The following is a 56,758-nucleotide window of genomic DNA, read 5'->3' as shown; positions in this document are numbered from 1 at the left end:
AAATAGATGCGAATGAAATCCGTTCTTTTGAATGAACCTAACGGGACTATTTAAAAAGAGAGATTTTTAATTTACTGATTTAACAACAGAATGGAAATCACCAAAAGAAAACAGCTGCAGACTTTATCTGGCAGCTGTTTTTATATGCATGGAAGATTACTGCAGATTTTTTAAAAGTAATCGGGAAAATCTGTTGTTATGCCGTTAATGCCAAGACGGCTGAATTTCTTGATATATCTTTTTCTATTGACTGTCCAGGTAAATACAAACATATTATGACTTCTTATGCGCTTAATAAGCTTTTTATTGATCATTAGCCATTTAGGATTCACAAAGCTCGCAAATTCGGATATTTCAGCTAAGGTTTTTTCTGGAATTCCTCGCAGCGTATATTTAAAAAGAACGCCCGCCTGTATGTCCGGCAATAGCTGATGAACTTTTTTCATGGAATCAATACTAAAAGAATGAATCATGATTTTTTGGCTGCTTTGTACATTGCGCATAATAAGTTCTTCTGCAAGCTTGTTTTCGATGCCTTCATGCATGCCGGGGTGCTTTATTTCAATGAGCAATCCGGCATGGTGCAGGTATTTGTCTAAAACCTCGGCAAGAGTTGGTATTCTTTCATGTTTAAAAGCAGGGTCAAACCAGCTTCCTGCATCAAAGCCTTTTAATTCTTGTGCTGAATAATCGCTGACTTTTCCTTCCTGTTCAGTTGTCCGTTTGAGTGTGTAGTCGTGGCAGACGATTAATGTTCCATCTTTACTGAGCTGAATATCAATCTCAATGAAATCAGCACCCATTTGTATGGCTCTGTCAAAAGCGGATATTGTATTTTCAGGGCAATAACCGGATGCACCCCTGTGCCCTATTTTTAGAGGGCGGTTTTTGTTCTGAATGCGGCAGCCATTCTTGATCTTGCACAGCAGCCAAAAAAAGAGTGAAATACCTGCAGCTCCAGTAATAATCCAGACCATCATAATCCCTCGTTTGTATATGGATGAAAAGCACTTAACTGTATTCGTTTGCTGGAATAAACCAGACATAAAACATAAGCAAAGGCTCTTTTCTTAAAGATTGTTGTTACTTAAATAGTTCTCGAGGCAATTCCATTGTAATAGCAGGTTGATTGGAGCGGAAACCGAAGCATCCTGGAGCGGAAATCAACCCCTTGTTTCATAGCAACAAAGTTTACGAAAACAGCCTAAGCAAAAGAAGGGACAGCCGCCCTCCCGAAATTAGCGGAATATCAATAAAGAGTAAAGTAACTCGCTGGTGGAAGTGTCACTTTATCATAGTAGATATAATTTGAACAATCAAAAATTTATTTCATCATTATTTATACTACATGCTGCTTTTCCTCCATTCAAGTATATATAGAGTTTGAAAGGAGGTGAGGATGATGGCTAATGGAGTCCTTTACTCGAGCACACTTAAATTAAGCTTTGACACAGGCATGAATGAAAAGGGGGAAGCTGTGCTGAAAAGAAAGTCCTATGCAAATATCAAAACCCAGTCTACAGCTGCTGAGCTGTTTTCAGCTGCAAAATTGATAGCCAGCCTGCAAGTTAATCCGCTTCAGGAGGTTGTCCGTGAAGATGCAGCAAGTCTGCATGAATAAAATAATAGGAGGGATAATAAATGGCTAAAACTCTCGAATTGCTGTTTGCCACTCTGCAAGGCAAAACGGCCGTGCTTTCCATCGATGACCCGAAAGAGCCTGTTGATATGGCTAAGGTCAAACAGGCAATGGATCAAATTATTACATTAAATGTTTTTACTTCACGAACAGGAGATTACATCAGCAAAAAAGGAGCCCGTGTAGTAGAGCGAAACGTTGATGATTATGAAATGAATTAAGAATCTAGCTGCTTCCATAAATTGCAGCCGCAGCAGGTGTTTTTGAAATTTTTTGCAGGGAAGTGTGGTGCTGAAAAAATGGATCAGCTTCTTCCATTTGTAAGCGATGTAGGATTTCCTATTATCGTAACCCTTTATCTGCTTCATAGAATTGAAGCAAAACTGGATATGGTGAACGAAACCCTTATTGCTCTGCCAGATCGATTGAAAGATGGAATCCATAAGAAAGCAGGCTGACAGAAGAAAGGCATGATGAGCACAGCTCATCATGCCTTTCTTCTATTATTGATATAAAAATTACACAAGAATTAATGTTACATCGATATTGTTTCGTGTCGCTTTTGAATACGGACACACCTCATGCGCTTTTTCCATGAAGGATTTAGCTTCTTCGCGCTCAAGATCGGGAAGTGAGACATCCAGTCTTACCGCAAGCTTAAAGCCGCCGTCTGCTTCATCTTTGCCGATAGTTACATTTGCTGTAACAGATGAATCAGTTTTTTTTCGTGCTTTGCTGAGTACAAGGTTAAGGGCGCTCCCGAAACAAGCAGAATACCCCGCAGCAAAAAGCTGTTCAGGATTAGTTGCATTTTCTCGGGATCCGCCCATTTCTTTAGGGGTTCTTACATCAAAGTCAAGAATGCCATCCTCTGATTTAACATGGCCATCTCTTCCTCCTTCAGTTGTTACAGCTGCTGTGTATAGTGGTTTCATACTGAACATCTCCTTTTTGTAGGTTTACGTATAATTCAATAATTCCCCGCACAGGATTTCTTAAACGGAATTATGTGCAGATGCTATATTTTTTTGTGAAATGATGTGCGGGATAAAGGAGCTTTTTCATTAGGCTTTGTTAAATAACTCTGTTGATATTCGAAAAAATCAAACAAGCGTTCTATAATTAAATCAAGAACACTTGCTCGGAGGAATTGTAATGACTTTAAGAGAATTGATAGCGGAGATTAAAAAGTTGAATTCAGCAGAACAACATCGTTTAAAAGAATTCTTTATCATTTCATTTGGGTCTTTTCTGCTTCGATACATTCTTTTAAAGGGCGGTATCATATTCAAAATGTCAACAACTATCATAGTAGATTAAAAGGTTGGATGAAACGGATTCAATGGTGTGGCAGCAAAATACCTCGACCATTATTTGAGTTGGTTTCATTTGGATATTGTGAAGCATCGAAGTGATAATGCATCTATACCAAAATGCTTGTGGAAAGCTGTTTATTCTCCACAAGCATAACAAATGAAAGGATTAACAAGTTTCTGGAAGGGGGCGTAGGGTAAATGAATATAATAGATAGTATTTATGGCGATTATTTAATAGATGGAATTCTTGAAGAACTTATTTTCAGTAATCCAGTACAAAGACTAAAAGGCGTTTACCAAGGAGGAGCAAGTTATTTTGTTAATGAAAAGTGGAATGTAACGAGGTATGAACATTCCATAGGCGTAATGCTCCTAATCAAAAAACTTGGTGGCTCTTTAGAAGAACAAATCGCAGGATTACTTCACGATGTATCGCATACTGCATTTTCGCACGTTATTGATTTTGTGTTTGAAAATAAAAATGAAGATTACCACGAAAAAATTTATCATCAAATCATAACAGATTCAGAAATCCCTCGTATTCTTAGTAAATACGGATATGATTATAAAAACATTCTTTTAGACAGCTCTAATTGGAACTTGCTCGAACAACCAGCTCCTGAGTTATGTGTTGACAGGATAGATTACACCTTGAGAGATATGTATCGATACGAAAACATCACAATAGAGGAAATTGATGTTTTCTTAGGTAATTTAATTATTATAGAAGGAAAAATATACTTAAAGGATATAAAGACTGCTGAATGGGTTGTAAGAACGTATTACCAAGAGGTTATTGATTTCTTTATGAATCCTCTTAATATTTATGGTTATGATTTCTTGGCTAAGACTTTAAAAATCGCTTTGGATAAAAAAATAATTAATACAAATACACTACTCGGAACCGATGAAGAAGTAATGGACTTCTTGCATTTATCCAACGATATGGAGGTTGAAAATCTTATAAATCACATACATCGAGGTGTAATTGTTAAAGAAGATAAGGCCGAATATCATTTGCATCGTAAAAATAAAGTGAGGTTAATTGACCCATCTGTATTCTATGATGACCAACTTATACCTTCTTCTGAATTATCATTTGAAATTAAAAAGATGAACGAAAACGCTAAGAGAAAAGCTGAGGAAGGTATGTATGTGAAAATAATTTCAAACTAATTTTCTTTTTAAAAAATATTTTGGGACTTTCAATAAGAAGTCCCAAAATATTTAAGAAAAAACAACCATAAATTTTACCATAGCCTTTCATTAAATTAAAAAAGCCAGAATAATAGGAGAGCAGCTTCATGACGAAAAAAATGAAGAGGATGCTGCTTGCAGGAGCTGCATCCTCTTCATTATGGTGTAATTCCCTAAATTATAATTTCACGACGTTTTTAGCTTGAGGTCCGCGGTTGCCTTCTTCAATTTCGAATTCAACTTCTTGGCCTTCATCAAGGCTTTTGAAGCCTTCACCTTGGATAGCAGAAAAATGTACAAATACATCGTCTCCGCCTGGAACTTCAATAAATCCAAAACCTTTTTCACTGTTAAACCATTTTACTTTACCTGTTACCATTGAAAAATCCTCCTAAAAATAAACAAAAATTAATATGCTATTCCAGCTTCCCATTTGTGAATGTGAAGTGGAAATTCACACATTATCAAACCCCCGCTGTGTATGGGTGCAGATGTTTGATAATGTATGAATTTAAGGAATTTCTGGTAGAACATCAGTTAATAAAATTATAATTCAATATTTGAAAAATAACAACAAATGTGACGGTGAAAACTTATTCCATATCATCTCCTGCTTTTAATGGAATATACATCTGTTAATAAACCTGTGATTTTTTTGCTGTTTTCCCTGCACATTGCGCAGGAATAGTGAAAGCTGCTTCCATGTAAAATCTGCAGGGTATAATAAGCAAGCCAAAAAGATATAAGTTGGCTTTGTCGTTTTTTTACCCGCATCGATTAAAATTAAACCCTATAATTTGTATTTTTTTTCTGAAGTTTATTTTTTATTTAATAGGAGAAACTCTTTGGAAAAGGAGGCTCTATTAAAATGTTGAAACTTAATAAATGTATACCTGTTCCTGTACTATGCATGGTTTTGATGGCTGGCTGCGGGGCGGGAGGGGAAAATGATGCTTTGCAACCTGTCCGGGAGCCGAGTGTGAAGGCAGCACAAAAAGACAGCTTGAATGATTCAGACGTACATACAGCAAAAGAACTAAAATCCGGATCTATGAAGGTTTTGTCTCTGATTGAGAGCATGGTAAAAAAAATGAAGCTGTCAAGCGATGCGGAAATCAATAATATGGGCGCTGAAGTAGAAAGAAAATGGGACAAGATAGAGAAGCTGGTAGAGAAAAAGTATCCGCAGGATTACAAAAATATTGAACAAAGTCTGTATCCTTTGATTGCAGAGGCGAAAAAGAAAAAACCCGACAGACAGAAGCTTGGTAAGTTTTCCGAGGAAACTAGACAAAAACTGATTTTGTTTCAGTCACATTTGAATCTTCCTTAACCATACTTAATTCTTCTCTTCATATTATCATCATGTTTCTTTTTTAGTCTTACGGGTAAATGGAGAGTAAGAAAGGGTGATAAAGCATGGCAAAAGGAATTTTTAAAAAAGTGATCATTGCAGCTGCACCGCTTATAATCAGCCAGGCAGGCAAGTATTTAAGGAACAGGAAAAGAGTAAAAAACATGCAGCAGGCAAATATGGTAAAATAAAAGGCGCTTACTGAGCGTCTTTTTATTTTGCCCAAAAACTGGATCCAGCGGCATAAAGTTTAAGAGGTAAACGAACTGAGATGCTTGTTTCTGCATATAATGGCAGGCAATGAATGATACTTGGCAAGGTTTATTGATGGGCATGTAGCCAAGGAATAAGCAATTATGATATATTTTTTTATGTGTATAAAAAATTTGCATCAGCAGGCTACATATAAGGATGCTGACAGGTTATGGGATGTTTACGCATTTTTTGAAAAAGAGAAGGAAAGGTTGCATTTTAATGTAAAGGAATATTAGGCCCCCGTAGAGGGCATTTACAAATAAAACAGGCAAATTGAACGATGAAAGGAATATGATACATGACTACTTTAAAAGATGAGGTTCAATCAAGGCGGACCTTTGCCATCATTTCTCACCCTGATGCCGGTAAAACGACACTGACTGAGAAATTGCTGTTATTTGGCGGTGCGATCCGTGATGCTGGAACAGTAAAGGCAAGAAAAACAGGAAAATATGCGACAAGTGATTGGATGGAAATTGAGAAACAGCGCGGAATTTCGGTTACATCCTCCGTTATGCAATTTGACTATGATGATTTCCGGGTCAATATTCTTGATACCCCTGGTCACCAGGACTTCAGTGAAGATACGTACCGTACGCTTATGGCAGTGGATAGTGCGGTTATGATTATCGATTCGGCAAAGGGTATTGAAGATCAGACAATTAAGTTATTCAAGGTTTGCCGGATGAGGGGCATCCCCATTTTCACGTTTATCAATAAAATGGACCGCCAGGGTAAAACGCCGCTTGAATTGCTTTCTGAGCTTGAGGAAGTACTGGGAATAGAATCATATCCAATGAACTGGCCGATAGGGATGGGTAAGGATTTTGTAGGAATTTATGACCGGTTTAATAATAGAATAGAACAATTTAAGACCGAAGGGGAAGACCGCTTTCTCCCGCTGAATGAGGATGGAGAGCTGGCAAGCGGCCATGCTTTGAAAGATTCTCCTTTATATGAACAGACACTGGAGGAAATTATGCTTCTTTCTGAAGCAGGAAACCAGTTTTCAGAAGAAAGCATCGCAAGCGGCAAGCTGAGCCCTGTGTTTTTCGGAAGTGCGCTTACAGCTTTTGGGGTACAGACATTTTTAGATGCTTACCTTCAATTTGCCCCGGCACCTCAACCCCGCTCATCATCAGCTGGAGAAGTAAACCCGGTTGGCAATGAGTTTTCCGGTTTTATTTTTAAGATTCAGGCGAATATGAATCCTAAACATCGTGACAGGATTGCCTTTTTGAGAATTTGTTCAGGTAAATTCGAAAGAGGGATGAGTGTATTTTTAAGCCGGACGGGCAAGCCGATCAATCTGTCATCATCCACCCAATTCCTGGCAGATGACAGAAATATGGTAAATGAGGCAGTTGGCGGCGATATTATCGGTTTATATGATACAGGGAATTACCAAATTGGCGATACAATCACGACAAGCAAGGATATGTATCAATTTGAGAGGCTCCCGCAGTTTACACCCGAGTTGTTTGTTCGGGTTACGGCCAAAAATGTCATGAAGCAAAAACATTTCCACAAGGGAATTAACCAGCTTGTACAGGAAGGGGCCATTCAGCTGTTCAAGACAGTAAGGATGGAAGAATATCTTTTAGGTGCAGTCGGGCAGCTACAATTCGAGGTTTTTGAGCACAGGATGAAAAATGAATATAATGTTGAAGTGATTATGGAAAGAATGGGCAGTAAAATCACACGCTGGGTTGAGGATGAAAAGCTGGATGAAAATCTTCACAGCTCAAGAAGCGTACTTGTGAAAGATCGTTATGGCAAATATGCATTTTTATTTGAAAATGAGTTTGCTCTTCGATGGTTCAATGATAAAAATCCCGATGTAAAGTTATTTAATCCGATGGATCTTAAATAAGACCAAAACAAAACCGCACAGCTTTGTGCGGTTTTGTTTTGGCTTGCGGCAAAAAGCTCTTTTCATCACCCCTGTTATTAGGCAGTATTCAGCCTGCAGAAGGCTTTGTGAATCTGCAAAACTAATCACCTGTGAGAAAATGGAAGAATGAATCTTTTTAAAGTTCAGTCTTTGCGTTACAATGATAAATGAAGGAATACACATAATCTTATTCTAAATAAAGGGGCAATCGGAAGAATATGTTAATCATTATTGTGCTGATTATATTATCCTATCTTTTCGGCAGTATAAACGGCGCCTATTATGTGACGAAGCTTGCCTCCGGAAGCGATATCCGCCAGCTTGGAAGCGGAAATGCCGGTGCAAGAAATGCTGGCAGGCAGCTTGGGAAGTTTGGCTTTTTAGCTGCATTGCTGATTGATGCAGGAAAAACCCTTGTCATGCTTACCATTGCCAGTTCAGCATCACATGACAGGCCATTTGTAAATATCCTGTGTGCTGCTTTTCTATTATTAGGCCATATCTGGCCGGCTCAGCTTCGTTTTCATGGAGGAAAGGGTGTTGCTGTTTTGCTGGCATCCGTCCTTTTTCTGGTGCCTGCAGCCATTCCTGTTATAGGTATTTTGATGGCAGTCTGCTATTTATTGATGAAAAAATTCACCGTTCCCGGTTTAATTTCCCTGCTGAGCATTCCAGTTACATCTTTTATAACAGGAAAACCCATAACATATACAATTGGGCTGCTTATCCTCGCTGTTTTCGTAATAGCAGCGCATATACTGAAGCTTCATCAAATAACCCCAGCTACTACATAAGAGGAGTGACCAATATGAAATCTTCTTCGTTCATCTACAAAATTGCATCCGAACAGGATGAATTTGAGCAAATTAACGAAATGAACTATCAGACTTTCGTTGAAGAAATTCCCCAGCATCAAAAGAACGGGCAATCCAGTCTCGTTGACCGTTTCCATAAAGAAAATACCTATGTGATAGCCAAACACGGAAATATAGTTGTCGGAATGATCGCCATCAGGGCAAATCGGCCATTCTCCCTTGATGAAAAACTCGGGAATCTTGATGAATATTTACCTCAAGGATCAAAGCCGTGTGAAGTTAGGCTGCTTTCAGTCAAGAAAGAATACCGTAAAAGCTATGTGTTTTATAAAATGACAGATTTACTTGTATCTCATTGTCTGGAGAACCAATATAATATGGCGCTTATCTCCGGTGTGGAAAAGCAGATTCCGCTTTATAAACGAATGGGCTTTGTGGCTTTTGGAAGCATGACGGGAACGGGGGACGCCAAATTCCAGCCCATGTATCTCACGAAGGAAAAATTTGAAAAATCCACTAAAGCCTTTAAACGGATGATGGAACGGAAACAGCAGGAAACAAGAAAGTACAGCTTCCTCCCAGGTCCTGTACCAGTTGGAGAGGAAATAAAGAAAGCTTTTTCCATGCCTGCAATTTCCCACCGGGCAAACAGCTTTCACAGTGACCTCCAGGAAGTGAAGGATCTGCTTGGCCATTTTTTTCAAGCAAATTTTGCAGAAATTACAGTGGGAACAGGCACACTCGCCAATGATCTTGTGGCTGCCCAGATTTCTTCTCTGAATAAGAAAGGGCTCATCTTGTCTAATGGAGAATTTGGCTGCAGGCTCATAGACCATGCTGCGAGGTTTCACCTGAATTTCGAATATCTGGAAAAAGAGTGGAACATGCCGATTTCCCATGAAGAAATAAGTGATGTTCTGCAAACTAATCCCGATATCGGGTGGCTATGGACCGTGCATTGTGAAACATCTACAGGTTATTTGTATGATTTAGAAGCCATCCAGAAAATCTGCGATGCATACGGTGTAGAGTTATGTGTGGATGCCTGCAGCTCTCTTGGGACGGTACCTGCCAATCTGTCTAAGTGTTATCTGGCTTCAGCTGTCAGCGGAAAAGGACTGGGCTCCTACCCAGGACTCGCAATTGTTCTTCACAGAGAATCAATCCAGCCAAATCCCAATCTCCCCCGATATCTGGATTTGGGATTGTACCAGGAAAAGGACAGTGTGCCTTTCACTCATTCTTCTAATTTGGTAAAAGCTCTGAAGGCTTCCTTACATACAATTAATATTACGGAAAAGAAACGATTATCTGACTTTGCCAGAAATCATTTACAGTCAGCCGGACTTGAAGTTTTAGGGAACGCCGATTACTCTCCGGGCATCATTACAATTGCTATCCCATCATATCTTTCCTCCCGGGAAGTGGGGGATAGGCTTTCTGAAAAAGGTATTCTATTAAGCTACGAAAGTGAATATTTACTTAAAAAAAATTGGGTCCAGGCAGCATTTATGGGGGAACAGACTCGTGAAGCAGCATTAAGGATGGTTACAGAGCTGAAGCAGCTATGCTGTAATCCAAGGGAAGAATCAGTGATATGGTGAAGGGAAGAATAAATCTGCCTCCTGAAAAACTCGTGCTTATCGCTTTCCTTCTTCTTTGGCTGAAAACGGCCATCGTATCATTTATCGGATTTGATTTCAGCATTGTATCCTGGCTTGATGTGCTTCTTTTAATGATTAATTCAGCTGGCTCGCTTTTGCTCATGCTGGGACTGAGCTTTTATTTTGGAAGAAGGCTGAACAGAATCCTCCTGATTGTCATAATGGTTTTGATAACAGGGCTTTTGTATGCTGATTTGCTTTATTACCGGTTTTACATTGATTTTGTTACGGTATCGGTTTTCTTTCAATTCAAAAATGTGGGAGGCATTGGCCCAAGCACATTTGAACTGGTAAAGGCCTGGGACCTGCTTTTATTTGCAGATATCTTTTTAATCGCCTGGCTGTCAAGGCGCTGTGACAGGCAGAGGCTTGTGATACCTTCTATCATCAGGAAACGCTATATTGCTGCAGGTATTGCTCTTGTCCTGCTTGTAGCAGGTCTGGGGCTTTTTCAGTCCTCACGCCTGTTCTCTGCTGCCTATAACCGCAGCCAGATGGTAAAAACAATAGGGCCCTACAATTATCATTTGTATGATATTGCTATGGCGCTTCGGCCCCCGCTTGACCAGGCGCTTGCAGATAAGTCTGATACGGCTGCCATAAGCCAATATGTGTCATCACATAAACAAAAGCATTCAGGCTTATTCGGGATCGCCAAAGGGAAAAATATCGTGTTGATCAGCATGGAATCGACCCAAAATTTCGTGATAAACCGGAAAGTAGACGGAAAGGAGATCACTCCCTTTCTCAATAAGCTAGTGAAAAAAAGCTATTATTTTAATTCGATTTACGATCAGACTGCACAGGGAAAAACATCGGATGCAGAATTTATGGTTGATAACAGCCTTTATCCGCTATCAGGGGGATCAGTTTTTGTCAGAAGGCCGGAAAATACCTTTAATAGTCTGCCAAAAATATTAAAACAGCATGGAAACTATTATTCTGCCGTTTTTCACGGAAATGATGCAAGCTTCTGGAATAGGGAGAACATGTATAATCATCTGGGATACAATCGTTTTTTCTCAAAAAAAGATTTTACAGTGACCGAGGAAAATTCAATAAACTATGGCATCAAGGATATTCCTTTTTTTGAGCAAAGCATTCCATACCTGAAAAGCCTGCCTCAGCCCTACTATGCGAAGATGATAACATTGACTAATCATTTTCCTTTTTTGCTGAATGAAGAGGACCAGATGATATCAGCAGCAAATACCGATGAAGGTGTTGTGAATAGATATATTACTACTGTCCGGTATGAAGATGAGGCACTGCGGCACTTTTTTCAGCAGCTGAAAAAGAATGGCATGTACAAAAATACGATTTTCGTATTATACGGAGATCATTACGGGATTTCTGAAAAATACGAAGAAGCCCTAAGCACATTATTAGATAAAAAGGATATGCCGGCCAATCACACGAAATATCGCCAGGTGCCTCTTATCATCCATATTCCCGGCCAGGAAGAAAAGACTATTTCCACGCTGGGAGGAGAGGTAGATATCAGGCCGACTCTGCTGGATCTGCTGGGGATTGATGACAGCAGGCATATCTCGTTCGGGCAAAATCTCTTTTCAAGAGATCCCAAACATCCTGTCATCTTCCGTAATGGAGGGTTTGCTGCCAACAATCTGATTTATCAGGATAATATATGCTATAATGCCAGGTCGGGTGAGGAACTGGAAAGCAAATCCTGCGAGCCTTATCAGGATACTGTGCATAAGGAGCTTGATTTATCCGATGAAATCATTTATGGAGACCTGCTGCGTTTTAAATGAACCACTCTTGAGTCTGCGTAAAAATACGCAGGCTCTGCTTGGCTATCCTGCTTAGCCTGGCAGTAATTTCTTAATAGAATAGAACATCTGTAGTAAACTGTGCAGGCAAAGGCACAATGTATGTGGTATTGAACGTCTTCAATAACTTTGGAGTTCCATATACCTGCATACACGACTTCGATATGACTGAACGTAATAAAAAAGGATTAATAAAGACAGTGGCGGCGCTTAAAAAGGTACTAACTTTAAATCACAAAATCGAACGGTTATGTGATTTAAAAGGTAACAAAAAATTTGATCACAGTAATTCGATTGTATTAGATTACTATAATTGGGATAACCTGTATCAAACAGATCCGAATGGGTACCGCCAGATGATTCAGAATTTATTATTGCTGTTTGGAAAGAGCTAGAAGGGTAAGGGCAACCTGAACCAGTTAAATAAAAATTTACGCCGTCAACTTACTACGGTCTAAAACAGATTGAAGTTAACAGAAACCAAGTATGGTTTCTGTTATTTTTTTGAACTTAGGATTCTATTTGCATGCTATGCTGTTCTTTGAAAAAACTTTAACTTTTTGAAACTTTTTTAGAGTATAGATTCCACTAATTAGTAAAGGGGGTCATAGAAGATGGAAACGGAAAGCCATCGGCTAGTAAAAAAAGCAATCAAGGGGAATAAGGGCGCCTTTGAAAAGTTATTTCAAGAGCATTATGAAAGAATCTATCGGACTGCATATCTTTATGTACATAACGAAGCAGATGCGTTGGATGTTGTCCAGGAGGCAACCTATCAGGCCTTTACATCTATTCATTCGTTAAAAAATCCGGAGTATTTTTCGACATGGTTTACCAGAATTGTCATTCGTTGTTCAGGCAGGGTTCTAAAGAGAAAGAACAATATTGTTCCGCTGAGTGATGAAATCTTGTCGAATCTGCCGGGCCATGCAAATGTATACATTGAAGAATCCTTACTGCTAAATGCAATTAAGAAGTTGAAAGAGAATTACCGTACAGCGATTATACTTTTTTACTATTACGATTACTCGATTAAAACGATTAGCAGTGTCATGGAGATTCCTGAAAGTACAGTAAAAACATATTTAAGCAGAGGGAAAGCCGAATTAAAAAAGTCTTATAACGAGGAGGAGGGCAAGTGCCATGGATAATAAGGAAATGAAGGCAGCAATTGAACAAATACCTGTGCCAAAAGAAAAAGTGTTTGAAGCAATTGATAAGGGCCTCACAAAAGCAAGCCAGGGTGGACGCTCGAAGAAAAAGAAAGTTCTGGCAGGTTCCGCCACTGCGGCTGCGCTTCTTGGGATTACGCTTGCTTCAGGCTTTATCAACCCAACTATGAACAAAGTATTAGCAAATGCACCTTTAATAGGCGTCCTCTTTCAAGAATTTGATGATTCAACGGGTGTAAATCTAGCAAACCAGGATGCTGTGACTGTATTAAACCAATCCCAAACGAAAAACGGAGTAACCGTGAAGCTGACCAGCTCTTATTTTGACGGCAACGTTATTTCCATTACCGGATTTGTCGATGAGGATGTTGAAAAGGGGCATAACGAAAAAGGGGAAGTGAGCTTTGATGTAAACTTTGAGGGGAATAAAGGTGATCATGATCCTTGGCTTGGAATATCGCATGATATCAGAAAAGTGAAAAACGGATACAACTTTCAGTGGAAAACAGAATACCCATATGAAAAAATTCCAGATCACTTCACTCTCCCCGTTACCATACATAGTATTAACGGCATTAAGGGTGAATGGAACTTTGATATTCCTTTTCAGCAGGACAAAAACACTACCCTGGCAATCAAACATGAACAGGCCTACCCTGATGATGGGGTGAAAATCAAGTTGGAAAAAATTCTTACGGCAAAAGCGTCCTCGACTCTTACTTATGAAATAGTAGAGAAATATAAGGGCGATGACATTTATATTGATAAAGCCGTGGATGATAAAGGAAAGGTATATCGGTTTGACAATGGAACAGACCTTTCCGAATCTACACATAAGGATGGGTTCCATAGCACTGTCCGGAGGGCAATGACAATCGTAGATAAGGATATTTCTTCGCTTACGTTTTATCCTACACTCTCGTTCGCTGACCCTAAAGTCCACCAGCTTTTGGACAAAAAAACCTTTACATTAAACAGCACGCGGTTTGATTTAGGCGTGCAGGTAAATGATGTTGCCCAAAAAGCCGGGGAATTGGTAATAGATTATCAACTTACAGGGCTTCCGAAGAATCTGAGTCAACGTAAACTCGAAACGATTAATCAGAATTTGGAGTATCTTATCTGGTTGGTTGATAAGGATTATCTAGCCAAAATCGACCCGGAAAATCCTTGGCTACCTAAAAACCACGGTGTTCCGTTTAATAAAGTAAAATTGATTGATAAGGCCACAGCACACTTCCAATCTACTTTCGACTTAAACGGACAAGAAAGAATCGAGAATTTTAAGCTGGGAAATACAATGTTTTTATTTGATTTTTCAAGCTTTGTCTCATCTAAGGAATTAAAACCATTTACTGTTGAACTCCCTAAGAAAGAATAAACTCATAAGACATCTCATGTATTGCCACATACCCTCAACACAGGTTGATTGGAGTGTAATAAGAATAAGGTGCGACCTAAGCAGGCGCAGCTGAAGAAGGCTCACCGCTTGCGTGGAAAGCGAGCATCCTGAAGAGGAAATCAACACCTTGTTTCATAGCAGTAAAGTTTACGAAAACAGCCGTATTAAAAAAGTCCCGGGTTTTTAGCGAGTAAAAACAAAAATTCAACTGGATATAGGAATAAAGTAACTGCTTTTCTGGCAATATACCAGAATCATCTGTAAAATATAATAGATAAATAAGTAAGAAGGAGAATATTATGGAATACGGATGTGCAAGCTGCGGAGTTACATTTAATTTACTTAACAAAGGATATTTATATGTAAAGGGAAGCAGAGAGATACCCAGTATAATTTCTCAGGCAATGCCTTATCGGAAGGGATATGCCATTTCATTCAGCAGTGAAGCAGAACTGAGTGAATTGGTGGGGACATTGTTGTCTTCCATAGGGGACGGGAGCCTTGAAGGCAATATCATGCCAGCATTAAATCAATATTACCCCGTATATCCTCTTGGTGAAATAGCTGTGAGAATCCAGAATTATGAAATTGTGGATATGATTCAGTCTACAGATTTTACAAGCTTTTTTCAGCCTATTATCTCATTGAAGGATGATAGTGTATTTGCCTATGAATCTCTTTTGCGCGATCCAAGAGGAAGAATATCTCCTGGTGATTTATTTGAAGTTGCCCATAATGCCGGAATGCATAGCCTTTTAGATCAAAAAGCGAGGGAAACAGCAATACGGACACGTTCTGCAAAAATACAGGATGGCATTAAAAGCTTTATTAATTTTTTGCCTTCCACTATTTATAATCCTGAATTCTGTTTGAAACATACTTTTCACAACGTTAAAAAGTATAAGGTCAATCCCGATGATTTGGTTTTTGAGGTCGTTGAAACCGAAAAAATTATTGATATCGATCATCTTAAGGAAATTTTCAGGGTGTATAAAAGAGAGGGAATCCAAGTGGCGCTTGATGACTTTGGAAGCGGACATTCAACGTTGGATGTACTGATTAGGCTTGTTCCGGATTATGTGAAAGTGGACCGGTCGAAAATCATGTATTGTGACCAAAACGCTGAAAATCAAGAATATTTAAGAGAATTAGTGAGGATTTCAAGAGAACTCGATATCACCGTGCTTGCAGAAGGGATAGAAAGACAGGAAGAGCTGGCATTTTGCAGGGATATTGGCATGAATCTTGCGCAAGGATATTTTTTAGGCAGGCCGCAAAGCGAACCGGAGATATTCAGCGGCATAGTGTAAATCCTTTGCTTTATACATAAAAACAGAAGGCAGGCGGATAATCCGCCTGCCTTCTGGTCGGTACTGCTATAAAAGTACAGTAACTCATAGGTTTCCATTTATTGATCGAATGGAATGATTTGCTGCACTTCTGTTTTTTGCTGCAGCAAGTTCATGCGCATGACAACATTTTGCAGAATGCCGATCGACAGCATAAGCAGTAAAAGTGAAGAGCCTCCATAACTGATAAATGGAAGTGTAATCCCGGTAATTGGAATCAATCCAGTCACACCGCCTATATTAATGCACACTTGAATTCCGATCATTGATGAAATGCCGATCAGCAGCAGGCTGCCGAAGGGGTCTTTACATCTTGCTGATAAAGTGAAGCCTCTCATCACGATGAATCCCAGGGTAAGCAAAACAAATAAAACACCGAATATCCCTAATTCTTCTGCAATGACCGCCATGATAAAGTCTGTATGTGACTCAGGAAGATAGCCGTATTTTTGAGTACTGTTGCCAAGACCGACTCCTTTAAGACCTCCAGATCCTATCGCTAAAAGAGAATTGGCAAGCTGATATCCATCGTCCCCAGCTTTTCCTGCTCCAAAAGGATCGGTTAGCCCGTTAAACCTTGAAAGCCTCTCTTTCGAAAGAACGGACGAAAGGTTCCCGGTTACAAGCATACCGAGAGCAAATATCGCGGTGATGCCAGTACCCAGCACACCCAGCTTTCCAAGGCTCTTCCATGACATTCCTGAAGAAAGTATAATGGTACCGGAAATCGCAAGGATGATCATCGCGCTTCCGTAGTCAGGCTGAAGAATGATTAAAAAACAAATTAACACCAGAAAGACAATAGGGGGGATGACGGCTTTGTCGATGTTATTGATCCGGTCCTGCCTTTTTCCGTAAATGGCCGATAAATAAATAATCATAGCCAGTTTGGAAAATTCGGCAGGCTGAATGGAAGTAGATCCGAATTTAATCCAGCTGGTTGCATTTCCGGCTGTGTGTCCAACAAGTGTAACCAGAAACAGGAATAGTGACATGCCAAGCATCATAATCATAAGGAATTTTTTATTTTGATACGCCTTATAAGGAAAAATCATGGCTGCAATCATTACAATGAATGAGAAGATCATGGCTAGTTTTTGTTTTTGATAAAAGTAATCCATAGTTTGTCCATAACGGGCCACTGCTGTTATCATACTTGAACTGTATACCATCACTAATCCAAATAAGCAGAGTAACACAACAGCTATGAAAATGGGGTAATCGTAAGCTCTTACTATTCTTTTCAATTGTGCTTCACCTCTGATTTTGCGTACGCTTTACATGGAACGCTTTCTTCTATAGTAACTGAAAAAGCGTACAATGATAATAGAATTCTAATCTTTTTTCAAGAAGTAAATCAATAATAAATGACTATTAATTGAATGTTAAACCAGAATACCTGCTTTATTTCCGGAATTTGGGTGTGTCCTTATGTTCGGATACACGAATTTTCCCGGGAGACAATTTATCAGGGGAAATGAAAGCGGAAATTGAGTAAAAAAACGATTGCCATAATCCCTGATTTTATATATAATATAAATAAGTTAATACTGATTTCCTTTCAAAGGGGAGTAGCGTTAGGGTTCGCCCTAAAACAAAGTCGTCAATTCGTGGATTTAATTTCCATCGGCTTTGTTGACATGATTCCATGTTCAGCAAGACCTTTGCCTATCATGGCAGAGGTCTTTTTGTTTTATCCAGACCGAAATGCCAATATTGATAGTGAGAAAGGAAAAATTCTTTTATCGGAGGCTGGGTTATGGATGCATCAATTTTAATGGAATACGGATGGGTACTTTTGATACTTGTCGGCCTTGAAGGGATTTTGGCAGCTGATAATGCTGTGGTTATGGCTGTGATGGTCAAACACCTTCCTTCTGATCAGCAGAAAAAGGCACTTTTTTATGGTTTGCTTGGAGCATTTATATTCCGGTTCCTAAGCTTGTTTCTAATTTCTTACCTGGCAAATGTTTGGCAGGTTCAGGCGCTTGGGGCTGCTTACCTGTTTTTTATCGCCGGCAAGCATATATTCAGCAGGAATCCCGCTGAAAATCAGAAGAAAATATCCAAAGAAAAGAAAAAATCGGGATTTTGGCTTACTGTATTGAAGGTTGAAATTGCTGATATAGCTTTTGCTGTGGATTCCATGCTCGCAGCAGTGGCACTTGCTATAACTCTTCCGGAACTCGGCTGGATGAAAGTGGGCGGAATTGACGGTGGGCAATTTACCATTATGTTCCTCGGAGGGATGGCTGGTCTGATCATTATCCGATTTGCTGCCAATTCTTTTGTGAAATTACTTAAAAAAAGGCCATCTCTTGAAACAGCAGCCTTCTATATTGTAGGCTGGGTCGGTGTGAAACTGGCGGTTTTTACACTTGCACATCCGTCAATAGGAATACTTGATAAACATTTCCCGGAATCATTAGGCTGGAAGCTGGTTTTCTGGATTGTTTTAATCGGGATTGCTGCAGGGGGATATATATTTTCCAAGGAAAAAGACAGCGGTACTCAAGAAGCATAAAGGGAAACCCGGATAAGAGCCATTCTTAACCCGGGTTTTTTTGTTGCTCTGAAAAAAGTGCAATCATGGGTAAAGAACCCTTTTGCTTTTACAAGGCTTAGCCCCCCTGCTTTCAAAAAAAATCAGCCGGTTTTTGAAGTGTATTTTAAGGAAATGGTAAAAAAGGTCTATGAATCAGCAAACAAAATAGCGGAAATGGTTCTTTTGGTACTTTTATTCACGCTTCATGACCCTAAGAATGGATATGTTGGCGTCTTGCAGGCGAAAACAGGAACGGGGTGAGAAGATGCTTGGCATGTTATTTGCGGCATTTAAAAAAGAACGCTCATTAGAGTATACCGTAAAAAAAATACAAGAAGGAGATATCCTCCTTCGAAATGAAGTTATCCAATCCTTTAAGCCATTCATTGCCAAAGCAGTTTCAGCCGTTTGTAAACGATACATAAGCGAGTCGGATGATGAATTCAGCATAGGCATGATTGCTTTTAATGAAGCCATAGATAAATTCACTCCTGAAAAAGGCAGTTCCCTGCTGTCATTTGCAGATACACTTGTGAAAAGAAGAGTCATTGATTATCTCAGGAGCCAATCAAAAAATACTGAGCTGCTTATAGATGTAACGGCAGAGGATGATGAATATAGCCAGTCTTTCATAGAATCAGAAAAGTCCATGCAGGAGTTTGATAAACAAAATGATTCAAAAAAACGAAAAGAGGAAATCTCTCTGTTTCAGGAGCGGTTAAGGGCCTTTAATATTTCTTTTTCCGATCTTGTCAAACATTCACCTAAACATTCTGATGCCAGGAAGGGAGCGATTGGCATAGCGCACATACTAATGGAGGATCCGGGGTTAGTGGATGTGGTCTATAAGAGTAAACGCCTTCCAATCAAGCAGCTGGAAAAAGTGGTTAAGGTCAGCAGAAAAACAATTGAGAGGAATCGGATTTTCATTATTGCTATGCTGATTATATTGAATGAAGATTTTTTATATCTTGGAGATTACTTGAAAGGGGCAATTGATAAATGAAAAAGGGAATAATTTTATCAATAGATCAGCGTTTCATCACACTATTGACCCCTGATGGAGAATTTTTGCGTACTTTGCGCGAAAAGCGTGCATATGAAGTGGGAGAGGAAATGATTTTTACGCCAGTTAAACGCGATAACAAGCATTTCCCCTTTTCCTTTTCATTTTTCAAAACCTCATCTTTTGCCATTATAGCCATTCTTTTAATTACATGTATTTTTTTTCCAGGAAATGCTGGGAGCAGGGTTTCAGCCTACATGACTTTCGATGTGAATCCAAGCATTGAGCTTGCACTGGATGATCATTTGCATGTCATAAATTTAAATGGGCTAAATTCTGATGGGAAAAAGGTTATCAGTAAACTTCCTGACTGGAAAGACGCTGATGTAAAAGTAATAACCAGCCAGATTATCAGGACCACCAACCGACTTGGATATTTTTCGGATAATAAACAGATTGTTGTTTCTACTACCATTCTTAATAGAAATAAAGAGCTTGATAAACGTTTAGATAAAGACTTGGATGAGGTATCTAAGGATACTGAAGTACCTGATACTAAAATGAAGGTAATCGCGGCTACAGAGAAAGACAGACAGCAAGCAAAAAAACAGGGCATTTCAACAGGCAGGTTAATAGAGGGTGAAAAGAAAAAAGCAAAAAGCAAAAGGATAATGAAACAGGGTAAACCGATAAAAAGCCGCAACACAAGCGGAACAAAAAGTAAACATCACATAGTTCCAAAACAAGTTCAAAAACCAATAAAGAAATTAAAGAATAAGGCCTCTGTACAGGCTGTGTATCCACATATATCAAAAAAGAGAACACACATCGCTTTTTCACAAAAAGAGGGTATTAAACACAGGAAGAAATATCACACTGCCCCCCGTATAAAAAAACATGCTGCCGTTTTGAAAAGAACGACAATACCTGCAGCAGCTTATAAAAAAAAGAATCACAGCCATCCTTTCAAGCCAAGAAAGCGTGATCAGCATAAGCACGAACGAACACATTCCTATCACAACCCGCACAGCAATAAAGAATGGGAAAGAACCAGGGGCCATCAATGGAAACACTCCAACAAGAGGGGGGAAATGCCAATTAATAAAAGAAATAAAGAAATAAAGCAAAGGACCCGGCATAGCCGGACCCTATAATAGCTAAAGCAAATGCTTGCTAATATATTTTAAAATTCCATTATATATTTAATTTTTTGCTTAATCTTTTTTCAGCTGAGCTTGTGCTTGCTGCACCAGACGTTTGGTGATTTCTCCGCCCACAGATCCATTGGAGCGTGATACGGTGTCTGATCCTAATGTTACGCCGAATTCCTGGGCAATTTCATATTTGATTTGATCTAATGCCTGCTCGATCCCTGGAACCAGCAGCTTATTTCTGCTATTCGCCACTAGAATGATCCCCCTTCTATATTTCAGCCATTTTCCGGCTGTAAATTTAGTATGGGCGGGATTTTTTTTTTTATCGATCATTACGGTCATTTTGTAATGGAAGCATAGGCTATAATTGCAAATATACCGATGAGTTTGTTTCAATGAACAGCAGAGAACTGATGCAGCATGTAATGGATCATATCTCTATGATCATGGCTCTGAATGTACAGAATGTTTTTTGAATTTTCGGTTAAATAGTTGAAATATATAAAGAAAGACGTATACTTAAACTTAATACTGACCGGTTGGTTAGTTGAAATTTGACTATTATACCGTACCATATGGAGATGAAAGGAGGAGTTATTGTAAGCGCATTCAAAAAATATGAACGTATAATAACGCTGGCATTTTTTCCTGAAACACTTTTTTACCTTGAATTTCATTGAATGAAGATATTGGAGGGAACTTGATGAAAGAAAAAGTGTGGCTGTCCGTATATCCTGAATCAATCAGCAAAGAAATTGAAATACCTGACAAAACTCTGCCCCAAATCCTTCAAGAAACAGCACAGCAATTTCCCCATAACAATGCAATTACTTTTTACAGCAGCAAAATGAACTACCAGGAATTAAATCATGCAGCACTCTCCTTTGCAGAGGCTCTGCAGACACAGGGGATCAAAAAAGGCGACAGGATTGCAATCATGCTGCCGAACTGCCCCCAGTATGTCATAGCGTATTATGGAATTCTTTCGTCAGGCGCCATCGTTACACAGGTGAATCCAATGTCTGTATCCCGTGAACTGGAGTATATTCTTAATGACTCTGGAGCCGAGATGATTGTCGTGCTGGACGATCTTTATCAAAGGGTAAAAGAAGTGCAGCCGCGTACAGCTATTAAGAAGGCCGTCACTGTATCACTTGGTGCTCCTGCCAAATTGGCTGAGGAAGACATCACCTTTGAGGCTTTTTTAAAAAAGGGAAGCGGACAGCCTGATGTGCCCGAAATTGATACAGAACATGACATTGCCGTTCTGCAATACACGGGCGGAACTACAGGGCTCTCTAAGGGAGCAATGCTCACCCATAGAAATATCCTGGCCAATGTCATCCAGTCCTATGAATTTTTCAAGCAGGAAATAGAATTGGGCAAAGAAAGATTTCTGACAGTCATCCCATTATTTCATGTGTTTGGCATGAGCTCTGCCATGAACTTTGCTGTATACACAGCAGGTGATTCAATCATGCTTCCGCGCTTTCAGCTCGAAGAAGTATTACATACAATCAAGCAGGAACAGCCGACCATTTTTCCTGGAGTGCCGACGATGTATGTGGCAATTAACAGCCACCCGAATGCAGAGGAATTCGGGATAAATTCAATCAGGGTCTGCAATAGCGGAAGCGCACCGATGCCTTTGGAGCTTCTGAGAGAATACGAAAAGAAAACCGGCTCTAAGATTTTGGAGGGATATGGATTGTCTGAAGCATCTCCTGTAACACATTGCAATCCGATGTTTGCAAGGCGAAAACCTGGAAGCGTAGGCATAGGAGTTCCGTCCACACAATATAAAATTGTCGATTTGGCAGCCGGCACAGATGAAGTGGAAGCTGGAGAGCTGGGAGAATTGATTGTAAAAGGCCCTCAAATTATGAAGGGATACTGGAATATGCCACAGGAAACAGCCGCTGCCCTTAAGGATGGATGGCTGTATACAGGAGACATAGCGAAGATGGATGAAGAGGGTTACTTATATATTGTCGATCGTAAAAAAGATCTGATCATAGCGAGCGGCTATAACATTTATCCAAGAGACGTAGAGGAAGTCATTTATGAACATCCCTCTGTCAAGGAAGCTGTGGTTATAGGAATTCCAGATAAATATAGAGGGGAAAGCGTAAAAGCAATCATCGTACTTAAGGATGGAAAAACGGTTTCAGAAGATGAAATCAGCCATTTTTGCCGCGAAAATCTGGCCGCTTATAAAGTTCCGCATTTTATTGAATTCAGAAAAGAGCTGCCAAAGACGAATGTAGGGAAAATTCTGCGAAGAGCATTAAGGGAAGAAGCACAGTCACAAATAAGCAGGTGATTTTTGACATCTTTCATTCTGATGATAAGGGTGCCGCCATCCGGATGTACAATGTCATGATGCAAAAAACATTTGATGGATGCAGAAGGAGGAGAAACGATGAAAAAAATAGAAAGAATTTCTGTGATCGGGGCAGGGCAGATGGGCCATCAGATTGCCATGCTGTCAGCTCTTGCTGGATACGAGACTATTCTTCAGGATGTAGAAGAAAAAGCATTGAAAAGTGCTGAAGAAAAGCTGCACAGCATTTTAGATAAATGGGCGGCAAAAGGGAAGATAAAGGATGATGAAAAAATGGCAGCGTTTCATCGCCTGCAATTTTCTGCAAGCATGGAAAAGGCTGCAGAAAAAGCGGACATGGTGATTGAAGCGGTAGTTGAAAAGCTCGATGTTAAAAAGGCTGTTTTTGCCGAGCTGGACAAACTGGCCCCTAGAGACGCCATACTCGCTACAAACAGCTCTACCATTGTTAATAGTCTGCTTGCAGAGGCAACTGGCAGACCGGATAAAGCAGTGAATATGCATTTCTTTTTTCCCCCGCTTATCATGGATTGCGTGGAAGTGGTCATGAGTGAAAAAACATCTAAAGAAACAGCAGATGCCGCCATGGAAGTGACTAAAAAGATGAATAAGACTGGTGTTCTTCTTCAAAAAGAAATATCCGGGTTCGTTGCAAACCGCATACTTGGCGCACTTCAAAGAGAAGCCGTTTATTTATATGAAGAAGGAATTGCCGATTTCAAGGACATTGACCTTATTTGCAGGAAGGCTCTGAACCACCCGATCGGGCCTTTTGAATTAATGGACCTTTCAGGAATAGATGTGGGCTATTTTGTTATGCAGCAAAGGTATGCAGAAACAGGCCGGCCAGAAGACAAACCATTTGCATGCTTGGAGGAAAAGATGGCACTGGGGCATTTGGGAAGAAAAACCGGTAAGGGCTGGTACGAGTACGGTGCAAAAGAATCGGCAGCAAAATAAGATCGGCTGAAATACACGGTTTTCAAATTAAGCTGATGAAAAACCAAAAGGCGTTAAGCGAAGATATTGCGCTATATAGGTTCGGCGATGAGCGGCCCGCACTTAATGTTATAAGCAGAAAAAGTGCCAAGGAGGGGAAGTATGCGGGATATAGAGGTGAATGTAAGATTTTGTGAAACAGATGCACTCGGTCATATAAATAACACAAGCTATTTTATTTATCTTGAAGAAGCAAGAATCAAGTTTTTTGAAAGCTTAGGCTACAAAATGGATGCGAATCATTGGAATTTCATATTAGCATCTGCCCATTGTGATTTTATTAACCAAGGCTACTTTAATCAGCTGCTGACCATTACCACGTATGTAACGGTAATAGGGAATAAAAGCTTTGAGATTTCACATGACATTCTTTGTTCGCAAACAAAGCAGCTGATCGCGAAGGGAAAAGCGGTTATGGTTTATTTTAATTTTGACGAGCAAAAAAGCGAAAAGCTTCCGGAAGTGCTGAGGGAAAACCTGTCCCTATATAAAAAGGCTCCTTCTTTATAAACAAAAAAATACTAAGCCGCTAAGGATGATTAAGATGAGATTTCAGCAATCAATTGCATTGGTTACAGGAGCAGGCACGGGTATTGGCAAAGCTGCTGCATTAAGGCTTGCGAGTGAAGGAGCCAGGGTGATTCTGACAGGCAGGACGAGGCAGACGCTCGAGGAAACGGCACGTGAAATAAATGATGGAACAGAAAGGAAAGCTGAGGTTTTCTGTGCTGATGTGACGAATGAGGAAGATATTCTTTCCTTAACGAATTATATTAAAGAAGCATTTGGGGACTTGCAGATTTTAATCAATAACGCAGGAGGATCCAAGCAGACAAGCATTCTTGAAACCACAGAGAGAGAGTGGGACATGGTTCAGAATGTGAATTTGAAAAGTGTTTTTCTGGTATCTAAGCATCTTGGCAGGCTGATGTATGAGTCGGCAGAAAAAAGCGGCACACCCTGGAAAAACAGGGCTATAGTGAATGTAGCTTCGTTATCCGGCCACCAGGCTGGCGCTAATATCCCGCACTACAGTGCAGCTAAAGCAGGTGTTATGAATTTAACGAAATCTCTCGCATTTGAGCTTGCTCCCGCTGGCATCCGCGTCAATTCAGTATCACCGGGGTTCGTTGAAACCCCTCTTACAGAAGAGGGCCTCTTGAATGAGCAATTTCAGAAATCAATTAAGAGAAATACAGCTCTAAAGCGGGTCGCAAAACCTGATGAAATTGCCAATGTCATAGCTTTTGCCGCTTCTAGTGAAGCGTCCTATATGACTGGCAGCGACATCTTAGTTGACGGCGGCTGGCTGATCATGTAATAGGAGGTCATATAATGGAAAATGAAGATATCTTAGTGAATATTAAGGATGGCGTGATGCATGTCACACTGAATCGTCCGGAAAGCCTGAATTCATTCAGCCCTGATATGATATCTGGTTTGTCAAAGGCGATAAGTGATGCACAGGAAAGTACGGAAGTGAAAGTTATGATTATATCAGGTGCAGGCAGGTCTTTTTCTGCAGGCGGAGATGTGAAGACAATGGGGCAGGCTACAGCACTGGAGACATATGAGCATATTGGCAAGCTCAATCAGTGCATTGCTTCCCTGCAGAATTCAAAGGTCCCTATTATTGCGGCAGTTCACGGGTATGCTGCTGGAGCGGGATTCAACCTGGCACTTGCCTGCGATTTAATTATAGCTGAAGAAGGCAGTAAATTTGCCATGAGCTTTTCACAGGTAGGCCTTGTTTCTGATGGAGGCGGATCCTATTTTCTGCCCCGTCTTACAGGGCCTTACCTTGCAAAGAAACTCTTCTTTAGCGGTGAGCCAATAGAAGCTCAGAAACTTTATGAACTTGGCATTCTGCATTCTGTTGTTCCAGCACGGCAATTAAAGGAGGATGCAGAAAATCTTGCAATAAAATTGGCGCAAGGTCCTGGAATAGCCTACGCAAAGATGAAACAGCTGATACATCAGTCATATACATCAAGTCTAGAAGAAATGTTAGAGCAGGAAAGGATGACCCAAACTTTAATGATTGCTACAGAAGACCATTTAGAGGGCATTTGTGCTTTTAAAGAAAAAAGAAAACCTGTGTTTAAAGGTAAATAAGAACAAGAGGTGTTTTATGAAAGCTATTCAAATTAGTAAGTATGGCGGACCGGATGTGCTAGAGCTGATTGATATGGAAAAGCCCGTGCCTGCTCCAGATGAGGTTCTCATTGAAATACATGCGTCTGGAGTGAATTATGCGGATACCGCAAGGAGAGAAGGACAGTATGTCGTGCCAACCCCGCTTCCTTTTATACCAGGGGCTGAAGCGGCAGGCATCATATCGGAATCTGGAGCCAGTGTAAGCAGAGATCTGAAGCCTGGAACCAGGGTAGTGTGCCTTGTAGATTCTGGCGGCTATTCGGAATATGTCCGGGTTCATGCAGCCTCCGTCATTCCAATCCCGGATGATATGGATTATCAGGCTGCAGCATCAATACCGCTTCAAGGATTAAGTGCTTACCATATCCTTAAAACAATGGGACGTGTGCAGAAGGGAGAAACAGTCCTTATACATGCTGCTGCAGGAGGTGTCGGTCTCCTGGCCGTCCAGCTGGCAAAAATATTCGGGGCGGGCAAGGTTATCGCAACTGCAAGTTCGCCGGAAAAATTAAAGCTTGCAGAGGATATGGGAGCGGATGTGCTTATTGACTATACGGAGGAAGGATGGGAAGAGAGGGTTTTAGAGGCAGCAGAGAAAGGCGTCGACGTGGCCCTGGAAATGGCTGGAGGGAGCGTATTCAAAAAGACACTAAGGTGTCTGGCTCCATTCGGCAGGATTATTGTTTACGGGAATGCCAGCGGAGAGCCATATAGAATGAATCCTCAAATACTGATGCGAAGAAATCAATCCGTAATGGGGTTTTTTCTGCCGCAAATTATGAAAAAGCCTGAGCTTCTTCAATCAAGTATTAAAGATTTGTTTACCTATGTGAGTGATGGCAGGCTGAAATTATCTATTGGCGGAGTGTATCCTCTCGATCAAGCTGCAAAGGTACATAAAGACCTGCAATCACGCCTGACAAAAGGCAAGCTGATATTAAGCATTAAATAAACGAAAGCCTGCAGGTTTTACATTGAATCTGCAGGCTTTAGCTTTATTTAAATTTGTCCCTCAATGCGGCACAATTCCCAAAGTTGCACCTCCTCACTTTAAAATTCCCTTTCTGAAGCCCTCAGCGACGGCTTGAGACCTGTGTTTCACTCCTAATTTTCTGTTCACTGATGAAAAGTAATCCCTAACCGTGAACTCGCTGATTTTCATGAAGGAAGCCATCTCTTTAAGTGAATAACCATCTGCAAGATGCTGAAGGACTTCTGTTTCCCTTCTGCTGAGCAGCAAAGTGGTATGATCAGAGGCTTTGATGTTTTCGGCTGCATGCTGAAAATACATGTACAGCTGCTTAATATACATGTTTAAAATAGGGGCATCTCCTGTATATCTGTCCATGAATACACATCCTACCACAATGTTAATTCTGCTGATCGGGACAATAGCCAGGGAGGTTAAATCAAATTGCCGGATATATTTTTCAGGAAAAGAACTATTGTTTTTCCGGGTGTCAATAAAGAGAGGCTGATTGTTCATAACAGCAAGATAAACGGATGGAATGGAGCGTATGTCCTCTTTAATCCAATCCATATTGTTTACCCTGTTATTTTCTACCTGGAAAATTCCTTCGCCGATATAATTTAGCAGAGAGAAAGTAAAGATTGAAGCCCGTTCGAATGGAAAAAAAAGCAAGGCACCCCGTACAATCATTTCTGTTCGTTTTTTTAAATCATGAATGGACGAAACTTCTTTCAAATAATTACTTACCTTATTATCCAGCATTCGACTTTTTTCACCCCTATATTTTCAGATATTTAAGGTTTGTCACATTCATCGTACAATAATATGTAAGCCCTTACAATAATTTGCATTTTTTATGGTTTGAATGGAAGGAGGAATCAGAATGAATGAAAAAAGAAGGATGATCACCACTAGCAACAGAGGATTGCAGGAGGATTCATTTCCATACCGCCTTTATCAAAAAGCAAAGAGGTTTGGCATCTGGAATCCTTCTGACATAGATTTTTCACAGGATAAAGAGGATTGGCGAACCTTAAACAAGGAACAGAAAAATGAAATATTGAGGCTGATCTCGCAATTTCAAGCGGGAGAAGAAGCAGTTACACTTGATCTGCTTCCGCTTATGTTTGTCATTGCTAAAGAAGGGCGACTGGAAGAGGAAATGTACTTAACGACTTTTTTATATGAAGAAGCGAAGCATACTGAGTTTTTCAGGCTGGTTCTTAATACTTTGGGAGAATACGGTGATTTATCGCTGTTCCATTCAGAAACCTACCACAAAATCTTTGGAGAAATACTGCCGCAGGCTATGGAACGGCTTATTACGGATTCATCTCCAGAAGCCATTGCTGAAGCTTCAACTGTTTATAACATGTTTGTAGAAGGTGTTCTGGCAGAAACAGGATATTTTTCTTTTTATCAATCCTTGGAAAAAGCCGGAATCATGCCGGGACTGCTAAAAGGGATTTCTTATTTGCAAAAAGACGAATCAAGGCATATCGGATATGGAACCTATCTGCTTCAGCGCCTGATCAGTGAGCATCCGCATCTGTATGAGTGTATTGCCGGCAAGATGGAGGAATTAACTCCATTAGCAATAAAGCTTAATCAGGAAGGATTCAGCCAAAACGTGAGTACATTCGGCAGCTCGGCGGAAGACACAATGAATTTCACCATGAAGCAGCTCTCTGTCCGAATGGAGATTCTCTCTAGGGCAAGAGGGAAAAAAACCGAAGAAATCTTCAGGGTGCAGGAAAATGAGTTAGGCGTATTTTAAGGAAGATGAGGAGGAATGAATAGTGGCAGTTAACGCAGATGTAATGACTTTTCCCTTATTCATCAATGGAAAATGGGAGCAATCAGGAAATCAAGAATTCTTTGATGTCTTTAATCCTGCGAATGGAGAAGTTGCAGCAAGGGTCGCAAAGGGAACAAAAGAGGATGTTGACAAAGCGGTTACTGCAGCAAGAGATGCTTTTGACCATTCCGATTGGAAGATGATGAAGCCCAAAGAGCGCTCCAATGTCCTTCATAGCCTTGCCAGGCAAATCATAGCCAATGCAGAGGAACTGGCCTATCTGGAATCTATAAGTTCGGGAGGCACAATCCGCCGAATCGGATCTAATGATATTTTGCAAATGGCGGATTTATTTCAGACTCTGGCTAATTTTGTTCTGCAATATCCTTTTTCTGAAACATTGCCAAGCCCGCCTTTTCCAGGACCGGCCCATAATTTTATATGGAGGGAGCCGATTGGTGTTTGTGCGGCCATTACTCCATGGAACATGCCCATGCTCATTGCATGCTGGAAAATAGCACCTGCTCTAGCAATGGGAAATACAGTGGTGATAAAACCTGCCAGTTATACCCCCCTTTCAACGCTTAAACTGGCAGAGATTTTATCAGCAGAATTGCCTGATGGAGTACTTAATGTTGTAACAGGCCCGGGTTCAGAAGTAGGCGAAGCCCTTGTGAGCCATCCTGGGGTGGACAAAATTGCATTTACCGGCTCTACAGAAGTCGGCAGGAAAATCATGGAGCTCGCTGCGGGGACGATAAAACATACGACTCTCGAGCTTGGAGGAAAATCGCCAAATATCATTCTTGAAGATGCAGATCTGGACATTGCAATTCCTGGAAGCTTATTTGGGGTATTTTTGCACTCTGGCCAATTATGCGAATCAGGAACCCGCCTATTTGTTCCTGACCATCTTCATGACATTATTGTTGAGAGGCTTATCCAGCTTGCTTCGAAGCTTAAACCAGGTAATCCTCTAGACAGCCGCACGGATATGGGGCCGGTCATTTCAAAAAAACAAAAAGAATCCATATTGGCGTATATCGAAGAGGGAAAAAGGGAGGGAGCGAGGCTTGTCTGCGGCGGAAAGGAATGGTCTGTGCCGGGCTGCGAAGGCGGACACTTCATTGAACCGACCATCTTTACGGATGTTACCAACGATATGAAAATTGCGCAGGAAGAAATATTCGGGCCAGTTCTTACAGTCATCCGCTACTCTTCAGTGGACGAGGCAATTAAGATGGCCAATGATACTATTTATGGATTGGCTGCAGGTGTATGGACAAAGGATGTTAATAAGGCTTACAAAGCTGCAAGAGAACTGCAGGCAGGTGTTGTCTGGATCAACGATTGGCATATGCTCCGCAATGATGCTCCTTTTTGCGGATACAAGCAAAGCGGCATTGGCAGGGAAATGGGAAAGCATTCCTTAGATGCATATACACAGTTAAAGCATGTCCATACTTCGATGGTGCCTGAGATTGAGCATAAAAGCTGGTATGGTTTATTATTTTCAGAAACTGACGAGGGGTGAGATAATGTTAAACAATACGTATTCTTCTTTCATGCTGCGGACAGCCATTTACAGCGGCTCCAATACCCGTGCACTTGTACCTGCCCTGTTTCAGGGACTTGGAGCAAAAAAAGTAGTTATATTCAGTGACAGAGGATTAGAAAAAGCAGGCATTGTGGATAAAGTTTCGGAAATATTCGATTTGTCACAGTATGGGACAGGTCCTGAACTTGCAGGCATTTATTTAGATATATCACAGGACGCAGAAAGCCAATGTGTGAATGCCGCAGCGCGCTTTGCCAGAGAGAAAGGGGCAGATGCTCTATTAGCAGTAGGCGGAGGAAGTGTTCTTGATACCGTCAAGGGAGTGAAATATTCGCTGCATAAAGGCCTTTCCGATATTAAAGAAGCCATCCCGGGCGGCCTTTTATTCGAATCATTCCCTCAGGCGAATTTCATGTCCATCCCGCATATTGCAATTCCAACTACTGCAGGCACAGGCTCTGAAGTCTCTCCCATAGCTGTAATTTATAATGAAGAAATTAAAATGAAAACCAATATTATCAACCCTTTCATCAATGCTGACATGGCTATTTTAGATCCGGATTTAACAGTGAAGCTTCCGCCATTCATAACAGCTTTTACAGGATTTGATGCACTTACACACGCCATTGAGGCTCTAGCATCGCCATATGCAACCCATTTTACTGATGCACAGGCACTCCATACCATCCGCCTTATTGAGAAGAACCTGCTGCTTGCCGTTAATGATGGAGAAAACCTTGATGCGAGAATGGCCATGCTGCAGGCAAGCAATATGGGAATAACGGCTTTCAGCTTTGCGCTGCAAGCCATCCCGGTCCACAACTTTGCGCATGCATATGGTGCCATGTTCCGTATTCCTCATGGACTTGCTAATGCTGTTTTCCTGCCTGTTGTGATGGAAAGGATTCCACATTTATATCTGCCGAAAGTAATGGAACTTGGGGAAGCATTAGGAATCAACATCCGCCACCTTGATCATGAGGCGGTTTTGGAAAAGGTTATTGAAAAAATTCGCCTGTTGCAGTTTAAATCAGGGCTGCCAAGAGATTTCTCTGATTACCATATCAGCTATGAAAATGTAAGAGATACAATCAAAGCTGTAAGCATGGATCCGGCATCGGTTTTCTTTCCAATGCCTGATGAACTTATTCAGGCAGTAGGGGAGGCTGTGGTTCCTGTGAGCGTAAAATAATAAGCTTTTTTCATAATCTTTGCTGCTATGTAACATGGCAGTTGATTTCCGCTCCAGGATGCTCGCTTTCCGTGGGGCATGCGGTGAGCCTCACAGCAAAGCTTGTGGGGTCTCACCTTCCCGCTAATCCCACAGGAGTCTCGCACCTTACACTCCAATCAACCGGTTTAACAACGGGATCCCTTCACAGAACATTTTAAAAAACAGCAATCTTTAAGAAAAGAGCATTAAGAAAAGAGCCAAAGGACTGCTTAGGCAGTTTGCTGCAATCACAAGAATACATCATGTAAGGAAGCTCCGCCTTTATACATGATGTATTTTTCATGGGACCGTATGTCAGGATAGAATACATGAAATATCAAACACTATAGAAGGACTCCTGCTGCAATCAGAATTAACGGAGATAACTGCAGGAGTTCAATCATTATATTTATCAAAGGGGGATGTGCGAGCCATGAAAAGAAAGGCAAATGTTGACGGTGCCGTAAAGGCAAGTAAAACACCTAAGAAAAACCAGGGTACAGATGAGTTTTCTAATGAATTTGCAGCTGATGAAAATCCAATGAAGGGTGCAAATCGAAATTCAAAGCAAGGAAGAAAAGGAAGGATATAAATGGAGTCTGATAAAAAGAAGCCACAAAAAAATGAACAGGCAAAAAATGTACGTGAAGAATTTGGTGAAGAATTTAATGGAGATATGAATGCCGCAAAAATTTTTGACGTCCTTCTGTCCGGCAGCACCAAAAAGAAAAGTAAATAAAGAAAATGGCCAGAGGGTATCTGGCCATTTTCTGAATGAAGCAGCTTACTTATTTGCCTGCAGTGTTTTTTCTTCAGTATATGAAAAAATGGAAGAGCCTATCCCTGAAGGATCAAAGTAGGATAGCATGATACCCCTCTCCCGTACAATACTTCCGTTTTTCAGGTATTCATTGAGATTAAATGGTATTTCCTCAAGCATGGTGTGTTTATATAAATCCTTTTCATTCAATTGAAGACTCTGGTAGCCCTCACCAAGAATGGACCCATTGTGCAGAATTGTTTCGTAAATTGCCGTTCTCTCGGCTTTTTCAAAAGATTGTTCCCACCAGGGTTTTCTTGGCTTGTATTTTTGAGTGTTGAAATAATCGTATTTCATAAATCCGACAGCAATATCCAGTTCAGCAATCTTTTTGTCCTGAAGGAACTGGTAAAGCCTGCGGAATAAATCTTCAAGCTGATGGCCAATTCTTGACCATCCCTGCTGATCCCAGTATGTTCCGAACTCCTGGAAGAAATCAAAAGCGGAGTCAAAAACGCGTGTAACCAGGAATTCAACTGTCTGGTTCATCCGATGGTCATTCCAGTATTTTTCGAGAACATCCTCAACTTGCTTAATCCTGACAATATCATCAAATGAAAGAACATTATTTCCTAATATTTCGTAGGGTGAATAATCACTATAAATATACTGATGATCACTGGCCCTCAGCCGGAGTCCGGTGCCCCTGAGCATCTTGAGGAACCCTAGCTGAAGTTCTTCCGGCCTTAATTCAAAAACATCATTAAATGTTTTACGGAATGTGGAATAATCCTCTTCTGGAAGCCCTGCAATCAAATCAAGATGCTGATCAATTTTTTGACCTTCTTTTACCATGGTAACAGTTCTAGTAAGCTTTTCGAAATTTTGTTTTCGTTTTACTAATTCATTTGTAGGGTCATTGGTGGATTGTACGCCAATTTCAAAGCGGAATAATCCAGCTGGAGCATTGTCATTCAGAAATTGAATAACCTCAGGTCTCATGATATCCGCAGTTATTTCAAATTGAAAGACCGTGCCGGGAAGATGTTCATCTATTAAAAATTGGAACATTTCCATGGCATAGCTTCTGCTGATGTTAAAGGTTCTGTCGACAAACTTAATCGTTTTGGCGCCATTTTCCATAAGATAGCGAATATCATTCTTGATTTTTTCACGGTCGAAATACCTTACTCCAACTTCTATGGATGATAAACAAAATTGACAGTTGAAAGGGCAGCCCCTGCTTGTTTCGATATAAGTCACCCTTTTTGAGAGATGCTGCTGATCTTCTGCAAATCGGTAGGGTGATGGCAATTCCTTTAAATCCAGTTTTGAAATTTGAGGATGGATGATCTTTTTATCATTCTCCCGATATGCAATTCCGCCAATTTTGCCGAAATGCTTTCGTTCTCCTTTAAGTTCAGCCAGTAGTTCTTTAAACGTTGATTCGCCTTCGCCAATAACGATAAAGTCAGCTTCAGGTATCCGGTCAAGCCAATGTGAAACATCGTAAGTAACCTCCGGACCGCCCAAAATAATGGTTATTGCCGGATTAATTTTCTTCAGGGTCTGAATGACCTCGATTGTTTCCTCGATGTTCCAAATGTAGCAGCTGAATCCGACTACATCAGGTTTTTTTGAATAAAGATCGCCTACAATATTCATGATTGGGTCTTTTATGGTATATTCAGCAAGCTTAACGTCAAAGTCGGGTTCTGCATATGCTTTCAGATAACGGATTGACAGGCTTGTGTGGATATATTTTGCATTTAGGGTACTAAGGATTATATTCATATGTTTACAGCGTGTTTACGCGTTCTCCTTTCGGGAAGGAATACTCCATCCATTACTAACATTTTATTTTACCATAGTATAGTCATTTGAACAGATGAAAATAACAATCTGGGGAACAAGTAAATTAGAGGGCAGAACACAGGGACTCAAATATTACTGATTATTAGTAATGGCCCCCGCTTGATAAGCGGGGGCCATTTGCTATTAACTGATTCGTTTTTTATTTGCATCCCTTACCATTTCAATAAACAGTTCAATAAAACGGCAGTCATTTGTAAGCTCTGGATGAAAGGCACTGACTAGAATATGCTCCTGCCTTGCCGCTACAATTTTATCATTCAATGATGCTAAAACTTCAACATCACTGCCTGCTTTTTCAGCATACGGGGCACGAATGAAGACAGCAGGGAAGGGTTCAGACAATCCTTTAACATCAAGCGGCATCTCGAAGCTGTCCCGCTGCCGGCCAAACGCATTGCGCTTCACTGAAATATCCATAAGATTTAAATGGCCGTCTCCGGAATCTGATAGCTGTTTGGCGACTAACACCATTCCTGCACAAGTACCGAAAATAGGCTTTTTCTCTTTGGAAAATTGCTTAATCGGCTCGATAAAACCATACTGCTCCATCAGTTTTTTAATGGCGGTGCTTTCACCGCCTGGGATGATAAGCCCATCGATTTCCTTAAGCTGTTCCGCTTTTTTTATGACAACAGCGTTTAATCCTGCTACCTGAATTTGTTTCATATGTTCTGCTACTGCACCCTGCAATCCTAATATTCCGATTGTCAGCATATTACCAGCCGCGCTCCTGCATGCGGTCTGATGGCTGAAGCTTAGAAATCTCCAGTCCCTTCATGGCTGTGCCAAGATCTTTTGAAAGATCTGCAATCAAACCATAATCAGTAAAGTGGGTGGTCGCCTGGACAATGGCTTTTGCAAATTTTTCAGGATGGTCAGATTTGAAGATTCCAGAGCCTACAAAAACTCCGTCTGCTCCCAATTCCATCATAAGGGCAGCATCAGCAGGCGTTGCAATACCTCCTGCAGCAAAGTTAACAACAGGAAGACGGCCTTCTTCCTTGATTTGTTTTAAAATTTCAAAAGGAGCACCAAGCAGCTTGGCTTCTGTCATGATTTCATCATCATTCATGCTGGCCAATTTGCGCACCTGGGCATTAACTTTTCTCATATGGCGCACAGCTTCTACAATATTTCCTGTCCCTGGTTCTCCTTTTGTGCGCAACATGGATGCCCCTTCACCAATGCGGCGCGCAGCTTCTCCCAAGTCACGGCAGCCGCATACAAATGGAACTGTATAGGTACTCTTAAGCAAGTGATACTCTTCATCTGCAGGGGTAAGAACTTCACTTTCATCTATATAGTCCACACCCATCGCTTCAAGAATACGGGCTTCAACGATATGGCCGATTCTTGCTTTCGCCATTACAGGGATTGTGACGGCATTCATTACTTCTTCTACAATACGCGGATCAGCCATCCTCGCGACACCGCCTGCTGCCCGGATATCAGAGGGAACACGTTCTAAAGCCATGACTGCAACCGCTCCTGATGCCTCGGCAATTTTAGCTTGCTCAGCATTAATTACATCCATAATGACGCCGCCTTTTTGCATGCTGGCCATTCCTCTTTTTACAGCTTCAGTTCCTAATGTTCTTTCCATCATCATCATCCTTTATGTAAGAATAGTTTGTTAATTCTTTTGATATCTACTAGTATAAAAAGAAAATGACTGTATTAAAAGTGTCAGTTTTGTTAAACTCAATGGGGTCAGATATAAGGAGCGAATAGTGATTTGAATATGCTTTCATGTCAATTAAACCGAACAAGTGAAATCCCGCTTTATGAACAATTATATTTGTATGTAAAAAATGAAATTGCAGAAGGGCGCCTGGAATTTAACACCAAGCTGCCTTCTAAACGCAAGCTCTCAGATCATCTTCAGATCAGCCAGAATACGGTAGAATCCGCATACGGCCAACTGGTTTCTGAAGGGTTTATTGAGGTAAGGGCGCGAAAAGGATATTACGTAATGGCATCAGAAGACCTGGAATACTTGCGCCAGGCTGGATACCAGAATGACATAAAATCTGAAAGGAAGAATGAAGTCATAAAATATGATTTTCATCCAAGCCAGATTGATACAAAGTCGTTTCCTTTTAGGGTCTGGAGAAAATATTCGAGGGATATGATAGACGTAAAAAAAGAAAAGCTCCTGCTGATGGGAGATCATCGCGGGGAAAGCGGGCTAAGGCAGCAAATTGCTGCATATCTGTATGGATCAAGAGGAGTGGTCTGTACACCTGAACAAATCATTATTGGTGCAGGTGTTGAAATTCTGCTGCAGCAGATTGTTTTATTATTGGATGATAATACCTCTTATGGGGTGGAAGATCCAGGGTACCATCTCATTTACCAAATACTGAAAAGCTACGGAAAAACAGTGAACCCTCTTGAGATTGATGAAGAAGGAGTGAATGTGGAGCAGATTGAACAATCAGGGGCCCAGGTGGTGTACGTGACTCCATCCCACCACTTTCCATATGGGACGATTTTATCTATTAACCGCAGAATGAAGCTTCTGAACTGGGCTTCTGCAAGCGAGGAACGCTACATTATTGAAGATGATTATGACAGTGAATTCCGCTATAGCGGAAAGTCGATACCTTCCCTTCAAAGCATGGATAATGGGGAAAATATCATTTTTCTGGGGTCTTTTTCAAAATCGCTGATGCCCTCTATCCGCATCAGCTATATGATACTGCCGCAAAGACTTATGGACCGCTATCAGGATAAGCTTTCTTTTTATCACTCTACTGTTTCCCGCCTTGATCAGCAGACGCTTGCCCAATTCATGGAAGCGGGAGAATTCGAAAAACACCTGAACCGGATGAGGAAGGTGTATCGAAGCAAGCTTGATACGGTTGTTACTGTGTTAAAGGAATATGATAAAAAAATCAGGGTTATCGGAGCCAATTCTGGTTTGCACATCGTGCTGGTCATAGAGAATGGTCTGAATGAAGAAACACTCATAGAAGAAGCACGGAAATCTCAAATCCGGGTATATCCTCTTTCACTGTATAGCATAGAAAGACCGGAAGCCCCCCCTAAAGTTATCTTAGGTTTTGGAGGAATTCCTCTGGATGAACTTGAATCTGCGATAAGAGCATTGTTGAAGAGCTGGAAAATCGGCTGAAAAAGCAGGAGACATTTTTGTCCCCTGCTTTTTACCGCAAGCTTGAAGAATGATTTTGAGAGCGGCTTTTAATTGCCTTTACACGTTTCAATACAGTATAAAACAGCTTCTTGAATTTTGATATCTTCAATTCAATGATTGGCTGTGCCAAGGATTCGATAATTTGGCTGGATAATAAGATGGTGATCAGCAGGGCAAAGCCTGCGAGCATGAAAAAGCTTTCGGTGCTGGTAAAATACGTATGGATCCGGCTTTCGCGAAATATCCTGACAAAAAAACCATGAAGCAGATAGACATAAAGAGTCTGTGCCCCCCATCTTGAAAAGAAGTGTTTTCCGCGTGGAACAAAAGCAAGAAAACTGAAAACCATGATCATGGAAACTGTGTAAACCCCTAGTCTGGTAAACATGGATAATATATCGGGATTGCCAAGCTCAGCATAAGGCTTAGAGCCAAGAAGCCATTTATCGCTTATATCCGGATGCAGATAAAATCCCGAAAAAACAACAGTGATGATGACAAAAGCTGTGATTCGCCATTTTACAGAAAAAAGCTTCTTTATTTGCTCTTTCGAGAGATGGTATCCAATCAGATACATGGGAAAGAAAACAAATGTCCTGGATAAGCTCAGATAATTGGAGACGGTGTCTGCATAACCAATCAAGAGGGCAGCCAGGACGGCAATGCCAATCCCTGCAGCAGGCTTTAGCTTTGCAAAAACAAGAAGCATCAGATTCCAGCAAAATAAACTGATAAGAAACCACATGGCCCACTGCGGATCAAGCAAATCCATCTTAAAGTCTGATTTGCTGTAAAGAAAATAATAAAATACTGTGTAAATTGTCTGGAAGATCAGGTAAGGCAGTATTAATTTTTTTGTAATTTTAGATAGATATCCCTTTTTATAAAATCCTTTTGCAAAAAAGCCTGAAACCAGGATAAATGCTGGCATATGAAAAGTGTAAATAGTTTTATAGAGAGCGTAAATTTCCTCGCTTTCATGGATATATGATTTTAATAAATGGCCAAAAACAACAATGGCCATCAAAATAAATTTAGCATTATCAAAAAAGTAATTTCGTTTAGTCATGGCTGCCTCCGTTTTTAATTAGTGGGAAAACGGGGTAATTTCATTAAACTTTACCCCTGCACGATCCTGCTTAATCTACTTTTTTTCAGGAAAAATAAGGAATGGGTGAAATCTAACGCATATTGTTCATTTATACAGAAAAAGGTTTTAGTATAATGCATTTTTACTATTTTTGTCAGACAGATAGGAAAATAAGGCGGATATGTAGAATATTGGTGGTAAGTGGATGCTTCGGAGGGGAAAGTATGATGGAAACAGAGTTAGCTGAAATTGCTGCTTATAAAAAGGAAATTTCAAAGCTGAAATCGCAGCTTGAACAGTGCAAGCTGCTTTCTGATAAAATATTTGAACCATTTATTATCGTTAATCAGGAGAGGGATATTCTATACGGCAATCCATCAGCATGTCTTCTTTTGAATACTCCAAAAGAAAAACTGCAAACGATGAAAATCACCCATTTTTTAAAGGTTGTACCTTCCCATATTCTGCAGCTGCAGGAAGAGAAAATAGAGACCGATGGAATTGTGGAGGACGAATGGCTCATTCAGCTGCTGGATGGAGAGCTCAAGCATATTGAGTTCACGGGCTATACGTATAATGCCCAAGGACATACGATATTTAAATTAAAGGACATTACGCTGGAACGTTCACTTGAACGGGAAAAGATGATGAGCATGCAAATGTTTCTCGATGTTTTCAATCAGGCAATAGACAGCATTGTCATTTATGATCGTTCGGGAATCATCATAGACAGCAATACCCCTTTCTGCCAAAGCCTGAAATTGGATAAATCCGAAGTAGTCGGCAGGAATATTACGGATTTCATTTCGGAAAGTTCCCTGGGAGTCTGGGATGCATGCTTCAATCAGGTACAGGCAGAGGGGTCCTCATCGGGAGTTATGGAAATAAAATCATATGCGGCAGAGCTCAAAGTTGATTTTTCCTCAACAGCAAATATATTTAATGGCTTTTATATGTGCATTCTTAAGGATATTACTGAGAAAAGCCTTATTGAGAAAAAGCTGATGGACAGTGAAAGAATTTTTTCGGAATTATTTGAACAGACAATGGACGCCATTGTCTTTTGGGATCAGAACGGGATCATATTCAGGGTAAATGATTCTGCATGCAGAATTTTCGAGTCAAGCAGGGAAAGCCTTATTGGCTGCCGTATCTCAGAGTATGTAGCCCAAAAGGATGAACGGTTTTATAATATGATTGATTCATTTAATAGGTATGGGGCCGTACGTGAAGAGCTTTTTTATAAAATGCCGAACGGACAGCTGAAGCTGTTGGAGCTTACCGCAAAAATGCATTCCAGTGAAGGGTACAATATAACGATTTTCAGGAATGTAAGCGAGCGGTGGCGGATAGAAATGGAGCTTAGAAAAAGTGAAAAAAAATTCCGTAAAATTTTTGAGGGATCTCTCGATGGAATGATCATCTGGAATTTGAAGGGTTTTGCAGATATTAATGAAACAGGATGTAATATACTGGGATTTAACAAGGAAAAGCTTTTATCCATGAACGTGAATAAGCTGCTGGAAAGTGTTCCTGAAAACGCAGTCCTTCTCCACGAGCATATTGACCAGGTTCTGAAAAAAGGTTCGTTCACTTCTGTCATTCCTGTTAAATTCGAGGGGGGAAGCACCAAGTATATAGAGTTTTCCACAAGGAAAAATCTATATTCAGGCCTTCACCTGACCATTTTCAGAGACATAACAAAAAGTCTGGAAATGCAGGAGCAGCTCAAAAAGTCCGATACACTGAATGTGGTTGGCGAGCTTGCCGCGGGTATTGCCCATGAAATCAGAAATCCCATGACTGCACTTAAAGGGTTCATACAGCTGCTGCAGGGAAGCGTCAAGGAGGATTTTTCAAATTATTTCAATGTGATCACTTCAGAGCTGCAGCGTATAGAAACGATTATTACGGAATTTTTGGTCCTTGCCAAGCCGCAGGCTGTGAAATATTTCAGGCAGAATATCAATTCAATCATGAAGGAAACACTGGAACTTCTCGCAGCACAGGCTCTGATGTTAAATATTCAGTTTGAGGTGAATTATCAGGAAGATGATTTGATGATTTATTGTGAAGGCAACCAATTAAAACAGGTATTTATTAATATAATCAAAAATGCCCTGGAGGTTATGCCTGATGGAGGAATTGTCAGGGTGGAAACCAGAAGGGAAGGTGACAGGCATATAAAAATAACGATTGCTGACCAGGGAATAGGAATTTCTGAAGAAAAGATAAGAAAACTGGGAGAGCCCTTTTATACGACAAAAGAAAGAGGAACTGGACTTGGATTAATGGTCAGTTATAAAATTGTAGAGGAGCATAGAGGATGGGTCGAGGTTGAAAGTGAGGAAGGAAAAGGGACAGCCTTCCATTTATTTCTGCCTATGGACCGGATCCAGAAGGAGCCAAAATAATGAAATACTATTACAGCCAATATGAAAGGCCGGAAATCGGCAAGTTATACTTACTGGCGGATGAAGAAGCCCTGGTGCACATGACCTATAATCCGGCGGATTTTGAAAAGCATGCTGCAGCCTGCCATCCAGCCCAAATGGATGAACATCAGGTTTTTAAGGAATTAAGAATTTGGCTGGACGGATATTTTTCAGGCGTGAATAAAGAGTTCACGATTCCTTTGCGCGAGAATGGTACTGAATTCCAGAAGCAGGTATGGAACAGGATGAAGGAAATTCCATACGGAGAAACTAAGTCATACAGTGAAATTGCCTATGAAATAAACAGGCCGAAAGCTGTCCGCGCAATCGGCCAGGCCAGCAAGGCCAATCCTTACCCAATTCTTGTGCCCTGCCACCGGGTTGTTGGCAAGAAGGGGCAGCTTACCGGGTATGCAGGAAGCAAAACAGATATAAAAGATAGATTATTGACCTTGGAAAATAAAAATTGGGCAACCAGACAAATTAATTGATTATCGCCAGGGTGCCTTGCAGTTTCTTAGTAAACTGCAGGTATTCATTGAAAAAACGCATTTCACGTGCCCAGGAGGCTTAGGAAATGCGTTTTTTCTATTTCTATTTAACGGTAATGGCAAGCTGTTTTTCACTTTGCCATTGTTCAAACAATACCAGATCTTTATCAATCTGAGATAAAACAAAAGCCACAACTGCAGCGTCATCAATCAAACCAAATCCTATCAAAAAATCAGGGATGACATCTATCGGCGATACAAAGTAAATGACAGAAACTAATATCATGATCAGGGAGCGGTATGGCACCTTGCGGTAAGAACCGTTCGACCATGCCTTCAATAAGGAAAGCATGGTATGCAGTTTTGTCCACAAATTTTTAAAAGAAAGCTGGTTTGAAGCTGCCTTTCTTTCTGCGTTTGCGAGGAGCCCCTTCGCACTTCCTTTATTTTCTGCATAACGCTTCGCCTGCTTACTGAAAAGCGTATAAGCAACTTTCCTGAACAACCATTTCCGCAGCATATTTCCACCCTCTTTTTTCAACTATGATACCACTCTTCAGAAAAATAAAAACCTGTATAATCTTGTGAAAAAGGCAATCCGTGGATATTGGCATAAAATGAGAGGTTTTGTCATATTATGCTAACCTATTTACATCTGAAGAAAATTTTGTAATAATCCTTAAGTGCTTATTTTAAAAAAAGTGAGAAAGGATGTAAGCTAAGTCATGATATGCAGAAATGAAACAGCAATTTGCTCTGAGATAACAGTTAAGCGGATGGAAATGATCAGGATAGCGGATGTTTACGGTATGACTGCCGAAAAGACCATTCGATGCAGCCAGGAACTTGACGGTTTGATCAATGAGTATCTGCAATTACAATACCACTCGGATTTTTTGCTGAGTAAATTTGAAAGTTATGATTTCAAAACAGAGGTGAATGCATGACACTCTTTACATGGAAAACGAAGGGAAGAAGGAATGGCAGTGGATGGGGACTGCAGTGCTGAAAAAAGCAGGCAGAAGCATACATAAAGCAATAAGACCTGTCTGCATCCGCCTCCAAGGATGCAATAGGTACAGACAGATCTCCATGCACATCTCCGAACTAACATTCAGGCCGGCCGGCTCCCATCTTCCAATAAATATACAACTTCAGCCCAAAACCGCTCATCAGGATACAGCATCATAATAAACGGGATTGAAACTCCCTGTTTAGCTTTATTCGTGATGCGGATTTTGCCAATCCTTCAATGTTTTATCCGATGGAAGTAACAGACTAATAAGGCCCAGAAGCGGTAAAAATCCTACATACTTAATGGTGGCAGCAATGCCGATTGAATCTGCCAGTGCTCCAAGTGCAACCGAGCCTATGGCCCCCATGCCAAAAGCAAGTCCCACGGTCAGTCCTGCCATCGTTCCCACTTTACCCGGCACCAGTTCCTGCGCGTAAACAACTGTCACAGAAAAGCTCGTCATAATAATAAATCCGCTGGCCAATAACAGAACAAAAGAAGCCCATGATGGAAGAAAAGGCAGCAATATAGTGAAAGGCGCACATCCTGCCAATGAATATAAAATAATGTTCTTTCTTCCGAAACGATCGGCAAGCGGGCCGCCAAAGAAGGTTCCAAGCGCGCCGGCAGCAAGGAAAGCAAAAATATAGAGCTGTGCTTCACTAATGGAGAAGCCATTATGCTTTATCAGAAAAAAAGAATAGTAATTTGTCATGCATGAAATATACCAGGATCTGGCAAAAATAAACAGAAGGATAAAAGTTAAAGCTTGGGCAACTTTTTTATTGAACACTCCTTTTGAACCTGCTTTGCCTTTTGCATGGTGAACCGGTGATTTTAGCTTGCGCCCATACCATATGGCGATATAAAACAGCATGATAACTGCGCAAAGGGCCACAGGAGCAAACCATAATGCTCCTTTTTGCCCGAATGGAACCAGGATAATAGCAGTAATAAGGGGAGCAAGCGCTTGTCCGGTATTGCCGCCGACCTGATAGATGGATTGAGCGAGACCTCTCTTTGTTCCTGCTGCCATATAAGCCACGCGGGAGCCTTCAGGATGGAAAATAGCAGAGCCGATCCCAATCAGGAAAACAGAAAACAGGATGATTCCATAGTTTGGGGAAATAGCAAGCAGAATAATGCCCGCAAGTGTACTGGAAAGCCCGATTGGCAACGCAAAGGGCAGCGGTTTTAAATCGCTGTACCAGCCTACAGCGGGCTGCATGATGGAAGCTGTAATATTTAGCGCAAAGGCTATATAGCCAAGCTGGGTATAGCTTAAGGACATTGAGTGTTCCAATATTGGAAACATTGCAGGTACAACGGCTTGAAGAGTATCATTTAATAAATGGCAAATACCCATGATAATCAGGATTCTAAAAACCGTTGCATTGGCACTTTGATTTTGCCGATTTTGAAGTTTAAGAGAAACACTTGACATTAAAAAGACTCCTTATGAGTAAAATATTTTGCATGTCATGGCCACAGCTATGGATGGGCAAACGATATATCGGGGTTTGTCCGGGAATTCCCCGATACCATACCTAATTTATATCAGAGAAAGGCAGAATGATTTCAGCTTTAGTTCCCTTATCCTCCTGGCTTGAAAGGAGGATTGACCCATTAAAGAGTTCAACGATCCTCTTGCAGACGTACAGCCCAAGTCCTGTTCCAGTATCTTTATTCGTATAAAAAGGATCAAACACCTTTCTGAGCTGTTTCTCGGTCATGCCAATACCTGTGTCGGCAATTTCAATCACTGCTTCTTTTTCCCTTTGATATACAGTGATGGCAAGGGTTCCCCCTTCCGCCATGGCTTCACACCCGTTTTTTGCAATATTTAAAATTACCTGTTTCAGATGGTCACGTGTACAAAGCACTACAACAGGCTTCTCTGGCATGTGGAGGCTGAAATCAACATTATATAAGCGTGATTCAGATTGAATTAGTGGTTCAAGCTCTTCTAAAATAAGGCAAAGATCTATGCTTGATAAATGCTGGGCGGTAGGTTTTCCTAAAATCAGGAATTCACTTACGATAGAATTTATCCTCTCAATCTCATTTTTAATGACGGAAAAATACAGTTCATCCTGTTTATCTTTATATTTCTCCTCCAGGAGCTGGACAAGTCCTTTAATGCCGGTCAGCGGGTTTTTGATTTCATGGGCAGTACTTGCAGCAAGCATTCCGACAACCTCTAATTTTTGTGCTTCCATCATCGATTTTTGCTTTTTTGCTTCTCTTCTCAAAAGGAGATACTTAACCGTAAGAAAAAGGATATGTGTAATGATGAGCCCGAATATTGCAAAATAAAAGAAAGCCCTATAATCTACAACTGGAAAATTTTTATCAGGTTTTACGGAGAGTCTCCATGGTACCTCATCAAGTGTACCTGCTGTCCAGGATCCAGCTGAAAGGGTGCTTTGCGGATTAATTCTGATCAGGCTTCCTCCGGATTTGTTCTGTAATTTCACAGAATAGTCCGGGGTAAGGATTTTCATGACATTTTCCATGTAATCCAGCCTGATTCGCGCTAAAACAAATCCTTCAACTTCACGTTCCTCATCCAGGATAGGTGCAGACACAGAAAAATAATCGTATCCGTCTATATGCTCGCGTTCATCTTCTACAACTGTGCTTTTGGTGAGAAGTGCCGTGCGCCTATAGTTTTCTGTCAGGACTTTTTTTCCGTCCTCGCCAGGCTCAGAGCCTGCCATCACAGTACCGTTTAGATTCAGCAAATACATAGCACCATATCTTGGATCTGTTTTTGAAGCTTTAATTAGCAGAGCCATCATTTTTTCTTTGTCAGTTATAAAGGATGACCCGCTTAATGCAAGCATCTGCAGATTTTCCCTGGTTTCTTTAATAACCTGATCAATGTATTGATGGTGAATGGAGCCGACCCACTCTGACTTTAGTTTATATTTTAATTCCCCTTTTTTTTCAAGATGGAACCAATAAATGACCATCAAAAAGATCATCGGCAAGACAACGAATAAAATATATAATGCATGATTTTGCCTTTTTTTCATCTTTTCACTACTTTTTATTTTTTTCACTAGTATAACAAATCGTTTTATGAAACAATAGATAAACCTATGCTGGAAATTGACAAAAAAAAAAAAATTGAATATAATAATTTTTAATTCGAGATATATGAATTAAATATGTTCAAAAGGTTGGGAAAAGGAATGAATGAAAGTATTCAGCAATCCTTAAAGCTATTTATTGTTTTGTCGCGGGCTAACAGGTCCATTAATGATGTGGTAAATAAATATATTGCCGAACAAGGTTTAAATCCTACGGAATTCGCTGTATTGGAGCTGCTTTATCATAAAGGAGATCAGCCGCTTCAGCAAATTGGCGGAAAAATCCTGCTTGCAAGCGGAAGTATCACATATGTAGTCGATAAACTGGAACAAAAAGATTATTTGAGAAGGGTAGCGTGCAAAGAAGACCGCCGCGTCACCTTCGCGCAAATAACCGAAAAAGGAAAAGATTTCGTAGAATCTATTTTTCCTGAACACGAAAGCAGAATAGATGAAATTATGAATGTATTGACTGCGGAAGAAAAAGAAACAGTTATTGAATTGGTGAAAAAAATAGGTTATAAAGCATTAGACAATTAATGCCCAAAAAGAGCACCTTACCTATGAGGTGCTTCTTTTTTTGCTCTTTTCTTAAGGCTGTTTTCGTAAACTTTGTTGCTATCTGAACAAGGGGTTGATTTCGCGCTACAGGATGCTCGCTTTCCGTGGGGCGGGCGGTGAGCCTCACAGCAAAGCTTGCGGGGTCTCACCTTCCCGCTAATCCCACAGGAGTCTCGCACCTTACACTCCAATCAACCCGGTTAAACAACAGGATCGCCCCACGGAATATATAAAAACAACAATCTTTAAGAAAAGAGCCTTTCTTAAAGATTGCTGTTTTTACTGTGAGGCAATCTCATTGTTAATCGGCTGATAGGGCATAATGGTGCGAGTCTCCTGCGGAACAGCTGAGGAGGCACAATGGCAGCCCGGGGAAGCACTGAAATCAGCCGCCTTCAAGGCGGCAAAGTTTAGAAAACACCCTTTTTTTAAATGCGGCGAGATTATGGAAGCTTGCAAAAATTCCTCTTCCGCAGGCAGGAATTCCCGTTAGGCCAGCGAATAGTATTTAAGTATGAAATTTTCCTGTATACAGGGAAAATAAATGTATGTAAAGGAAGTGTCATTGTGAAATTTGATCAATATGAATATAAACGGCCTGACATGACGGAAATAAAAACAGCTTTTACTGCAGCTTTGGAGCGCTTCAAATCAGCTGCAGATGAAAAAAGCCAAAGCGAAGCCATGAGAGATATCAATGAAATAAGAAATGATATTGGCACAATGTTCAATATTTGTTACATAAGGCATTCAATCGATACAAATGATGAGTTTTATAAAGCTGAAAATGATTATCTGGATGAAATTGCCCCGGAAATCGAAGAATTGGTTTCACAGTACTATAAGGAGCTGGTTTCTTCTAATTTCCGCAGCCAGCTGGAAGAAAAATGGGGCACACAGCTTTTTGCATTGGCCGATGCCCAGCTGAAGACCTTTTCGCCAGAAATCATTCCGCTTCTTCAAAAAGAAAATAAGCTTTCTACGGAGTATACTCAATTAATTGCATCTGCAAAAATTGATTTCGAGGGGGAAGAGAGGACACTGGCACAGCTTGCTCCCTTCGCTGAATCATCAGACCGGGAAGTGAGAAAAAAAGCGAGCCAGGCCCACAGCGGATTCATGGTTGAAAATGAAGAAAAGCTTGATGGGATTTTTGACAGGCTTGTCAAGGTCCGCCATGAAATCGCCCGCAAGCTTGGTTATAAAAACTTCGTTGAACTTGGCTACTACCGGATGGCACGTACAGATTATAATGCTGAAATGGTGGCCGATTTCCGCAAACAGGTAGAGGAATATATAGTACCTCTTGTTACAAAACTCAAGGAACGCCAGCGCAGCAGAATTTCTGTTGACGAACTGAAATATTATGATGAAGGCTTTGAATTCAAATCAGGCAATGCAGCTCCAAAGGGCAGCCCAGATTGGATTATTGAAAACGGCCAGAAAATGTACAGTGATTTATCGAAGGAAACAAAGGAATTCTTTGAATTTATGATCAGTAATGGGCTGATGGATCTTGTTGCAAAGAAAGGCAAAGCTGGCGGTGGCTATTGCACCTACATTGAAAACTACAAAGCTCCCTTCATTTTTTCAAATTTCAATGGGACATCAGGGGACATAGATGTACTTACACATGAAGCAGGCCATGCATTCCAGGTTTTCAGAAGCCGAGGCTTTGAAATTCCGGAATACAACTGGCCTACATATGAAGCCTGTGAGATTCATTCAATGAGCATGGAATTCTTTACATGGCCATGGATGGAGCTGTTCTTTGAAGAAGATACGGAAAAATACAAATTCAGCCATTTAAGCGGCGCGCTTACATTCTTGCCGTATGGAGTAGCAGTCGATGAATTTCAGCATTTCGTTTATGAAAATCCGGATGCCTCTCCTGAGGAAAGAAAGCAGGCTTGGAGAAGCATTGAGAAGAAGTATCTTCCGCATCGCGATTATGGAGATAATTCTTACTTAGAGCAGGGCGGATACTGGCATCGCCAGGGCCATATATTTAACTCGCCTTTTTATTATATTGATTATACACTTGCACAAATATGTGCTTTCCAGTTCTGGAAGCGCTCAAGGGAAAACAGGGAAGAAGCATGGAAGGATTATGCCGCACTGTGTGAAATGGGCGGAAGCAAGTCATTTCTTGGCCTTATTGAAGCGTCCAATCTGCAGTCTCCTTTTAAAGAAGGGACAGTAAAATCGGTTGTTGATGTCATCGATGAATACCTGTCTTCTGTAGAAGATCAGTCTCTTTAAAACAGCCAAGCACTGATAACCCTCCATGATGAGTCCAGTCAATCTTTTTCCGGTTGTGCCGGACCTCAGGCTGGAAATCGGCACCTGGGTAAGGAACCGGCTGTAAGTTTACAAAGGCTAAAAAGGACGGGAATATCAGAGAAAGCTGTTCAGAAGATTATTCTTTTGAACAGCTTTTTTTGTTGCCCTCCCTGTAATTTAATAGCTAACAGAAGGTTTTGCCTTTACATTTTAAAATGAGCATGTAATGGAAGAACAAGGAAAAGTGCCTGATGCTTGTCTTAATGGCTGATGTTGCGCATATATATGTCAGGAAGGAGGGAGAGGCATGCTATCTAGGTGGACAGGTGCTTTTCAGATTGCTGCTGTATACGTCGGCACTATTGTTGGAGCCGGATTTGCAACTGGAAAAGAAATCGTTGAATTTTTTACCCGTTTTGGTTTTTACGGGTTTATAGGGATATTAATAGCAGGCTATATTTTTATTTTTACAGGCTCAAAAATGATGATTCTTTCCTCACGGGCGGGAGCTGCTACATTTGAAGAATTTAATCTTTTTTTGTTTGGAAAAAAGCTTTCTTCCGTGGTGAATGTCATATTCATTATGATGCTGATCGGTGTAACAGCTGTAATGATTTCAGGGTCAGGTGCCGTTTTTGAGGAACAGCTTGGCTTTTCTAAGCTTGCTGGCGTGGCAGTGACCATTATTTTAGCTTCGCTTGTTTTGATGTTCGGCATGAAGGGGTTATTTGCTGTAAATTCTTTTGTGGTGCCTATTATGATTTTTTTTAGTGTGCTGCTGTGCATTCTGACCATTAATAATGGCCATTTTACTGCATCCTTTTTGACTGTGCCGGACCAAGGATTAACCTTTGGAGCCATAATTTCTCCGCTCACATATACAGCTTTTAATTTGGCGCTGTCGCAGGCAGTTCTGGTACCTGTAGCATTTGAAATTGGCGATGAAAAAGTCATAAAGCATGGAGCTGTTTTAGGAGGCATTTTTTTGACAGTCATTCTGCTTTCTGGCCATTTCGCTCTTGTGACCCTTCCGAATCTGACAGATTATGAAATACCTTCCGCTGAGTTAATGAAAACGGCGGCATCCAATCTTTATTGGATTTTTATCCTGGTAATATACGGAGAGATCTTTACTTCGGTAATTGGAAATATTTTTGGACTGCAGAGGCAGATTGGAGCAAACGTGAAAATTCCGGGAATCGTCATTATTGGAGGGATTTTTCTGCTGGCTTTTGCTGCAGGCAAACTGAAGTATGGAGTGCTGCTGGGATATTTGTATCCTCTATTTGGATATATCGGCATGAGTTTCTTGCTGCTGATATGGATCAAGAGGCTGAATAAATAACCTCATCTGCCGTGATGCTTGCAGATGAGGCAGCGAAGGCCCTATTTCTTTTGATCTTTTAAAATGGTTTTTCCCATTTCTATAAAAGCTTTTCGGTGATCATTATCCTTCGTAGTAAATAGAGTAAGCCTGACAGGGTTTTTTTCATCTTTAATGATGATCCCGGTGACTATATCATGGCCGTTATCAGCTTCAAGCATTTTCGCGTTAGGGATGGAAAGGTTTGGATCGCTTACTTCCTTGATGTTTTCTGAAACACTTTTCAGCTGCAATTTTGTATTATTTTCAATGTCTGCCCAATCTGCATCAGCAGGGAGAATTTCTATTCGCATAAAAATATCTTCTTTGCCTTTTACAAATAAAGAATCCTTCATTGGCTCCTCGGCAGTCAACACATATCCAGGAAGCACATACATACTGAAATGCTGATTTTCGCTTCTTTTAAGAAAGGCCGTATTTTTCTTTTCCGCACCGTTAACAGAGTATGAAAGATTTTTTTCCAATACCCTCACTGAAGGGTTTTCACTGTCTGTTTTGCTGTCAGTATCGCTTTGTTTGGCCGGAGTGGATTTTGAGTCTGTTTGTTTAGGTGCATCTGTCTTTTTTTGCCCTTGTTTATCACTAGGAGTGCTGGCAGCAGTTGAGGCATTACTGTTGTCTTCCTTTTTCTGGATGTTTCCACTGCCGCTTTCTGCCGTTCCGCATCCTGTTAAAGCTAGTGTGATCGAAGCGCCTGCTAGAATGGCCTGTAATCTGTTCATTGATTCTCCTCCTCGTGTAGTTGGTTCCAGCGTTGAGAGAAAAGTAAATGCTGATTCAATCAGCGTGAAACCTGCTTATGTCATTATAGACGAAATTTGGCGGGTGCAAGTTACAAATTATGATAAATCCTGCAAAAATGTCCAGCTTATCTTTCTATTATAATCGTATTTGATTTAAAAAAGAAAGAACGTTTCAAATCTGAAACGTTCTCCTGGAATATCATCATGCCTGAGCTTGTATGATTCTGTAATTCTTATGGTTCACTACAGTTTTTTGCTCCAATTCATAATCACGGTAGTTGTCCATATAAGTTACATCAACGATGACAGAGTTTTCATTCACTTTTTCTACGATTCCCTTTAAGCCATCGCGAAACTCAATTATATTTCCTACGTCTGCCTTTTTCATATAAACCATCCTTTTCCATTCCATTTTCATTTTTAAGAATAGCGAAGATAAAAATTGGTATTGTGCCAAAAATATCAAAATTTCTTTTTCACTCTCATGCTTCATTAAAGCCTGGAGGATATTAAATAAATCGAATTATGTAATCATTCATAGTGAGAGATGGAAGATTATGCACAGAAAATTCTAATATTTCACTTTACAGTTTGCACTATTTTAAAGAATACGTAAAGAAAAAAGTTGAAAATATCACAATTATTTCCTCAACTCCTTGTGGGCCAATTGAGTGAAAGACTAGAGTAAAGTATGATGGTAAAATAGAAAATACATTTTATGATCGGGAGGCAAAAGAAAATGGATAAAATCCAGGTACATGAGATATTGGAAAAGCTCGCAAGTAAAGAGTTTGAAAACTATAGGGTAAGCAAAGAGCAATTCATGGATTTTCGCAATGTATTGGTTAAGCGTAATGATTTTAAGCATTTCAGAGGTACTGCACAGCATAATGGAGAGGTAATATACGAATATACGGAAAATCCGCGCAGCTAAAGCAGATGTAAGGGTCAGAAATGAAAAAGAAAATTAAAAATAACCCCTGACAAAGTTCGACATTATTCAGTATTTCCTTATATTACAATTGTAATAGTTTAAAGGGGGAATACAGAATGGCTTTTTCTTTCAGTAAGTTGACAGCAGCAAGCTTAGTGATGATGCTGATGTTTGGATACCTGCCAGCTCAATCACAGGCAAAAACAGTGAACCAAAGCACGAGAATTACATTTGCAGGCGATGTCATGATGGATTGGTCGGTCAAAAACACAATTAATAAAAAGGGTGCATCTTATCCTTTTCAGCAAGTGAAAAATGAGGTTACACAAAGCAGCTTTGCTATTGCTAATTTAGAAACAGCAATCACAACAAGAAAAGATAAAAATGTGAAGCAATATACGTTTAAGTCTGATCCCAAAGCATTAACCGGTTTAAAGAATTCGGGTTTTGACTTGGTTTCTCTGGCAAATAATCATTCAATGGATTATAAAAGGGCAGGCCTGGCTGATACCATGAACAATCTTAAAAAGTATCATCTTCCCTATATTGGAGCCGGTAATAGCTCTAAGGAAGCTTATCGTGCATATACACAAGTCGTGCATGGAGCAAAGGTTAAGTTTTTGGCTTTTTCAAGGGTACTGCCTGATACGAGCTGGATGGCACAAGCTAAACGGCCAGGTATTGCCAGCGGGTATGATATCAATGTCATAGATTCAGTGATTAAAAGAGAAAAGAAATATGCTGATTATGTCTTTGTTTACATTCATTGGGGTGTTGAAAAAAATAAGAAGCCAGAGCCTTATCAAAGAGAATGGGCTAAGAAAATGATCAACTCAGGCGCTGATGGAGTAATAGGGAGCCATCCGCATGTCCTGCAGGGGTTCGAATATTATAAAGGCAAGCCAATTGCATACTCTTTGGGGAACTTCCTGTTTCCTGATTATGTAACTGGGGCAGCTGCCCAAACAGGTCTGCTTCATTTGCATTTGAGTAAATCATCCATCTATATGAGTTTTTCTCCATACTATATCAAGAAGGATAAAATCATTGCCCAAAGTTCTTCTGCAAAGAAAAATGTCTGGCGCGATCTTCAATCGATATCTTATGGTGTAAAAATAGTAAACGGAAAAATACTAAAGAAATAATATAACAGCCTGTCCAGGCCGTGACCGAATGTATTTCATTTTCAAAATTACATTCGGATACCGGCAATGGACGGCTTTTTTTATCGGCTAAAACTTTCAGCTGACTGATGGAAGTATTCATTAATGGGTACTTATGAACAATAAGAAGCCGCAGATTTTTTAGTTTGATAATTCGGCTTTTATCTTGTTCAATGCAGATTTTCTCCATGATTTAACGGCGCAGGCTGAAGAGCCTGTAATTTTTGCAATCTCCTGGATTGTAAGGTTATCTTTAAATGAGAGCAGAACCCATGATGCCTGCTTTGCTGTAAGAGATTCGCAGTAGGTTAATAAAATCTCTTCTTCAAGCAGATGATCATGAAAAACTTCGCTAATTTCATTTAACAGATCAGCGCTGGCCGGTGTAAAGCGGGAGTCAAACCTGGCCTCTTTTTTTAATTCATTAAGTATACGCCCTTTTACCATTGAATAAGCAAAGCTTAGGAAGGAGCCTTTTTCTGCAGAAAATTTTTCTTCTGCCTCCCATAATGCAATGAGGCCGATTTGAAAATAGTCTTCTTTATTTTTGTAGATGGATAACTGTCGGATAATGCTGTGAATCATTGGAGTATATTGATTGCAAAGTGCTGTGAATTCATCCATATTTTTGCCTTTTTGAAGAGTGCACTCTTCGGTTATTCCCGGGTGAAATAACTTTATTATGTTTTCCCGGCAATGGCTAAAAGGTAAAAAGGATAAATAGACAGCGTTATGGTGTGAAAATAGACAAAACAGTGTTGTTAAATAACGATTTGCTGGGTGAAAGGAGAAGAAAGAAAGTTTTTTAATCGAAGGCTGATAATTCTGAGTATTTATTCCATAAAAAAAGAGCCGGGTTTATCTCTTTCATAAACGGCTCTTACGGAATTTTTTTAATTCCTGAATGATCATATCTTTTTTCTCCGCGTCTTCGGCAATATCGAATCCATAATGATAGTGATTCAATTTTTTTTGCTTCCAAATGATGCTGCCTGGAAGAATTAGTTCATTTTCTTCATTCAATGTAAATGAAAGGGAAAACGCTGTGTCCTGATTAACAGGCAGCTCCAGAAGTGATTGAAACTTAACTCCGCCGGGACTGAGATCCAGAATTTCCATTTTTCCCATCTTGCTCATGCCTTCGAGTCCTTTCATCTTGGTTATGGTAAAGTAACCCGGAAACGGGGGATTGAAGTTAAAACGGAAGGATTCTTCTCTATTATATTTCATGGTACACCTCCAGAAACGTATGGCCAGGGGCCGCCTGGTCAATTTCCATATCCCCGAAAGACTGTGTGTTTGGGAATAGTGAAATTGATATATGTAAAATTATAGTAACTTATTGAAAAGCGAAAGTGAATAATAAAGCGGCATATTTTTGGGCTTTTCTTAAATGTCACACACTATGCTGCCGCTCTATTTCTGCCAAAGATGACCATTTTTAATATTATAAACGAACTCCTGCGGGCTTTCTGAATTATCTTATGATTGCTTTTTTGCTGCAAATTAGTTGATTTTAGGTTAAATATTGTGTACTCTTTTTATCATGAAAAGTGAGCCTAATGATTGTATGAAAGCCAAAGGAATGCTATTCTGATGAATGATAAGTATTAATTTATAGTTCCGCAAACTATGGAAATGCTTTCATTTCCATAGGCACACTTGTTTACTTTATAACATAGAATTTGTAATGGCGGGAAAGCTGTAAATAACAGAAATTCATGTTGTTCAGTAAATGAAACATTTATTAAACCATACAAATAAAAGGGAGATTGATTAGAATGGTAGAAAAAACATTTCACGTAATTGCAGAAACAGGTATTCATGCACGCCCGGCAACTTTACTGGTACAGGCAGCAGGCAAATATGATTCTGAAATCCACCTTGAGTATAAAGGCAAAAAAGTAAATCTTAAATCCATCATGGGTGTTATGTCCCTTGGTGTAGGCAAAGATTCTGACATCACAATTTCAGCAGAAGGCAGCGACGAACAGGATGCACTGAATACTCTTGAAGAAACATTGAAAAAAGAAGGTTTGGCTGAATAATGTCAACACTATTGAATGGCATAGCCGCATCTAACGGCATTGCTATCGCTAAAGCCTATCGATTAATTGAGCCCGATCTCACCGTGAAAAAACAATCAATCGATAGTGCAGATGAAGAAGTAAGCCGTTTCAGAACTGCTGTTGAAACCTCAAAAACAGAATTGCAAAGCATCCGCGACAAAGCTGAAATTGACTTAGGAGCAGATAAAGCCGCCATTTTTGATGCGCATCTGCTTGTGGTTGGTGATCCGGAGCTTATTTCTCCAATCGAAGATAAAATTAAGAGTGAGAACATAAATGCAGAGTTTGCATTAAAAGAAACAGCGGATATGTTCGTAACGATGTTTGAACAAATGGATAATGAATACATGAGAGAACGTGCTGCAGATATCCGCGATGTTACAAAGCGGATTCTTTCGCATCTCCTTCAAGTCCAAATTCCGAACCCAAGCATGATCCAGGAAGAAGTTATCGTCATTGCTAAAGATTTGACTCCATCCGATACTGCGCAATTAAACCGCCAATATGTGAAGGCTTTTACAACGGATATCGGCGGCAGGACTTCCCATTCTGCTATTATGGCACGTTCCATGGAAATTCCGGCAGTAGTAGGCACAAAAGAAGCAACTGATATTATCCAAAATGGAGACCTGATCATTGTTGACGGCTTGAATGGCGAAGTACATATCAATCCGACTCCAGAGCTTGTTAAAAGATATGAATCCGAAATGGAAGCATATGAAAATCAAAAGGCTGAATGGGCAAAACTGGTAAATGAAAAAACAGTTTCTGCAGATGGGCACCATGTTGAGCTGGTGGCAAACATTGGAACACCTAAGGATTTAACCGGCGTTGTAAACAATGGCGGCGAAGGTGTTGGCTTATACCGGACTGAATTCTTATATATGGGCAGAGACCAAATGCCAACTGAAGAAGAACAGTTTGAGGCATACAAAGCTGTGCTTGAAGGTATGGACGGAAAGCCAGTAGTCGTCCGTACACTGGATATCGGCGGCGATAAGGAACTTCCATACCTGAATCTTCCTAAAGAAATGAATCCATTCCTTGGGTACCGGGCCATACGTCTGTGCCTGGACGAACAGGAAATTTTCCGGATTCAGCTTCGTGCATTGCTCCGTGCAAGCCAGTTCGGAAACCTGAAAATCATGTTCCCGATGATTGCAACTCTTGGAGAGTTCCGCGATGCAAAAGCCATCCTTGAAGAAGAAAAACAAAAGCTTAAAAACAGCGGTGTAAAGGTATCCGAAACAATTGAAGTCGGAATCATGGTGGAAATTCCATCGACAGCTGTTATGGCTGACACCTTTGCAAAAGAAGTTGACTTTTTCAGCATCGGGACAAATGACCTGATTCAGTATACTATGGCAGCAGACCGTATGAATGAACAAGTTTCTTATTTGTATCAGCCGTACAACCCAGCAATTTTGCGCCTTGTTAAAATGGTTATCGATGCTGCCCATAAAGAAGGAAAGTGGGCAGGGATGTGCGGAGAAATGGCCGGAGATGAAATTGCAATACCAGTATTGCTTGGTTTAGGGCTGGATGAGTTCTCTATGAGTGCAACTTCCATTCTTAAAGCAAGGTCATTGATCTCCAAGCTTAACAAGTCTGATATGGAAAAACTTGCACAATCTGTTCTCGGTATGGATACAAATGACAGCGTTAAAGCTGCAGTAACTGAAGCTGTAACACAATAATGCCGATTGGGGCTTGCTGCAAAAAAGCAGGGAGCTCATGGATCCCCGGGAAAATTGAGCACCAAAAGGATAAATTAAACCTTAAAATATTTTTTAAATAAATGTTTATCCTTTCCTAAAAAGGGTATATAAAGAGCAAGCACAGTTGTTAAGCTAACATTAAGCAGCTGACATTCTCATTTCCCCCTTTTTAAACCGATGGAGTTATATCTCCATCGGTTCTTTTTTTGTCAGGGCTCATTTCTTAAAGATTGTTGTATTTTAATATATTCTGTAAGATCCTGTTGTTAAACCGGGTTGATTGGAGTGTAAGGTGCGAGACTCCTGTGGGATTAGCAGGAAGGTGAGACCCCGCAAGCATTGCTTGTGAGGCTCACTGCCCGCCCCGCGGAAAGCGGGCATCCTTGAGCGG

The 56,758-nt window shown here is 40.5% G+C and carries 56 protein-coding genes and 1 pseudogene; 40 read left to right on the top strand and 17 right to left on the bottom strand.

All coding sequences use genetic code 11. The features are described from left to right. Nucleotides 1-170: 170 nt before the first annotated feature. On the bottom strand, nucleotides 171-977 hold the full coding sequence (locus BIV59_RS03035; protein WP_071349970.1) for a glycerophosphodiester phosphodiesterase: 807 nt from the start codon (nucleotides 975-977) through the stop codon (nucleotides 171-173). Nucleotides 978-1,402: 425 nt separating this feature from the next. Between BIV59_RS03035 and BIV59_RS03030 the strand changes: the two genes are divergently transcribed. From BIV59_RS03030 to BIV59_RS03020, 3 genes are read left to right on the top strand one after another with little or no spacing between them, the layout of a single operon-like run. Continuing rightward, nucleotides 1,403-1,621 carry a DUF1659 domain-containing protein gene (locus BIV59_RS03030; RefSeq protein ID WP_071349969.1) on the top strand — a complete coding sequence of 73 codons (219 nt, stop codon included), beginning with the start codon at nucleotides 1,403-1,405 and terminating at the stop codon, nucleotides 1,619-1,621. A gap of 20 nt (nucleotides 1,622-1,641) precedes the next feature. After that, nucleotides 1,642-1,860: a DUF2922 domain-containing protein gene (locus tag BIV59_RS03025; RefSeq protein ID WP_071349968.1), complete on the top strand. Its 219-nt coding sequence runs from the start codon at nucleotides 1,642-1,644 to the stop codon at nucleotides 1,858-1,860. A 42-nt stretch (nucleotides 1,861-1,902) separates the two neighbouring features. Beyond that, nucleotides 1,903-2,097 (top strand): YvrJ family protein, encoded by a 195-nt coding sequence (locus BIV59_RS03020; RefSeq protein WP_346417297.1) that lies wholly within the window; start codon nucleotides 1,903-1,905, stop codon nucleotides 2,095-2,097. 60 nt (nucleotides 2,098-2,157) lie between these two features. Here BIV59_RS03020 and BIV59_RS03015 read toward each other — a convergent pair whose 3' ends face one another. Continuing rightward, nucleotides 2,158-2,574 carry an organic hydroperoxide resistance protein gene (locus BIV59_RS03015; RefSeq protein ID WP_071349967.1) on the bottom strand — a complete coding sequence of 139 codons (417 nt, stop codon included), beginning with the start codon at nucleotides 2,572-2,574 and terminating at the stop codon, nucleotides 2,158-2,160. 336 nt (nucleotides 2,575-2,910) lie between these two features. Here BIV59_RS03015 and BIV59_RS22655 point away from each other — a divergent pair. Both BIV59_RS22655 and BIV59_RS03010 read left to right on the top strand, forming a co-directional pair. Further along, nucleotides 2,911-3,153 (top strand): annotated as a pseudogene (locus BIV59_RS22655) (IS1595 family transposase); the annotation flags it as partial. Continuing rightward, nucleotides 3,154-4,131: an HD domain-containing protein gene (locus BIV59_RS03010; RefSeq protein ID WP_071349966.1), complete on the top strand. Its 978-nt coding sequence runs from the start codon at nucleotides 3,154-3,156 to the stop codon at nucleotides 4,129-4,131. Nucleotides 4,132-4,330: 199 nt separating this feature from the next. On the opposite strand, the gene cspD is transcribed toward BIV59_RS03010, so the two are convergent. Then, complete coding sequence (gene cspD / locus BIV59_RS03005) at nucleotides 4,331-4,531, bottom strand: cold-shock protein CspD (RefSeq protein ID WP_071349965.1); 201 nt, start codon at nucleotides 4,529-4,531, stop codon at nucleotides 4,331-4,333. A 489-nt stretch (nucleotides 4,532-5,020) separates the two neighbouring features. On the opposite strand from cspD, the gene BIV59_RS03000 reads away from it, so the two are divergent. The 10 genes from BIV59_RS03000 (at nucleotide 5,021) to BIV59_RS02955 (ending at nucleotide 15,811) form a co-directional block, all read left to right on the top strand. Next, on the top strand, nucleotides 5,021-5,485 hold the full coding sequence (locus BIV59_RS03000) for a hypothetical protein (protein ID WP_071349964.1): 465 nt from the start codon (nucleotides 5,021-5,023) through the stop codon (nucleotides 5,483-5,485). Nucleotides 5,486-5,571: 86 nt separating this feature from the next. Further along, a complete protein-coding gene (locus BIV59_RS24195) occupies nucleotides 5,572-5,697 on the top strand; it encodes a hypothetical protein (RefSeq protein WP_256212950.1) in 126 nt (41 codons plus the stop codon). A 362-nt stretch (nucleotides 5,698-6,059) separates the two neighbouring features. After that, complete coding sequence (locus BIV59_RS02995; protein WP_071349963.1) at nucleotides 6,060-7,634, top strand: peptide chain release factor 3; 1,575 nt, start codon at nucleotides 6,060-6,062, stop codon at nucleotides 7,632-7,634. A gap of 239 nt (nucleotides 7,635-7,873) precedes the next feature. Next, entirely contained in the window at nucleotides 7,874-8,449 is a 576-nt protein-coding gene (locus tag BIV59_RS02985; RefSeq protein WP_071349961.1) for a glycerol-3-phosphate acyltransferase, read from the top strand. A 14-nt stretch (nucleotides 8,450-8,463) separates the two neighbouring features. Further along, complete coding sequence (locus BIV59_RS02980; RefSeq protein WP_071349960.1) at nucleotides 8,464-10,074, top strand: aminotransferase class V-fold PLP-dependent enzyme; 1,611 nt, start codon at nucleotides 8,464-8,466, stop codon at nucleotides 10,072-10,074. Then, nucleotides 10,068-11,909 carry an LTA synthase family protein gene (locus tag BIV59_RS02975; RefSeq protein WP_071349959.1) on the top strand — a complete coding sequence of 614 codons (1,842 nt, stop codon included), beginning with the start codon at nucleotides 10,068-10,070 and terminating at the stop codon, nucleotides 11,907-11,909. The genes BIV59_RS02980 and BIV59_RS02975 overlap by 7 nt, the downstream gene beginning before the upstream one ends. A 116-nt stretch (nucleotides 11,910-12,025) precedes the next feature. Beyond that, a complete protein-coding gene (locus tag BIV59_RS02970) occupies nucleotides 12,026-12,322 on the top strand; it encodes a hypothetical protein (protein WP_071349958.1) in 297 nt (98 codons plus the stop codon). Between the two features lie 219 nt (nucleotides 12,323-12,541). Then, nucleotides 12,542-13,078 (top strand): sigma-70 family RNA polymerase sigma factor, encoded by a 537-nt coding sequence (locus BIV59_RS02965; protein ID WP_071349957.1) that lies wholly within the window; start codon nucleotides 12,542-12,544, stop codon nucleotides 13,076-13,078. Then, complete coding sequence (locus BIV59_RS02960) at nucleotides 13,071-14,480, top strand: DUF4179 domain-containing protein (RefSeq protein ID WP_071349956.1); 1,410 nt, start codon at nucleotides 13,071-13,073, stop codon at nucleotides 14,478-14,480. Before BIV59_RS02965 ends, BIV59_RS02960 begins: the two co-directional genes overlap by 8 nt. 320 nt (nucleotides 14,481-14,800) lie before the next feature. Next, nucleotides 14,801-15,811 carry an EAL domain-containing protein gene (locus BIV59_RS02955; RefSeq protein ID WP_071349955.1) on the top strand — a complete coding sequence of 337 codons (1,011 nt, stop codon included), beginning with the start codon at nucleotides 14,801-14,803 and terminating at the stop codon, nucleotides 15,809-15,811. Nucleotides 15,812-15,909: 98 nt separating this feature from the next. Here BIV59_RS02955 and BIV59_RS02950 read toward each other — a convergent pair whose 3' ends face one another. Continuing rightward, nucleotides 15,910-17,097, bottom strand: a complete 1,188-nt coding sequence (locus BIV59_RS02950; protein ID WP_071349954.1) for an FtsW/RodA/SpoVE family cell cycle protein — start codon at nucleotides 17,095-17,097, stop codon at nucleotides 15,910-15,912. Between the two features lie 512 nt (nucleotides 17,098-17,609). Here BIV59_RS02950 and BIV59_RS02940 point away from each other — a divergent pair. The 3 genes from BIV59_RS02940 (at nucleotide 17,610) to BIV59_RS02930 (ending at nucleotide 20,555) form a co-directional block, all read left to right on the top strand. Then, entirely contained in the window at nucleotides 17,610-18,374 is a 765-nt protein-coding gene (locus tag BIV59_RS02940) for a TerC family protein (RefSeq protein ID WP_071349952.1), read from the top strand. Nucleotides 18,375-18,660: 286 nt separating this feature from the next. Further along, complete coding sequence (gene sigI, locus BIV59_RS02935) at nucleotides 18,661-19,401, top strand: RNA polymerase sigma factor SigI (RefSeq protein ID WP_071349951.1); 741 nt, start codon at nucleotides 18,661-18,663, stop codon at nucleotides 19,399-19,401. Further along, nucleotides 19,398-20,555, top strand: a complete 1,158-nt coding sequence (locus BIV59_RS02930) for an anti-sigma-I factor RsgI family protein (protein ID WP_071349950.1) — start codon at nucleotides 19,398-19,400, stop codon at nucleotides 20,553-20,555. Before sigI ends, BIV59_RS02930 begins: the two co-directional genes overlap by 4 nt. Nucleotides 20,556-20,615: 60 nt before the next feature. On the opposite strand, the gene BIV59_RS02925 is transcribed toward BIV59_RS02930, so the two are convergent. Continuing rightward, nucleotides 20,616-20,807 carry an alpha/beta-type small acid-soluble spore protein gene (locus BIV59_RS02925; protein WP_071349949.1) on the bottom strand — a complete coding sequence of 64 codons (192 nt, stop codon included), beginning with the start codon at nucleotides 20,805-20,807 and terminating at the stop codon, nucleotides 20,616-20,618. Nucleotides 20,808-21,258: 451 nt separating this feature from the next. On the opposite strand from BIV59_RS02925, the gene BIV59_RS02920 reads away from it, so the two are divergent. The 6 genes from BIV59_RS02920 (at nucleotide 21,259) to BIV59_RS02895 (ending at nucleotide 27,007) form a co-directional block, all read left to right on the top strand. Continuing rightward, nucleotides 21,259-22,878 (top strand): long-chain-fatty-acid--CoA ligase, encoded by a 1,620-nt coding sequence (locus BIV59_RS02920; protein WP_071349948.1) that lies wholly within the window; start codon nucleotides 21,259-21,261, stop codon nucleotides 22,876-22,878. Nucleotides 22,879-22,977: 99 nt separating this feature from the next. Beyond that, nucleotides 22,978-23,859 (top strand): 3-hydroxyacyl-CoA dehydrogenase family protein, encoded by an 882-nt coding sequence (locus BIV59_RS02915; protein ID WP_071349947.1) that lies wholly within the window; start codon nucleotides 22,978-22,980, stop codon nucleotides 23,857-23,859. Nucleotides 23,860-24,000: 141 nt separating this feature from the next. Further along, nucleotides 24,001-24,408 (top strand): acyl-CoA thioesterase, encoded by a 408-nt coding sequence (locus BIV59_RS02910; RefSeq protein WP_071349946.1) that lies wholly within the window; start codon nucleotides 24,001-24,003, stop codon nucleotides 24,406-24,408. Between the two features lie 34 nt (nucleotides 24,409-24,442). Continuing rightward, complete coding sequence (locus BIV59_RS02905; protein WP_071349945.1) at nucleotides 24,443-25,219, top strand: SDR family NAD(P)-dependent oxidoreductase; 777 nt, start codon at nucleotides 24,443-24,445, stop codon at nucleotides 25,217-25,219. 14 nt (nucleotides 25,220-25,233) lie between these two features. Next, nucleotides 25,234-26,013, top strand: coding sequence for an enoyl-CoA hydratase/isomerase family protein (locus BIV59_RS02900; protein ID WP_071349944.1), 780 nt, complete (start codon nucleotides 25,234-25,236; stop codon nucleotides 26,011-26,013). A 16-nt stretch (nucleotides 26,014-26,029) separates the two neighbouring features. Further along, nucleotides 26,030-27,007, top strand: coding sequence for a quinone oxidoreductase family protein (locus BIV59_RS02895; RefSeq protein ID WP_071349943.1), 978 nt, complete (start codon nucleotides 26,030-26,032; stop codon nucleotides 27,005-27,007). A gap of 93 nt (nucleotides 27,008-27,100) precedes the next feature. Here the strand turns inward: BIV59_RS02895 and BIV59_RS02890 are convergent, their stop codons facing one another. Next, complete coding sequence (locus BIV59_RS02890) at nucleotides 27,101-27,787, bottom strand: response regulator transcription factor (RefSeq protein WP_071349942.1); 687 nt, start codon at nucleotides 27,785-27,787, stop codon at nucleotides 27,101-27,103. A 121-nt stretch (nucleotides 27,788-27,908) separates the two neighbouring features. On the opposite strand from BIV59_RS02890, the gene BIV59_RS02885 reads away from it, so the two are divergent. The 5 genes from BIV59_RS02885 to BIV59_RS23470 all read left to right on the top strand — a co-directional run bounded on the left by BIV59_RS02885 (nucleotide 27,909) and on the right by BIV59_RS23470 (nucleotide 32,333). Further along, nucleotides 27,909-28,802 (top strand): R2-like ligand-binding oxidase, encoded by an 894-nt coding sequence (locus BIV59_RS02885; protein WP_083392014.1) that lies wholly within the window; start codon nucleotides 27,909-27,911, stop codon nucleotides 28,800-28,802. Nucleotides 28,803-28,824: 22 nt separating this feature from the next. Continuing rightward, nucleotides 28,825-30,357: an aldehyde dehydrogenase family protein gene (locus BIV59_RS02880; protein WP_083392013.1), complete on the top strand. Its 1,533-nt coding sequence runs from the start codon at nucleotides 28,825-28,827 to the stop codon at nucleotides 30,355-30,357. A 4-nt stretch (nucleotides 30,358-30,361) separates the two neighbouring features. Then, on the top strand, nucleotides 30,362-31,573 hold the full coding sequence (locus BIV59_RS02875) for an iron-containing alcohol dehydrogenase (RefSeq protein WP_071349940.1): 1,212 nt from the start codon (nucleotides 30,362-30,364) through the stop codon (nucleotides 31,571-31,573). Between the two features lie 454 nt (nucleotides 31,574-32,027). Then, nucleotides 32,028-32,186 (top strand): hypothetical protein, encoded by a 159-nt coding sequence (locus BIV59_RS23475; protein WP_090987846.1) that lies wholly within the window; start codon nucleotides 32,028-32,030, stop codon nucleotides 32,184-32,186. Further along, a complete protein-coding gene (locus tag BIV59_RS23470; RefSeq protein WP_170846071.1) occupies nucleotides 32,187-32,333 on the top strand; it encodes a hypothetical protein in 147 nt (48 codons plus the stop codon). 45 nt (nucleotides 32,334-32,378) lie between these two features. Here the strand turns inward: BIV59_RS23470 and BIV59_RS02870 are convergent, their stop codons facing one another. The 3 genes from BIV59_RS02870 to pdxS form a co-directional block, all read right to left on the bottom strand. Next, nucleotides 32,379-34,148 (bottom strand): B12-binding domain-containing radical SAM protein, encoded by a 1,770-nt coding sequence (locus BIV59_RS02870; protein WP_071349939.1) that lies wholly within the window; start codon nucleotides 34,146-34,148, stop codon nucleotides 32,379-32,381. A gap of 204 nt (nucleotides 34,149-34,352) precedes the next feature. Next, a complete protein-coding gene (pdxT, locus tag BIV59_RS02865) occupies nucleotides 34,353-34,943 on the bottom strand; it encodes a pyridoxal 5'-phosphate synthase glutaminase subunit PdxT (RefSeq protein WP_071349938.1) in 591 nt (196 codons plus the stop codon). Nucleotide 34,944: 1 nt separating this feature from the next. Then, entirely contained in the window at nucleotides 34,945-35,832 is an 888-nt protein-coding gene (gene pdxS / locus BIV59_RS02860; protein ID WP_071349937.1) for a pyridoxal 5'-phosphate synthase lyase subunit PdxS, read from the bottom strand. A gap of 138 nt (nucleotides 35,833-35,970) precedes the next feature. On the opposite strand from pdxS, the gene pdxR reads away from it, so the two are divergent. Further along, nucleotides 35,971-37,365, top strand: a complete 1,395-nt coding sequence (gene pdxR / locus BIV59_RS02855; RefSeq protein WP_346417298.1) for a MocR-like pyridoxine biosynthesis transcription factor PdxR — start codon at nucleotides 35,971-35,973, stop codon at nucleotides 37,363-37,365. Nucleotides 37,366-37,396: 31 nt separating this feature from the next. Here pdxR and BIV59_RS02850 read toward each other — a convergent pair whose 3' ends face one another. Beyond that, nucleotides 37,397-38,455, bottom strand: a complete 1,059-nt coding sequence (locus BIV59_RS02850) for an acyltransferase family protein (RefSeq protein WP_071349935.1) — start codon at nucleotides 38,453-38,455, stop codon at nucleotides 37,397-37,399. 245 nt (nucleotides 38,456-38,700) lie between these two features. Here BIV59_RS02850 and BIV59_RS02845 point away from each other — a divergent pair, with 245 nt between their 5' ends. Continuing rightward, nucleotides 38,701-40,890, top strand: coding sequence for a PAS domain S-box protein (locus BIV59_RS02845; protein WP_071349934.1), 2,190 nt, complete (start codon nucleotides 38,701-38,703; stop codon nucleotides 40,888-40,890). Then, nucleotides 40,890-41,402: a methylated-DNA--[protein]-cysteine S-methyltransferase gene (locus BIV59_RS02840; RefSeq protein WP_071349933.1), complete on the top strand. Its 513-nt coding sequence runs from the start codon at nucleotides 40,890-40,892 to the stop codon at nucleotides 41,400-41,402. The genes BIV59_RS02845 and BIV59_RS02840 overlap by 1 nt, the downstream gene beginning before the upstream one ends. 103 nt (nucleotides 41,403-41,505) lie before the next feature. Here the strand turns inward: BIV59_RS02840 and BIV59_RS02835 are convergent, their stop codons facing one another. After that, on the bottom strand, nucleotides 41,506-41,922 hold the full coding sequence (locus tag BIV59_RS02835) for a YkvA family protein (protein WP_071349932.1): 417 nt from the start codon (nucleotides 41,920-41,922) through the stop codon (nucleotides 41,506-41,508). A gap of 205 nt (nucleotides 41,923-42,127) precedes the next feature. On the opposite strand from BIV59_RS02835, the gene BIV59_RS02830 reads away from it, so the two are divergent. Continuing rightward, a complete protein-coding gene (locus BIV59_RS02830) occupies nucleotides 42,128-42,349 on the top strand; it encodes an aspartyl-phosphate phosphatase Spo0E family protein (protein ID WP_071349931.1) in 222 nt (73 codons plus the stop codon). A 273-nt stretch (nucleotides 42,350-42,622) separates the two neighbouring features. Here the strand turns inward: BIV59_RS02830 and BIV59_RS02820 are convergent, their stop codons facing one another. Together BIV59_RS02820 and BIV59_RS02815 are read right to left on the bottom strand one after the other, a co-directional pair. Further along, entirely contained in the window at nucleotides 42,623-43,861 is a 1,239-nt protein-coding gene (locus BIV59_RS02820) for an MFS transporter (protein WP_071349929.1), read from the bottom strand. Between the two features lie 103 nt (nucleotides 43,862-43,964). Beyond that, nucleotides 43,965-45,455: a PAS domain-containing sensor histidine kinase gene (locus BIV59_RS02815; RefSeq protein ID WP_071349928.1), complete on the bottom strand. Its 1,491-nt coding sequence runs from the start codon at nucleotides 45,453-45,455 to the stop codon at nucleotides 43,965-43,967. A 159-nt stretch (nucleotides 45,456-45,614) separates the two neighbouring features. Here BIV59_RS02815 and BIV59_RS02810 point away from each other — a divergent pair, with 159 nt between their 5' ends. The 3 genes from BIV59_RS02810 (at nucleotide 45,615) to BIV59_RS02800 (ending at nucleotide 49,701) form a co-directional block, all read left to right on the top strand. Continuing rightward, nucleotides 45,615-46,052, top strand: a complete 438-nt coding sequence (locus tag BIV59_RS02810; RefSeq protein ID WP_083392011.1) for a MarR family winged helix-turn-helix transcriptional regulator — start codon at nucleotides 45,615-45,617, stop codon at nucleotides 46,050-46,052. A gap of 624 nt (nucleotides 46,053-46,676) precedes the next feature. Further along, on the top strand, nucleotides 46,677-48,335 hold the full coding sequence (locus BIV59_RS02805) for a M3 family oligoendopeptidase (protein WP_481747412.1): 1,659 nt from the start codon (nucleotides 46,677-46,679) through the stop codon (nucleotides 48,333-48,335). Between the two features lie 328 nt (nucleotides 48,336-48,663). Further along, nucleotides 48,664-49,701 (top strand): YkvI family membrane protein, encoded by a 1,038-nt coding sequence (locus BIV59_RS02800; protein WP_071349926.1) that lies wholly within the window; start codon nucleotides 48,664-48,666, stop codon nucleotides 49,699-49,701. A 41-nt stretch (nucleotides 49,702-49,742) separates the two neighbouring features. Here the strand turns inward: BIV59_RS02800 and BIV59_RS02795 are convergent, their stop codons facing one another. Both BIV59_RS02795 and BIV59_RS02790 read right to left on the bottom strand, forming a co-directional pair. Then, complete coding sequence (locus BIV59_RS02795) at nucleotides 49,743-50,462, bottom strand: hypothetical protein (RefSeq protein WP_071349925.1); 720 nt, start codon at nucleotides 50,460-50,462, stop codon at nucleotides 49,743-49,745. 223 nt (nucleotides 50,463-50,685) lie between these two features. Further along, a complete protein-coding gene (locus tag BIV59_RS02790) occupies nucleotides 50,686-50,871 on the bottom strand; it encodes a YkvS family protein (RefSeq protein ID WP_071349986.1) in 186 nt (61 codons plus the stop codon). 351 nt (nucleotides 50,872-51,222) lie between these two features. Between BIV59_RS02790 and BIV59_RS02785 the strand changes: the two genes are divergently transcribed. Continuing rightward, complete coding sequence (locus tag BIV59_RS02785) at nucleotides 51,223-51,417, top strand: abortive phage infection protein (protein WP_071349924.1); 195 nt, start codon at nucleotides 51,223-51,225, stop codon at nucleotides 51,415-51,417. A 116-nt stretch (nucleotides 51,418-51,533) separates the two neighbouring features. Continuing rightward, on the top strand, nucleotides 51,534-52,562 hold the full coding sequence (locus tag BIV59_RS02780) for a CapA family protein (RefSeq protein ID WP_240501841.1): 1,029 nt from the start codon (nucleotides 51,534-51,536) through the stop codon (nucleotides 52,560-52,562). 159 nt (nucleotides 52,563-52,721) lie between these two features. Here BIV59_RS02780 and BIV59_RS02775 read toward each other — a convergent pair whose 3' ends face one another. After that, nucleotides 52,722-53,204 carry a sigma-70 family RNA polymerase sigma factor gene (locus BIV59_RS02775; RefSeq protein WP_071349923.1) on the bottom strand — a complete coding sequence of 161 codons (483 nt, stop codon included), beginning with the start codon at nucleotides 53,202-53,204 and terminating at the stop codon, nucleotides 52,722-52,724. Nucleotides 53,205-53,447: 243 nt separating this feature from the next. Further along, on the bottom strand, nucleotides 53,448-53,810 hold the full coding sequence (locus BIV59_RS02770; RefSeq protein WP_071349922.1) for a PilZ domain-containing protein: 363 nt from the start codon (nucleotides 53,808-53,810) through the stop codon (nucleotides 53,448-53,450). A 551-nt stretch (nucleotides 53,811-54,361) separates the two neighbouring features. Between BIV59_RS02770 and BIV59_RS02765 the strand changes: the two genes are divergently transcribed. Beyond that, the gene (locus tag BIV59_RS02765) at nucleotides 54,362-54,628 is read left to right on the top strand and encodes a phosphocarrier protein HPr (RefSeq protein WP_071349921.1); all 267 of its coding nucleotides are present in this window, start codon (nucleotides 54,362-54,364) and stop codon (nucleotides 54,626-54,628) included. After that, the gene (gene ptsP, locus BIV59_RS02760) at nucleotides 54,628-56,346 is read left to right on the top strand and encodes a phosphoenolpyruvate--protein phosphotransferase (RefSeq protein WP_071349920.1); all 1,719 of its coding nucleotides are present in this window, start codon (nucleotides 54,628-54,630) and stop codon (nucleotides 56,344-56,346) included. The genes BIV59_RS02765 and ptsP overlap by 1 nt, the downstream gene beginning before the upstream one ends. Nucleotides 56,347-56,758 lie beyond the last annotated feature (412 nt).

The sequence above is a fragment of the Bacillus sp. MUM 13 genome, from assembly GCF_001866725.1.
Lineage (GTDB): Bacteria > Bacillota > Bacilli > Bacillales > DSM-1321 > Peribacillus.
This window is presented reverse-complemented; position numbering and strand designations above follow the sequence as displayed.

What these genes read in the sequence shown, in the direction of transcription:
- BIV59_RS03010 (WP_071349966.1), top strand. Translation starts at nt 3,154, where the DNA reads ATGAATATAATAGATAGTATTTATGGCGATTATTTAATAGATGGAATT.
- BIV59_RS03035 (WP_071349970.1), bottom strand. Translation starts at nt 977, where the DNA reads ATGGTCTGGATTATTACTGGAGCTGCAGGTATTTCACTCTTTTTTTGG.
- ptsP (WP_071349920.1), top strand. Translation starts at nt 54,628, where the DNA reads ATGTCAACACTATTGAATGGCATAGCCGCATCTAACGGCATTGCTATC.
- BIV59_RS24195 (WP_256212950.1), top strand. Translation starts at nt 5,572, where the DNA reads ATGGCAAAAGGAATTTTTAAAAAAGTGATCATTGCAGCTGCACCGCTT.
- sigI (WP_071349951.1), top strand. Translation starts at nt 18,661, where the DNA reads ATGCTTGGCATGTTATTTGCGGCATTTAAAAAAGAACGCTCATTAGAG.
- BIV59_RS02920 (WP_071349948.1), top strand. Translation starts at nt 21,259, where the DNA reads ATGAAAGAAAAAGTGTGGCTGTCCGTATATCCTGAATCAATCAGCAAA.
- BIV59_RS03015 (WP_071349967.1), bottom strand. Translation starts at nt 2,574, where the DNA reads ATGAAACCACTATACACAGCAGCTGTAACAACTGAAGGAGGAAGAGAT.
- BIV59_RS02940 (WP_071349952.1), top strand. Translation starts at nt 17,610, where the DNA reads ATGGATGCATCAATTTTAATGGAATACGGATGGGTACTTTTGATACTT.
- pdxS (WP_071349937.1), bottom strand. Translation starts at nt 35,832, where the DNA reads ATGGAAAGAACATTAGGAACTGAAGCTGTAAAAAGAGGAATGGCCAGC.
- BIV59_RS03030 (WP_071349969.1), top strand. Translation starts at nt 1,403, where the DNA reads ATGGCTAATGGAGTCCTTTACTCGAGCACACTTAAATTAAGCTTTGAC.
- BIV59_RS02815 (WP_071349928.1), bottom strand. Translation starts at nt 45,455, where the DNA reads ATGAAAAAAAGGCAAAATCATGCATTATATATTTTATTCGTTGTCTTG.
- BIV59_RS03025 (WP_071349968.1), top strand. Translation starts at nt 1,642, where the DNA reads ATGGCTAAAACTCTCGAATTGCTGTTTGCCACTCTGCAAGGCAAAACG.
- BIV59_RS02770 (WP_071349922.1), bottom strand. Translation starts at nt 53,810, where the DNA reads ATGAAATATAATAGAGAAGAATCCTTCCGTTTTAACTTCAATCCCCCG.
- BIV59_RS02830 (WP_071349931.1), top strand. Translation starts at nt 42,128, where the DNA reads ATGATATGCAGAAATGAAACAGCAATTTGCTCTGAGATAACAGTTAAG.
- BIV59_RS02820 (WP_071349929.1), bottom strand. Translation starts at nt 43,861, where the DNA reads ATGTCAAGTGTTTCTCTTAAACTTCAAAATCGGCAAAATCAAAGTGCC.
- BIV59_RS02775 (WP_071349923.1), bottom strand. Translation starts at nt 53,204, where the DNA reads ATGGATGAATTCACAGCACTTTGCAATCAATATACTCCAATGATTCAC.
- BIV59_RS02795 (WP_071349925.1), bottom strand. Translation starts at nt 50,462, where the DNA reads ATGAACAGATTACAGGCCATTCTAGCAGGCGCTTCGATCACACTAGCT.
- pdxT (WP_071349938.1), bottom strand. Translation starts at nt 34,943, where the DNA reads ATGCTGACAATCGGAATATTAGGATTGCAGGGTGCAGTAGCAGAACAT.
- BIV59_RS02980 (WP_071349960.1), top strand. Translation starts at nt 8,464, where the DNA reads ATGAAATCTTCTTCGTTCATCTACAAAATTGCATCCGAACAGGATGAA.
- BIV59_RS02885 (WP_083392014.1), top strand. Translation starts at nt 27,909, where the DNA reads ATGAATGAAAAAAGAAGGATGATCACCACTAGCAACAGAGGATTGCAG.
- BIV59_RS02975 (WP_071349959.1), top strand. Translation starts at nt 10,068, where the DNA reads ATGGTGAAGGGAAGAATAAATCTGCCTCCTGAAAAACTCGTGCTTATC.
- BIV59_RS02985 (WP_071349961.1), top strand. Translation starts at nt 7,874, where the DNA reads ATGTTAATCATTATTGTGCTGATTATATTATCCTATCTTTTCGGCAGT.
- BIV59_RS02845 (WP_071349934.1), top strand. Translation starts at nt 38,701, where the DNA reads ATGATGGAAACAGAGTTAGCTGAAATTGCTGCTTATAAAAAGGAAATT.
- BIV59_RS02765 (WP_071349921.1), top strand. Translation starts at nt 54,362, where the DNA reads ATGGTAGAAAAAACATTTCACGTAATTGCAGAAACAGGTATTCATGCA.
- BIV59_RS23470 (WP_170846071.1), top strand. Translation starts at nt 32,187, where the DNA reads ATGGAGTCTGATAAAAAGAAGCCACAAAAAAATGAACAGGCAAAAAAT.
- BIV59_RS02905 (WP_071349945.1), top strand. Translation starts at nt 24,443, where the DNA reads ATGAGATTTCAGCAATCAATTGCATTGGTTACAGGAGCAGGCACGGGT.
- BIV59_RS02970 (WP_071349958.1), top strand. Translation starts at nt 12,026, where the DNA reads ATGTATGTGGTATTGAACGTCTTCAATAACTTTGGAGTTCCATATACC.
- BIV59_RS02965 (WP_071349957.1), top strand. Translation starts at nt 12,542, where the DNA reads ATGGAAACGGAAAGCCATCGGCTAGTAAAAAAAGCAATCAAGGGGAAT.
- BIV59_RS02955 (WP_071349955.1), top strand. Translation starts at nt 14,801, where the DNA reads ATGGAATACGGATGTGCAAGCTGCGGAGTTACATTTAATTTACTTAAC.
- BIV59_RS02890 (WP_071349942.1), bottom strand. Translation starts at nt 27,787, where the DNA reads ATGCTGGATAATAAGGTAAGTAATTATTTGAAAGAAGTTTCGTCCATT.
- pdxR (WP_346417298.1), top strand. Translation starts at nt 35,971, where the DNA reads ATGCTTTCATGTCAATTAAACCGAACAAGTGAAATCCCGCTTTATGAA.
- BIV59_RS02800 (WP_071349926.1), top strand. Translation starts at nt 48,664, where the DNA reads ATGCTATCTAGGTGGACAGGTGCTTTTCAGATTGCTGCTGTATACGTC.
- BIV59_RS03000 (WP_071349964.1), top strand. Translation starts at nt 5,021, where the DNA reads ATGTTGAAACTTAATAAATGTATACCTGTTCCTGTACTATGCATGGTT.
- BIV59_RS02895 (WP_071349943.1), top strand. Translation starts at nt 26,030, where the DNA reads ATGAAAGCTATTCAAATTAGTAAGTATGGCGGACCGGATGTGCTAGAG.
- BIV59_RS02995 (WP_071349963.1), top strand. Translation starts at nt 6,060, where the DNA reads ATGACTACTTTAAAAGATGAGGTTCAATCAAGGCGGACCTTTGCCATC.
- BIV59_RS02810 (WP_083392011.1), top strand. Translation starts at nt 45,615, where the DNA reads ATGAATGAAAGTATTCAGCAATCCTTAAAGCTATTTATTGTTTTGTCG.
- BIV59_RS02915 (WP_071349947.1), top strand. Translation starts at nt 22,978, where the DNA reads ATGAAAAAAATAGAAAGAATTTCTGTGATCGGGGCAGGGCAGATGGGC.
- BIV59_RS02900 (WP_071349944.1), top strand. Translation starts at nt 25,234, where the DNA reads ATGGAAAATGAAGATATCTTAGTGAATATTAAGGATGGCGTGATGCAT.
- BIV59_RS02930 (WP_071349950.1), top strand. Translation starts at nt 19,398, where the DNA reads ATGAAAAAGGGAATAATTTTATCAATAGATCAGCGTTTCATCACACTA.
- cspD (WP_071349965.1), bottom strand. Translation starts at nt 4,531, where the DNA reads ATGGTAACAGGTAAAGTAAAATGGTTTAACAGTGAAAAAGGTTTTGGA.
- BIV59_RS02840 (WP_071349933.1), top strand. Translation starts at nt 40,890, where the DNA reads ATGAAATACTATTACAGCCAATATGAAAGGCCGGAAATCGGCAAGTTA.
- BIV59_RS02870 (WP_071349939.1), bottom strand. Translation starts at nt 34,148, where the DNA reads ATGAATATAATCCTTAGTACCCTAAATGCAAAATATATCCACACAAGC.
- BIV59_RS02790 (WP_071349986.1), bottom strand. Translation starts at nt 50,871, where the DNA reads ATGAAAAAGGCAGACGTAGGAAATATAATTGAGTTTCGCGATGGCTTA.
- BIV59_RS02805 (WP_481747412.1), top strand. Translation starts at nt 46,677, where the DNA reads ATGACGGAAATAAAAACAGCTTTTACTGCAGCTTTGGAGCGCTTCAAA.
- BIV59_RS23475 (WP_090987846.1), top strand. Translation starts at nt 32,028, where the DNA reads ATGAAAAGAAAGGCAAATGTTGACGGTGCCGTAAAGGCAAGTAAAACA.
- BIV59_RS02960 (WP_071349956.1), top strand. Translation starts at nt 13,071, where the DNA reads ATGGATAATAAGGAAATGAAGGCAGCAATTGAACAAATACCTGTGCCA.
- BIV59_RS02910 (WP_071349946.1), top strand. Translation starts at nt 24,001, where the DNA reads ATGCGGGATATAGAGGTGAATGTAAGATTTTGTGAAACAGATGCACTC.
- BIV59_RS02875 (WP_071349940.1), top strand. Translation starts at nt 30,362, where the DNA reads ATGTTAAACAATACGTATTCTTCTTTCATGCTGCGGACAGCCATTTAC.
- BIV59_RS02780 (WP_240501841.1), top strand. Translation starts at nt 51,534, where the DNA reads ATGGCTTTTTCTTTCAGTAAGTTGACAGCAGCAAGCTTAGTGATGATG.
- BIV59_RS02785 (WP_071349924.1), top strand. Translation starts at nt 51,223, where the DNA reads ATGGATAAAATCCAGGTACATGAGATATTGGAAAAGCTCGCAAGTAAA.
- BIV59_RS02850 (WP_071349935.1), bottom strand. Translation starts at nt 38,455, where the DNA reads ATGACTAAACGAAATTACTTTTTTGATAATGCTAAATTTATTTTGATG.
- BIV59_RS02835 (WP_071349932.1), bottom strand. Translation starts at nt 41,922, where the DNA reads ATGCTGCGGAAATGGTTGTTCAGGAAAGTTGCTTATACGCTTTTCAGT.